Raw genomic sequence first — 57671 nt, 5'->3', positions numbered from 1 at the left:
CGCTGATCGCTGAAATCGTCCGTCGCCCGGCCAAAACCAGCCGCTTTAAAATCCGGCTTAACTTCATCCATGGCTCCTACCCCGCCATATCCTCCTTGCTGGATTCGTACATGCCTGAAACCTTCGGACATATACTGCTGCACTTTATCGGCAATAGCTTCGGGAGTCGGGCCGCTGGCGTGGGTGTAAGTGTCCACGGCGATCCTGGTTTTACCGCCCAAAAGCTGATAAACCGGCATGTTTGCCCGCTTGCCTTTGATATCCCACAAAGCCTGATCCAATCCCGACAACGCGTTGTTTAAGACCGGCCCGTTCCGCCAATACGAACTTACGTACGTGGATTGCCACATATCCTCAATATTGTCTACGTCCTTCCCAACGCTAAACTCGTTGAGATAAATGTTTATCGCAGGAATAACCACCAGTGCCCTTTGTGTGAAAGTGGCACAACCCAGCCCATACAAACCCGGCTCGGACGTTTCAACTTTCACAATAACCAGGTTGGAACCGCCAGGTGCGGTCGTAATTGCTCTGACACTTTTAATCGTAACAGGCGCCATTCCCTTAGCATAGGCAGGTTTTTCATACTTTTCAGCACGCGCTTGCGGGGTTTCAAACAAAGAAAATAGCCCGGCAGCAGAGCCGGCAGCTAACAGTTTTATCGCATTACGACGACTATCGTCTGCATTTTTTTCGGATTTAAACATAGGTAATCGGGTTCAGTTTTATTTTAATGAAAAAGCGATATAATTCCCTCCAATTTTCTGTCCTCTTCCACCACCCGCTGCAATCGCGACATATTGTTTGCCATTGATCTGGTAGGTAATGGGTGTCGCGAAACCTCCGGCGGGCAACTGATATTCCCACACCACTTTCCCCGTTTTTTTATCAAAGGCGCGGATTTTTTCATCTTTTGTTCCTGCAATAAAAACAAGGCCGCCAGCGGTAACCAACGGGCCGCCATAACTATCGGTACCGGTTGTCGGAATACCCTTTTTCGCCAGTTCAGGATATTCTCCCAGTGGCACCCGCCAGATATATTCTCCCGTATTCAAATCAATTGCATTCAAAGTTCCCCAAGGCGGTTTGACGGCCGGATAACCATCCTGATCCGTAAACCTTTGCCAGCTTTTAGTCACGTAAGCCGGTTTATAGGGAAAAGCGTTTTTTGCAGCGGATTTTGTTCTGGTTTCAACAACCGCTTTCTGATCCTTTTCAATATTAAGCAAAAATCCAATAAGGGCATCCTGTTCTTTTTCAGACAAATGCGAGAACGAAGGCATTCGCCCGCTTCCGGTTTTCAGGATACTCTTTATAGAAGCCGTGTTTAATTTTTTCCCGATATCAATCAGCGATGGCAGCTCGTTGCCGCTCCCCTTTCTGTCCTGTCCGTGACAAGCCGAGCAGTTTGTCATATAAAGTGTATTTCCCAAAGTCCGCGGAACGTCGGTTTTCTTTTGACTAGCATCCATCATAATCAGCTCCCAGGGTTCCTCGTTGGCATTCTGGTAAAAAATACCATCCGGATCCACAGCGTTCCCACCCCATTCTGCACCTCCGCTATACCCAAAAAGCAACGTTCCTGTCGTGCTTGGCGGAGCGAACTTATTGTCCGTTTTTATTTTCTGATAACGTTCTGTCACATAAGCGTGAGCCTCTGGCGAGAGATTGGTAATGTCATTTTCAGTAAAAACCTGACGGGATAATGGCAGCGGTTTTACCGGATATTTTTGTGTAGGATAAGGATGCTCACCCGGAAGGCCTTTGGTCGGAACGGCTCGTTCTTCCACCGGAAATATCGATGTTCCCTTGTCCCTGTCAAGCACATACACAAGCCCGTCTTTCGTCGATTGCACCACCACATCGATGCGTTTCCTGTTGTGTGTGATGGTCGTCAGGTTGGGCGGACTGGGATGATCGCGATCCCAAAGGTCGTGGTGAATGGTCTGATAATACCACTTCATTTTACCCGTTTCAGCGTCAAGCGCCAAAATGCAGTTGGCAAAAAGATTCGATCCTTTGCGATCGCCCCCATAAAAATCAGAAGCCGGCGATCCCGTGCCGAAATATACGGTACCTCTTTTTTCATCCACGCTCATACCACTCCAATTATTGGCAGCCCCAATGATTTTATAAGCACCTTTCGGCCAGGTATCATAACCCAATTCACCCGGTTGGGGAATGGTATGAAAAACCCATTTCAATTGGCCCGTCACAACGTCAAATGCCCGGACATGCCCGGGGGCAGCGTCACCGGATTCCGAAACGGCTGATCCCAGGATGAACGTGTTTTTATGAATAATCCCCGGACTGGTTGCGTTGACAGACAAAACGTTGACGTCGTGATCCATATTGGTCGAGAGTCCCTCATGAATATCCACTCTTCCACCTACGCCAAAACTCTTGACAATTTCCCCGGTTTCTGCATTTACCGCATACAAACCTGAGCCAACTGTATACAATATACGCTGATCATTGCCGCTACGCCAGTAAACCACGCCCCGATTTGAATTCAACTTATCACTTTTACGCGGTTCAAACTTCCAGAGCTCCTCACCTGAGTCAGCTTTGAGTGCAAATAATTTCAGTTCCGGCGTCGTTCCGTACATGATTCCGTTGACCACAATCGGCTGGCACTGAATGGCGCGGTTGCGTTGCCTGCCGGGATTTTCAGGATCCGGTTTCTCTGAAGCATCATACATCCACGCGACCTGCAATGATTTTACATTTTCGGTATTAATCTGATCAAGTGGAGAATAGCGGTTCCCTGCCTTGTTTCCTCCATAATTTGGCCAGTCCTGGTCTTGCAGCGATTTTTCCTTTTCCCGGGCACCATACATGAAAAAACTCAGCAAAAGCTGTCCAAACAATATCGATTTACGCATCGGGTGAGATGATAAAATTTGAAAAAATTATTTCGTATTATGCATGATGAAATCCACGATCTGTGCCGGGGCATGCGGTTTTAGAAAATGCCCCTCACCTTCCCTGATAATCACAGTATATCTTCCTCCCAGCTTTTTGTAACGCTGTGCTGCAATTTTCGTATTTGTTGCAAGCCACGGATCTTTGCTACCGCTGACGCTTAATATCGGTATCTTTGAGTTTGCCAGAACCCCGAGAAAATCCAGCAAAGGATTTTTAATCATCAAGCCGGTCATCAATGGATTTTCGCTATAAATAGCGCTTACCTTATCCGGGTTTTCTATTGCCCATGCGTAGGTTTCTCCTGCGGCAGCCCCTTTGCCTTCGAGAACGGGTTTGCCTGAAAAACCATTTCTTACAAGAAAACGATAGGTGGAATCCCATTCCGCTCTCACGGCACCGGATTGCGCCGTCAGCGGTGCCACTACAATATGATAACCTCTGGCAAGCATAGCCAGATCTACGGAATCACTTCTTTCCGGACTACCTGCGCGAAAGATCCAGGGTTTCCCATCGGCAATTTTGTTTGGCACAATAACCGCCATACCTGTAACGCCCCACTGGCTATTGGTTTTCAGGTCATATCGCTCATAAAAAGGGGTAAAACCGGGGCCGCGGCTCGTGGCATATGTTTTTTCTTCTTCCAGATAATGAAACGTATTTTCCAGACCATAATAATAGGTTTTAGTAAACAGGTCGGTCGCAAAGGAAGGTCGTTTTTCCTGGGTAAGCTTCATATTCGATTCAATCCAGTCGGCGATCAGTTTCGGATTTTTGAGACTGTGGGGATGGTGCGCAGGCCCTTCTTTAATCATGACGGTGATTTTACCGCCCAGCTCGTGATAGCGTTTTTCGATTGGCAGAGTCGTTCTTTCCAATAAAAAATCCGCTGATCCGCAGATATTTAAAAGTGGAACGTCATGTTGTGCAAGCAAATCAAGTTTTGCGAACGTTTCTGGTCTTATCGCCGGGTTGTCTGCGTAGATACAGGAGACCTTATCAGGATGTGTTGTCGCCCAGTCGTATTCGTTGACGCCTCCTTTGCTCATACCCACAAATGCCGGCTTTTTTGACAAACCATATTTTTCTGTCAGAAAAGTGTACCAGGCATCCCATTCTTTACCGGGATCGGGTGTAATGAAACTGATTACAAAACCCCTCTTTAAAAGTTCTATCTCGGTTTGTGGCTCATGATCCCAGTAACATCCCTGCCAGGACCATGGGTTTCCGGATGCTGCTTTTGTCGGCACGACTACGATGCATCTCCGCTGACCTTGGGCAGGTGGTTTTACTCCGTTTTTTTCGGTCGGGTCTGGCTTGAAGGGTTTAATGCTCAGGCCTTCCTCATCCATCACAAAATCATACCGGTCGAAGCCGTGCCAAGTCGTTTTTTCGCCGGGAAAGGTCGGCGACTGGGCTTGTATTTTTCCTGATAAAATAAATATCAGGCATAGCGGGAGTATTAAATCAATTCTGATTTTCATGAGGATTTAGAATTTGATTTTGGTTTGATCGCCGTTTTGATCTGCGATCAAAACGGCGATTGGGCGACCGCGAGGGGCGCCCCTACATGCCGGACAATTCGGTTATGGTCCATGATTTGTTACGTCCTGCGGTTTGTTCGCGTGCTGATTTTACATCGGCAGGGCGTATCGGTGGTGCGTTTACAAATTCGTGGCGTACGTAACTTAATACGGAGGCGATCCATTGATCATCGTTATCGCCCATCGCTGGCATTTCGCTTGGATAGGTTTCGCCGTCGATTGGGCCTGAAAGTCCGTGAAGCAGTATCCGTAAGGCCATGTCTTTTCCTTTGCCAAGTCTTTTCGAGCCGACTAAGGGGGGAGCTGTTTTACTTAGTAGTCCTTTTCCGTCTACGCCGTGGCATGCTGTGCATAGTGATTTATAAATTACTGAGCCATTTAAGATGAGATTGCGGTCTGCTTCGTCCAGCCGCCCCAATCGGAGTCCGAATTTTTTGGAATCTTCGTTCTTATCGATACTTTTCTGTGCGCGGGCCAGAATTTCATTTCCGTTGGAAGCGCTTAGTATTTCCGTTGCCAGACTTTTTGCTTTTGGCGATTTGCTGTACGATAACGACAAAATCAGCTGCATTTTCACGTCATTGCTCGCATCCATTTTCAGGCCCGCAAGCTGATCAATCATCTGCTCGTCATTTTTTCTCAGGTAAACCTCGCTTAAACGGACAGCAGCTTTTCGCACTTCTGTATCCTGATCTTTCAGCGCTCCGGTCACAATTCCCTTATCCAAAGCATCCAGGCCTTCCAGCGTCCACAGGGCGTGCAAGCGTCCCAAAGCCGAATTTGTTTTGATGTAACTATTGGCCTCCCCCGTTGCAATGGCTTTCAGTCCGGCGATAACAGACTGATCATTTCTCAAAATCAGCTCTTTCTGGGCATTGTCACGCCACCAGCCGTTAGGGTGATTGAGATAAGAAACCAGTTTTTTCGACGGCTCATCCAGCAGTCTTGGTTTGGGGCCGGGTTTCATTCCGTCGTGAACCAGACGGTAAATCCGGCCATGCTGAATGTTTTTGTCCAGACCATACCGTTTGATTTGTGGGCGCAGATAACTGTTCGGCCCCGTCCAGTTTCCTTCCTGAATAATTCCACGGTGCATATCCACGAGATACAGATTTCCGTCCGGTCCCGTGTACATATTCACCACCCTGAAATTCATGTCCGTTGAAGCAATAAACTCTTCTTTCTGATATGCGTTTTCGAGCGTGATCTTGCCATTTTTATCAATAACTTTTGCACGGCGAATCAACCTGCCTACCGGTTCGCTGATGAGCAGATCGCCCTGCAAATCACCCGGCAGCCGGTCGCCCCGAAAAATTACTTGTCCGCAGCTTGCCGTGAAATGGTTAAGGGTTGTATCCGCTCTCAGCCGTTTCAGTCCACCTTCAACATCAGGCGTTTTGATTATTGGCCATACTTCATTGAACTCTTTGGTATACTGGTCGTTGAATTCCAGGCGACCGTAAACAGGGTTGATCTGAAAACCTAACGCCGGTACTTCTCCACCCGCAGAAGAAAAGAAAAGTCGCCCGAAATTATCATGCGTCAATCCCCATTGTCCATTCGAGCCGCTGGGGATAGAATCCGGAACCAATTTTCCTTTGGAATAGCGGAAACGGACCGGATCCACCGTAGTATAAATCCAGTTGTCGACATTCCATTCCAACCCACTCCGCTGATGTTCCAGATTTCCTGGCGCTTTTTTATCGGGTGTATAAACCGGTCTTTTCACGTCAGCGACGCCGTCGCCATTGGTGTCCTTGTAGCTGTAAATATTGTAGGTATCCGTTTCGTTGACAAGCAGCTCATGCCCAACACACAAGAGCATTCTCGGCAGCAACATTTTATCTATAAAAACAGAACTTTTATCCATTCTGCCATCGTTGTCGGTATCTTCTAAAAGCATAACCCGGCTCGTAGGCTCATGTTCGCCGGTGCCCTCTACGTCCTGCATGTAGGTATTCAGCTCAGCCACGTACATACGTGCATTACCGTCCCAGGCCACGGCAACCGGCTCATGGATCATCGGCTCGCTCGCGACGAGTTCGAGGTGATAACCTTTCGGCAGGCGAAACGTTTTAAGGCTTTGTTCCGGCGTCAGATAGGCCGGCGAAGGATTCGGTGTGAAAGCAGGAATCGCTTCCACGGAAGCAGCGGTTCTCCGCAACGTGTTATCCGTGGATTTCTGACGGGAAATCTGGCAGGTGATCGTAATAAAGGCAGTCAGGATACAAACGATCCAAATTTTCTTGTTCATGGTGAAATATTTAGGAAATTAATCGGCGGGGTTTGAGGTGACACTTGAAGAAGACAGGGGAGCCAGTACTCTAATCATAATTTGTTGTAAAAATTTAAGGACTTATTAAGGTTTATGAAGAAGTCTGGTTTCGCATTTCCTGAAAATTTTGTGCAAAGTACACGGCAAGGATTAACAGAATGATTAATAAAAGATTAATCGGGCTCTGGCAGAGGCGTTTTTTGTCATATTTTAAGATAAAATATCCGTATACCACAAATAAAAAAGCTTAATGCAATGCAGCAAGTGCAATTGCATTAAGCCCGTAATTAATAACACGTAATATCACTCCTCATGTTTCAGGACATAACGCCCACGCGCTTTACCCTGCAACAGCGCATCCAGTTTTTCAGGCAGCTCCTGTAATGTTATTTCCTGAATCATTTGTTCCAGATGTGCCGGTCTCCAAGCACTAGCCAAAGCCCGCCATACTTGTGTTCTCCATGAAATCGCTGCCTGGACGGAGTCAATCCCCGCGAGCGTCGCGCCTCTCAATATAAATGGAAAAATGGAAGTGTTCAGATCCGCCGACGAAACATTTCCGCAGCAGGTAACGATACCATTTTGTTTCACCGATTTAAGAATTCCGGACAATGCCGCACCACCAACATTATCAATCCCGGCAATGAAATCGGCCGGAGAAAGCGGTTTACTGTTGTATTTCTCTAAAAATTCTTCTCGGCCCAGAATATGTTTGGCACCTAAAACGGACGTGAGAAAATCATCTTCTTTTTTGCCCGAAACAGCAATAACCTCAAACCCAAGTTTTGACATGATAGCCGTAGCCATGCTCCCGACACCGCCCGTTGCGCCACTGATCACGACGGGGCCGTCGGCAGGTTTAATCCCGGCGGTGACGATCTTATCCACCGAAAGCCCCGCCGTCAGACCGGCCGTCCCAAAGGCCATAGCGTCTCTTAATGAAAGATCAGCGGGAAGCGATATACCCCACGCCGACGGCACACAAATGTATTGCCCAAAACCGCCCCAGGTATTCATTCCCAGATCGAAACCTGTTACAATTACCGCATCACCTATTTGAAATCTGCCGTTTTTGCAAGCGACCACAATTCCGCATGCGTCAATACCGGGAACATGCGGAAACTTTCGGGTTACACCTTTATTACCGGACGCCGATAAGGCATCTTTATAGTTAAGTGACGAATACCGAACTTTGACCAGCAGATCATTTTCCGGTAAGTCGTCCGTCGTGAGTGTTTTGATCTCTCTGGTAAAACCACTTTCCTGCTGGCTGACGAACAGCGCATTAAATTCCTTTGTCATAACTTTTTTATTAAAATTAAGATGCTGTTTTTAGCTTTGCAACACCTTACATTTAGTTCAGTAGCGGACATTTTGTTCCGTAATACTGATTATCAGTTTAATAAAATTTATGGAAGAGATACCCGAAATTGAGCTCGTCTGTCCTTCGGACGTATTCCTGAACATTATCAAAGGAAAGTGTAAAACAACACTTATCGTTTTGATCAAAAAAGGCAGGAATCGTTTTGGAGAAATGCGCCGGACGCTACCGACGATCAGTGAAAGAATGATTTCCCGCCAGCTTGACGAACTTGAAAATGACGGAATTATTACCCGAAAAAGTTTTACAGAACTTCCTCCCGCGTGGAATATTATCTGACCGAATATGGCGAAACGATTTATCCCGTTGTCAGAGAAATGCGGAAATGGGGCCATGTGCATCTGGAAAAGCAGAAGGCCCGGGTCTGATCAACCCGGGCCTTCGTATGACTTCTAAAATGATCAGGGAGATTTTTACTTCACCGGTTTTTTAAACAAATTGTCGTCCACTTTGCTGTTGATCGTCACTTTGTTTGTGATAAAGGTCATCACGCCCATCTGAGGATTGGTAATATCCATCGAGCTGGCAAATTTGATACCTTCATAATCTTTATAATCCGAGAAATTGATTTCTCCATCCTGTCCGTTCATATTCGCTTTTACCTTGCTAATAAGATACGTGTTGGCATCAAGGAATTCGTCGATAACCTGGCCATCTTTGGATGTAAGTTTTAAATGGTAAACATCCTTTTTGTCCTGCTTCTCCTTACCGATAAGTTCAACAGTGTTTCCTTTGTCTTTGTAATTAACCAGGCCGCCAAACGGATCGAGCTGGCTCGTTGTTTGTTTAAGCTGATCAGCAGGCATATCCTCAGGCTCTCCGGTACCGCCCATCATCGTCGGACGAATCATCCAGCCTTTCGAGTCGGCCACTACCTGCACCATCGAATTTCCCATAACAGTTGATTCGCTACGCAGCGATTTCCCAACAACCAAAGTTGTTTTTGTCGGAATTTCCATCCCCTGCACGGCAAGAGAACGTTCTGTAACCAATGTACTGACCGCATTTAATTTATCAAGGCCACCCATGGCAGCAACATGTTTTTCAACGATTTCGTCTACCGTCTGAGCATAACTGCTCACAGAAATACTGGCCGCTACGAGCGCAATAAATAATTGGCTTCTTTTCATTTTGCAGGTCGATTTTTAGTTAGTAATTTATAAAAAGTTGATTGTAAGTGATTCATTATTTAGGCTGACCACCGCCCGGTGCGCCACCAGATTGCTGCTGACCGCCGCTTCCGTCACCTTTCACGTCGTCGTTGTTCACCGACTTCGCCTTTCTCTTCGGTGCGTCCATGGTCATTTTACCAATCTTATACGTGAAAGTCAGGCGGACGCCACGGTTATAAAGATAAACATTACTTACCTGACTAAAATCCTCTGAATTTAACTCGGTATGCATTCTGTAACGTTTGCTCAGGAAGTTTTCCGCTGCCAGTCCAAGGCTTCCCTTTTTGTTTTTAAATTCTTTTTTCACACCAACGGTATAGAACCCAAAACCTCCCTGTTTACCCTGCAACTGCACCTGTGTGCCCTGCATGAAACCAAAAGCTTGTGCTCCCCAGCCATTTTTAAACTGCGCCTGAGAGAAAATACCGCCGCTTACGTTCACACCCGTATTGGTCAATTCTTCGGCAATGCCATTTGCATTGGCCTTCCCTTGTCCGCTTAACGAAGTATAAAATGCGTTCAGGAACAGACCAAAATTGATTTTAGAGGTAGCGGCCACATTTGCAAAAAGGTTGGTACCATAAGCGTGCTGACGTCCGATATTTTGATATGTCGTCACAACAGCACCCGGAAGCGAATCAGATGGCGTACGCACCTGGCTGATTGCATTGTTGGTCACGCGTCCAAAGAAAGTTGCATTCACAAATACCTTCTTGATATTTTTGCTGACACCAAGTTCAAAATTATTGGTTAGCTCGGGACGTAACTCCGGATTACCAATGGTGATGTTCTGAGGGTTCGCTGCATTAAAGTTAGGGTTAAGCTGAGCAAGTCCGGGACGTTGGATACGACGGTTGTAACCTAATTTCAACGTTGCACCTTTGATGGTTTTGGACGCGTTGACACTTGGCACCAATACCCCGTAATTTCCTACACCGATTGTTCCTCCTTCACGCGTGCTTGCATCAATGAAAGTATGTTCATAACGAAGACCACCTTTGAATGTGTACCTTTTCTTAGTCGTGTAAGTATAAGATGAATACCCCGCAGCAATATTCTGGTGATAAGTCAGTTCTCCCGAAGGCTGGTTAATTTCCTTTACGAAGTCTCCCGTCGCATCGGCGATCAGATATTTGTAATCACTGTTAACCTCTCTGAAAATACCCTTTCCTCCAAATTCAAGCAATTGGTTTTTCTTGATTGGTGTCTGGTAGTCGGTCTGAAGGGTAAATTCCTGGTTGATGTTTTTGTTTTCATTACGCTCACGGCCAGAAACCGACTTATTGGCATTAAGAAGGTCCGCATCAAAATTATTAGTCAGATCATTGCGGCTATAAAGCGTGGAAACACTCCACTCCTGCTGCGGTTTGAATGTATGCAGATAATCGATGTTGGCATCTACCGTACCTGAAAGATTTTTAGCATCCACATTTCTTCCGGAAGTTTCTGTCAACTCTCCCCTTTTATACAATTTGGTAATCAGATCCTGCTGGCTGATCATGTTGCGCAAGCCATAACGAACACCCGCAGTAATACTTTGATTTTTAGCCAGATCATAATCAAAACCCAGGTTATATTGCCCGAACAACCCTTTACTGGAACCATCACCCGTCTGGTTGGTCAGTGTTTCCACGCCATCCACCTTACTGGTTTGATCCAGTGTCGTCTTGGTCATGGTGTTATAATTTCCACGACCAAAGCCTCCGATGGTAAATCCGGCCTTACCTTTTCTGTAACCGCCATTCAACGAGAGCATCGAACCACGGTTACCAACACCGGCATCCACATTCAGGTTTAATCCCTGAAGACTGTTCTTTTTGGTAATGATATTGATAATACCCCCTGAACCTTCAGCATCATATTTAGCCGATGGGCTGGTAATCACTTCAACCGTCTTGATCTGATCCGCCGGAATTTGTTTCAACGCATCCGAAACACTGCTTGCAACGATTGTACTTGGCTTGTTATTGATTAAGACCTTGATATTCTGACTTCCGCGAAGCGACACGTTTCCGTCAAGATCCACCGTAAGAAGCGGGACCTTTCTTAAAACATCCGTTGCATCACCACCTTTCGCAGCAATATCCTTTTCTGCATTGTAAACAAGCCTGTCTACCTTTTCTTCGATCAGAGCAGCCTGGCCGGTTACGGTCACTTCATCGAGCTGTTTTACATTGGATGTCAGCTTGATCGTTCCCAAATCCAGCTCCTGTCCTTTTGACAAGGTGATGTTGTCGATGGTTTTATTTTGATAACCAATAAAAGAGATCAATATCTTGAAATCACCGGCGACAATTTTTGTCAGCGAAAACTTTCCCTTTTCATCCGCCACTGTACCATCAATGGCTTGTCCTGTCTTTTTGTTGTAAAGCGCGATACTGGCAAATTCAATGCCTTTCGCAGCTGCTGAATCCACGATAGCTCCTGATATTTTAGAGTTACCCTTTGGCGTCTGGTCTCCGGCTGTACCTGGCAAAGCTTTAGGCTGAGCGCTCCCACCGGTTGGAAACTGGGCGAATACCGGCGAAAATAAGGCAGTAAAAATAATAGCAAGGAGAAATGTCTTCATTTTAATAGGATTGTGATTAACGCTCCAAAATTGCGAAAGAAAAAAAAGCGGGCGTATAAAAATATGATAAAGGCTGCAATAAAAAGGATGGATGACAAGTATTACCAGATGGATGAATTCCAGGGGCTAAGGATCACCAATAAAACGATAGGCTCTGAAAATCCGTCGCCCGAATATAAATTGTAGAAAAAATAATTATGACAAGTAGAATTAATTTATATAATTGCATCCAACTTTTGCGTTTTATCCAATCTATGCAGCAGTATCAGTGATTTGACCTTCCTACTTAAAAATTGAATTTAAAGAAACTTAACATTCCAGTGTATTGACCTAAAATAAGTTTAATAAATTAGTTTTAATAGGATAATCAAAAAACCAAACCAAGCATGAAAAATATTTTCTATCTGGTATTACTATTTGCTGCCATTTCTTGCAGCTCAAAGGCAGAAGAACCGGATCCACTGCCTCCTATCAAATATCAATCTCACTTCGGAGTCGATACCGTTGACGTAAAGCTGAAAAAAGTTAGCCGCAATGGCATGTTGCTGATCGAATATTCCTACAATAAGGGTTACCTGAGCGGCTTCAAAAAATATGTTGCCTTTTCGAAACCAAGATTTTTCTCAACGGGTGTTTTCACAAGAAATGGAGGGGTTCCTGCGAAATTTGATATAGCGGTGGCGGAATTTATTCCTGAAACGGAATTTGTATCTGATGATCAGAAAGCACGAAGCACTTTTCAGTTCAACGCGGCGAAAACAGATTCTACTCGCGAGGTTTCAGAACAAAATTTACTGACTTCGGCTACTTTCAGCAGAAGTTATCTTTTTAACAAAGCCGGATTCATTACGCAGCAAAGTGTAAGTCCATCGACGGGCGATAGTTATGTGGTGACCTATGTCAGAACTTCGGAAAATAACGTTTCCCAGACTTGGAGCATCAAAAAGTCGCAGGCAGCGAAAACCGACAAGTCGGATTACCAATACGATACCAGCAAAAATCCGTTCTTTAAACTTGGCATCGACTGGGAAGGTGATTTTTCAAACTATGCCATCAGCCCTAATAATATCCTTAAAGAGACGATTTATAATGCCAATGACAGAGGTGTTAAGTCTACTTACGCTTATGAATACCTGCCCAATGGTTATCCTAAGAAAATCACCATTACAAGAGGATTCATTAATATCAATGGTGAGGAGGAGACAACTACGCCGGTTGTTTTGGAATTGGAATATTATTGAGATTTTAGATAATTGAAAATTTTAGCAATTTTCGATTTCAAATTTCAACGGAATGAATTCCGTTGCTACAAGATCGGTCGTGCTCTACGGCACTGGTACGTTTTAATGCCATAAGTATGACCGATTTTGTAGCGCAGGATTTCATTCCTGAATTTCTGAATTAGATAAGGTCGGTGAAAATGTATTTTTCATCGAAAGTAACTTCAAATTTTGCCAGCATATCGACATATTCTTCTTTGAAAGTCCTATTGCTGTGATGCTTTTCCTGATTTTGAATGTATTTATGAACAGCATCTATATGAGACCGGCTATACGAAAATGCCGAGTATCCTTCCTGCCATTCAAATCTGTGTGGTAGCAGGCTGCTTTCATTAACCCACTTGGATGACTTCGCTTTTGCATTTTTCATAACGTCCGAAATCGATACGGAAGGCTTCAAACCAAAAAAGCAGTGGACATGGTCTTCAACACCATTCACAATTAACGTTTTACAACCCGTTTCGTTGATGAGGTTGCCGATGACGCTAAAAAGATCTTTCTTCCATACAGACTGAATAATAGCTTCCCGGTAATTTACCGCAAACACTGTCTGGATATACATTTGGTGATAGGTATTTGCCATAATGCCTAAATTATTTTCGTATGTCTCTTATTGTAAGACATTTGAAAATAATGCTGGTCACCTATTTTTGGATTAAATATTTCAAAATATCAATGTTCGTCAATGTTCAACGGAATGAATTCCGTTGCTACAAAATCGGTCGTGCCGTACGGCACTGGTACGTGCAATGCCGTAGGCATGACCGATCTTGTAGCGCAGGATTTCAATCCTGCGTTGTTTATTTAAGCTCCTTCCATTTCCCAACAAGCATATCGGCGATCACCTGATATCCTTTGTCGGAAGGATGCAGGCCGTCGTAAGTCATGTTAACAGCCTCAACCGGGTATGGATACTCTTCCTGAGCAGGATCAAAAGGTATTGTCGTGTATTCAGGATACGCGTAGTTTTTGTAATGATCCGTCTGTGGCTCCTTCAACTTTTTGAAATTTACCATGTTTTCCAGCGTGATACCACTGTCGTGATAAAGGTCCACAACAGGAAATTTCTCTAACTTTCCTATCTCTACAATGGCGTTTGCAAATTGTTCAAGCGTTTGCTCCTTTTTGGGTTTGTAAGAACCATAGGCGTTGTTTTTCGCGCTGTTGATGTAAACAAAATCACCACGCTGCATCGGTGTTATCAAAATGATCCTGGCTTTTTTATTGAGCTGTTTCAGCTTGGTACTGATGATACGGAACGAGCCATAAACCGTACCTGTTCCGGTATTTTGCTCATAATCTGTAATCGATCCCAGTGCCTTTCCCTGCCACCAGTCATTTGTCCCGAGAAACACCGTGTAAACATCAGCTTTAACAAGTCCGAGCGATTCAATTTTATCCGCGATATTTACGGAAGTCCAGCCGTTATGTCCCTGATTGATGTACTCGACATTTGGATGTTTTTCACGAATCAAAGTCATATAACCTTTTGTAACCCTGTTGCCGGTTTCATTCTGATGATCGTTAAGATACGTGATGGAGTCGCCAATTGCTACCCAGACTATCTTACGTGGTTTTGATGCAAGAGATATAAAAACGAGAACAGCAAGAAGAAAGATCTTTTTCATAAAAGTTAACCGCAGATTTAAGGATCAGATATTCGTGTTTTTCAGTTTTAAGAACACAAATACATAAACCCTGCACGCAGCAAAAAATACTGATCTTTTATTTGTTTTCGGCGTTATGATCGCGATAAGTCGCAATCTTGCTAACCATCCTGACCTAATAAGCAAGCAGCCGGCCACAGGCGATGATGGCGATCCAGACGATTATTGAAATAATAGCAGACACTTTTGAAAAAAGGGGTAGTTCTTCCGAGCCTCGCCAATCGTCCTTGTCATTAAAAACAAATCTGTGAAAGATAAAAACATTCAGGGCAGCCACGAGCAGTAAAAGCAGTTTGATCCAGAAGACCGGATCAAAAGCGAGCGCTTTCGAATTGGTGATAAACAACAAAATGCCCGAAGGGATAATCAATATAAGTCCTCTCTGCGACCAGGGCAGCAAATGGCGGGACATACCGTTTAATGGCAGACTTTTAGAAAAACCCAGCAACCGCAGGTCAAACATAAAAGCAGCTCCGACAAGCAGGACAATACCCACAATATGGACAATTTCCAGAGCGGGGTATAGCCATAACGACTGACGGATATTTACCGCCCAGGAAGTTTTTTCCAGCCAGTCAAAAAATTCAGGCACGGTTAGCGTAATTCAAATTTCTTTCCGTCAACAAATATTCTTTCAGCACGCATTTCACCTTTCTCGGTTTTGTGCGGATAGGCCACAAGTCTCACAGACGTACCTTTTTTGATCATGTCGCCGGTTAATCCCCGGTCGGTCATCCGACTTGTTGGCGCCAAAAAGACCGTCCATGTTTCCTTATTGTATTTTACCTTAACCAGTACATGCGGGTTTTCATAAACCGACTCATCGATCGTCGTTTTGAAATCAAGTACTTTGGTTTGGTCATAGTCCGCCCAACCGTGATGCAGCGTGGTAAATGACAGGCAGATCAAAAATGCAGACAGAAATAAAACACTCTTTAAATAGCTCATAACCTGTTGATTTTAGTGCATATTAAAGTTACTAAAATCGGACCGTTATGTAAAAATTAAAAGAAAAATTTTGCGTTTCGCCATGCAGTTTCGACAAAATTGGTTTTGTTACAATATCAACTCATAACGAATACTCCTGCCTCCCCCGGAAGCTTCAAAAACGCCAATTTCAACAAGCGCCTGTAAATCTCTGGTAGCGGTAGCCTTTGAAGTTTTTGCAACAGACATATATTTTTTAGCAGACATCCCTCCTTCAAATCCTTTAAGTCCCGCTTCCAGCATCTTTTGAATAACCTTTGTCTGCCGGTCATTTAGTTGCGTCTTGTGACTATCAAAAAAATGTGTCTTTTGTAAGGTGAAGTCAATCAACTGCCGGCTTTCTCTTTGCGCCAGCAAAGCAACTTCTGCAAAATAGCTAATCCATGGTGTGATTTCGTTCCCTTTTTGAGCCTCTTCCAATGCCGAGTAATATTGTTTTCTGTCAGCTTCGATAGTCCGGGACAAACTCATCATCACAGGCCTTCCAAGCGTTTGCGACAATGTTTTTTCAGCAATAGCCCTGCCGATCCGACCGTTCCCATCTTCGAAGGGATGTATTGTTTCAAAATATAAATGGGCAATGGCTGCCCGAACCGGAGCACTGCTTATGGGTTTTATGCCATCCGGTGCTGTTTCGTTAAACCATTGGATAAAGCGGGTCATTTCACCAGCAATCCGTTCGGACGGCGGCGCCTGAAAGTGTATTTTCTCTTTGCCTATACTTCCTGAAATAATCTGCATCGGTGCCTCACCAGACCGCCATTGCCCGATTCGAATGCGCAGCGAACCACCCAGCAACAACTTATGCCAGTCCCATAGTTTTTCAAAAGTCAGAGGTTCCTGATACGTTTTTCTGACATCAACCATTAACGCTCCGATACCCTTTGATTTTTGGTCACGAACTGGCTCGTTGGTTTCATTCAGGCCCAGGTTATTCCGAATGGAAGACATCACATCCTGCCTGCTCAGAAACTCACCCTCAATTTCAGAAGTTTTGATAGCCTCAGACAACATTACTTCCAACAGTGAAGCTTCCCGTACCTCTGTGGGCAATGATTTCAGAATGCCGGTAATCTCACCCGTTTCAAGAGCAAATGCATAAAGTCGCGTTTCGATATCGGCCAGTGAATATTTAAAATCTGGCCAGTCCGGTAGTTCCCAATTGTATGTCATGAGCCGATTATCATTTCTATTTGGCTCAAATATAATAAAACTATGAGCCGAATAGGAAAATTATTCGGCTCATAGTTTTATTTATTCTTACAAAGAAATCTAAGTCGCTTTAAACAACACTTGCCCGTCACCCTGAATATACCAGGCTGTAACCGGATTAAAGTGATAACCCATGTTCCCGCCACGCGCCGCCAGCAGATCTTTCAGGAAGGGTTGTGTATAACCGGTTTCATCAACCGTGCGGCTCAATATTTCAGTCGGCTGGCCGTTCCAGTTCCATAAATACCGGAAAGCTGTATGAGCCTTATCCAAAACAGGATCCTGCAAAGCCGCAGGCTGCCAGCTTTTTCCGGCATCTGTGCTAACCTCTACCCGCACCACTTTTCCTCTCCCACTCCATGCAATACCCCGAATTTCAATCCAGCCTTTTTCCACCCTGTTCGGATATGACGGATAGGTAATGATGGAGCGTGCATCAATCGTAAAACTGAATTGTCTGATTTTCCCGCCACCGACGGCTTCCGTATATTTGGAAGTTTCCTGTCTGGTCTGATAAGGCTGGTCCGAAAGCTCTATTCTTCTGATCCATTTTACATTTATATTTCCCTCCCAGCCCGGCAAAAACAGTCGAACAGGATAACCCTGCTCAGGCCTAATCGCCTCACCATTTTGCGCATAGGCCAAAATCGCATCTTCCCAGCCCTTTTGGACCGGTACACTCCTCGTCATCACGGCCGCATCTCCACCTTCTGCCAGAAACCATGTGGATTTGGGATCAACGCCAACTTCCCGGAACAAAGTCGAAAGTTTTACGCCCGTCCATTCACTCTGACTGGTTAAGCCGCATATCTGCTGCGGCGTAATTTTACCGTCAGCAGCACCCCGATAATTTCCGGAACATTCCAGAAATGCGATTCGCGAAACCGATGGAAAACGTTTCAGGTCAGCGAGGTTAAAAACCATGGGCTTTTTAACCATGCCGTGAATGACCAGCTCATATTTCGCCGGATCAATAGCCGGAACGCCGTTATGATTTCGTTCAAAATGGAGATCAGAAGGCGTAATGGTACCAAACAAATCCTGCAAGGGTGTTCGCGAAGAAATATCGGAAGGGGCCTTAACCGGTTTTTCAAAAGGCGATCGTGTTCCCAGCGTTCCGGGAGGGACACCGGGAACTTTGGTCGGATCTTCGATCCAGAGCAATTCAGACTGCGTCAAAGCGGCCTGGAATGATTTTCCCGAAGCAGTTTGTGCTAGCACCACCGCAGCCGTAGCCGCACCTCCCAAAAGCGTGCGCCTGCTGATTTTTTTTTCTGTTATTAAAGACTTATCCTCTTTTTTATCACGCATCACGATGATTCGAATTCATGTAAAACTGGTTAACGCGGATCAAACGATCGCGAATTAACGTACCTCTGGCCCGTCCTTCCGGTCATCAGGCACAAAAAAATCACGGGCCGGCATCACAACCTTGGGCAATGTTTTAGCATCGATAACTTCCTCTGCCCTGATCAATCCATTTTCATGAAGCAAAAACGCAGTCAGGTCATACACTTCCTGATCCGTAAGCGAGCCAGGCTGGTTAAACGGCATCGCGCGTTTGATATAATCAAAAACGGTAGTCGAATAAGGCCAATAGTTGCCAATGGTTTTATTCCGGGCTTTCACCTTGGGGTCAGCCGGATTTTTAATCACCACCAGCTGGTCATTGGGACCTTCAATACCTGTGACTCCGTGGCACCCTGAGCATTTTGCGGCATATACCAGCTTACCCTTCGCAGCTTTTCCCGAGCCGGCCGGCAAGCCTTTTCCGTCAGGACGCACATCCGTATCGAGTACGGCAATTTCCCTGTCGGTTGCAGGTCTTCCAAACCCAAAACTTTTGGGATAATCAAGCGTGTCAGCCAGACTACCCGAATTGTGGGTAGTCTGGCTTTGTAACGATGTGAATGACACCAGAAAAAACGCGCAAATGGATACAACTAATCCTGACCTAATCATATTTCCCTGCATCCAGCGTACTTTTTGGCAAAACATAATTTTTCTTCACGCGGTCGAGTACCACGTACAGCGAATCTTTATTCTGATCAATTCCCTTTAAAATGACCCGCGAGCCATCCGTGGTGGAATAGCTCAAAATCATACGGTTTCTTTTTTCGTTTTTAGGCGCCTCGGCAAACTCTCTGTCGCGACGTGTCGACGCCGCGCGCGGATCAATTTTGGAAACCTCGTCGCCGATATTAACCAAAGCCGCTTTGCTGATCCAGTTCGGATCCGGCTGATCTTCCGGTCTGAGTTTTTTCTTGCTCGGTTTTTGCGCTCCGCCGGATAAATCGGTGGCATCACGTGCACCAAGTTCCCTGCCTGACGGTGCCTTAAATTTATCCTGCAAATAAAGAACATGATCCACCGGATCTCCGTAATAATGAAAAACGCGCTGCCCCCCGCCGGTGCCAGTCAGTTCAAAAGTCCGGCTGAGGTCTTTCATCGGCGCACCTCCCCCGTTTGACAAATCAAGCGGTGTTGGCTTGTTAACCTTGAAAGTCAGTGTAGTCCATTTTTCAAAAGTTGCCCATTGCCATCTGACAGTGTCCTGCGGCGAATACGGTATCACCTTATTGTTCAGGCGAAATTCCGTCACATTATAGTTACCACGCAACTCTTTAATACCTGCGGTCGACGGCTGCTTGTAAGGATCGTAAAGAAAATTTACCAGAGAAAGGTAAAAAAACAGAAACAGGAAAATGCCTATTACAGCCGATTTAACACCAATACGGGCATATTTTTGCCAGGCCTTTGAAAAAACAGGATAGTAGTTAACCGGAATGGTAAGCCGCTCCAAAACAAACAGACTGTATAAACGCGGAATGTCCTGCACCATCAAAAACGCCGACAAGATCACAAAGTAGGTGCTGTAAACATGAACGCCACCGTCATAAGCAAAATTCACGTAAACGATATCGCCAAGTGCACCGAAAAGCAACACGGCACCCAGAAAAGTTGTTTTTCTAAAAAACAGCAACACGCCTCCTGCAATCTCCACCACACCCGCGAAAACCTGATACCAGGGTACAATCCCTACCGATAACCAGTAAATTTTTTGCAAAGTAAAATCACCGAAATCCGTATTGAGCAGTCCCAGTGACGGATAAGGCATTTGTGTTGGGAGCAATTTTGTAAACCCGAAACCGATGATACCGATACCTGCGCGGTAACGGACAATCGTACGCAGCCAGTAATTTAGCCTGATATAATTTTCAGGATCTTTTTTGGCAACTTTGGCAATCAATGTCCAGACAGCGGCTATAACTACCGCAAAAATAAGCGTGATCACATAGGTTGCGTATCCGTTAAGGCTGCTGCCGAAGAGGGTCCTGCCGAAAATTTCCAGACCAGAGCCAAACCTTGCCACATCGTAAGGATCCCGGTAATGCAGATTTGTCCAGTCGATTGAAAAAACAACCTTGTACCATTCCGGATTCCATGGAAGCGAAATACTTACAAAGAAGACAAACGCCACCCGGAACAGGATTTTCTGCCATTCAGGCCAGGAAACCTGCAACGGATTATTTTTACCCTCCGTTTTCGGAGTGTTCCGGACGCCAGACAATTCTTCTACCAGATCAGCCGAATTACTATTTGAAGTTGACATAATGAATATTGTTTATCCTTTATTTGATGACAGAATCATTTACAGTTTCGGACTTCCTCTTCTGCCGAGCTTTTTGATTTCGGTCTGAAGGTATCTTTTGTTAATTTTTTCAAGACGTACATACACTGAATCCTGATCCGCATCCAGCCCAGAAAGAATAATGGTAGCTGAATCCGGACGAGTATAATGCAGCTGAAATTTATCCGACGGATAGTTTTTGTTTCTGTTTTCCAGATTTAACACGCCTGCCTTTTCATCAACTTTATAGCTGTAATAATGCCGTCCCGCAGAACCCAAAAACTCATAAACCCTGTCCTGATCATTTTCTTTGATCTCTTCAATATTGGTCGAATCGATGATCACCGGACGGTTGGAACGGATACTTAATGTTGCCCAGTCTTCGAAAACAACATCCTTCCAGCGCACGGGGTCAATTGGTGAATAAGGCACAGTCTGGCTGTTGATCCGGAACTCAGCCACGTTGTAAATTCCGCTGGCCTTCGTTAGGCCTTTCGTTTTCGGATATTGATACTGGTCGTCGTGATACCCGTTTCTTGTCTTAAAGCCAAAGAGAATGACAAAGAAAAAAATGAAAAATGTTTTTAAACCAAGACGACCGTATTGCGCCCATTTTTGAGAAAACGAAGGGTTAAACCGGTTTGGAATCGTTGGTTTTTCAAGTGCCAGCAAACTGTAAAATCTTGGCGCATCAAACGCAAAAAGGAACAACGCAAGCAGTATCAGATAAAAACTGTAAACAGCCTCTCCGCCACCATAAGCAAGATTTGAAATAAAAACATTCCCTGTGAACGGAATGATAATCAGCGTTCCGATGGAGGTTGTTTTTCTGTTTAAAAGAAACAATCCGCCAAGGATTTCAACCAGCCCCAGAAAGGACTGATAACCCGGTACAACGCCCAGTGTCAATGAAAATATTTTCCAGTCTGAGAAATCGCCGTACTGCGTATTCAGGTTGCTGATGGACGGCAGCGGCGACTGAAGTGGAAAGAATTTGATCAATCCATACGCAATTAACCCAATCGCCAGCCTGTAACGGACAATGACGCGGATCCAGTAATACAAGGCATTGTATTCCTTTTTCTCCCTGTCGGCCGAGCTCCATACCAACCCGCCAATAATGGCCAGAACAAGTAATCCAACCAGGTTTAACCAGGTATTTTGCCCGAAAAACTCCGGCGAATAATGGGCAAGATTGAAAAAATCACGATAATGCAGATTCAGCCAGTTGATCGAAAATACTGTTTTATAATATTTCCAGTCTAACGGAACAGCCAGCAAAAAGAAGTAAATAAAGGCAATCCGAAAAGCTGTTTTCTCGACACCGGACCATTCCGATCGAGCATTCAGTTCCGCAGATTCCCGAAAGCCGGCTGCATTTGACACTTGTTGCGTTGCCATAGATTAAGGGTTTAAGATTTAATATCCAGGATTTTGTTCCAGTGCTTTATCAGTCTGAAGCTGCGTCGAAGGAATCGGCATCAGATATCTGTTTGGATCTGTGATGCTCAGTACCGTAGCCGCGCGACCGGTGCGAACCAAATCAAACCAGCGGTGAGGTTCCAATGCAAATTCGATCTTCCGCTCATTTTCGATGGCAAGCAAAATATCCTCTTTGGTCGTTGCCGTACTGGCAGAAAGGCCCGCTCTCGTGCGGATAGCGTTCAAATCAGTGGCGGCGTCTGCAAGTTTATCCTGCTGGGTGCGCGCCTCTGCGCGGATCAGATACAATTCCGCGATACGGATGACGTACGAAGGATCGGAGCCCGGTGAGCGATAATACAGATTTCCATACCACCGTGACTGATTGTCTTTTGCCACCAGTGTGCTGCGGTTTCCACCTTTCGCCGGATCGTTAGCCAACGCTACAAAGGCATCATTTGGAGCCCACTGCCGCGTCCCTCCGTTTGTTTGCGGCTGCCATTGTCCGCGATGATCGTTAATTTCGGAAGTTCCGTTATAGAAAATTTCAAAAACCGACTCCTGGGTTCCTCTGACATTGTTCGCAAAAAATGCGTTGTACGGTGTAAGCAGTTTGTAATTAGCAGCATCAGAAATAACCTTGGAGGCATATTCCTCTGCTTTCGCCCAGTCTTTTTGGTACAGATAATAACGGGATTTCAAAGCCCAGACCGTCTTCCGTGTTGCATGATAGCGGTTAACCGTCTCTGCCAGTAAAGGTTCGGCCGCATCCAGATCTTTCAAAACCTGAGCATAGGTTTCAGCCTGGCTACTACGTTTAATTCCCGAGTTATCCGATGGTGTCGCCGTCGGTTTTGTGATCAAAGGAACACCGCCCCAGGTTCTTGCCAGGTCAAAATAAGCGAGTGCGCGGATGAAATACGCCTCCCCCACAATCGGGTTTTTCAGCGCGTCGGTCAATGTTGGATCTGTCACAGCAGGCACTTTGGCAATCAACTGATTCGCCCGGTTGATCGTTGCATAAATGGCAATCCAGGCCGAGCTTACCGTTGCATTTTCCGCATTCACTTTGTGGTTGATAAATTCCTGAACCTGGGATTGCGAGCCCGTCCACTGAATGTTATCACCCGATAAATAACCGATCGACTGGAAAGATGTACCGTAATAATTTGCATTGGCCAGGGCGTTGTACACACCACGCAAAGCCGTTTCTGCGGAAGTTTTATCGTATATGGTCTGCTCGTCGGAGATCGATGCTTTCGGTTCAACATCCAGGAAAGAATCACAGGAAGTGAGTGCCGATAAGCTTAGTGACAACGCGAGTAAGTAATTTATTCTTTTCATGTTTCTCATGATAGGTTTGAGAATGGTATTTAATGGCTGCTTTCCTGATTACAAAGTGATGTTCACACCAACCTGCACCGAACGGGGCTGCGGAGGCGTACCCAGGTCTATCCCTTGCTGATTGGCAGCGCTGCTCGCACTTGACTCAGGATCGAGACCGGTATACTTGGTAAAAGTCAGCAGGTTAGCTCCCTGTGCAAAAATGCGGAGCGTTTCAACTCTGAGCTTACTCGTGAAGATTTTCGGAATTGTATAACCGATATTCAATGAACGCAGGCGCAGGAAAGAACCGTCTTCCAGCCAGCGGCTTCCACCGTCGCGGTAGTTGTTCACGTTAACACCATCCGGTCTCGGAACGTCGGTAATATCGCCTGGTTTCTGCCATCTGTCGTTGTTGCTCGCAAAAATGACACGTGCCGCATCACGGGCACCGCCGCCTTCGCCAAAGAATTTGTTATGGTTGTAAATCTTGTTTCCGTATTGAAAAGCAAAAAACACGCCCAGGTCAATGCCTTTGTAAGTGAAATTGTTGGTAATACCGCCAAAGAATTTCGGCCAGATACTGCCAATGATCTGGCGGTCGTCCACTGTAATTTTCCCGTCTTTATTGACGTCTTCATAAACGGTATTTCCTGTTTGGGAATCCACGTAAAGTTGTTTGTAAACCCAGAAAGAATAAAGCGGAGAGCCTTGCTGTTGCAAGATCAGATCGCGGCTTCCGTAGCGAAGCGGGTTGGCAAGTTTCTCAATGTTATTGACGTTTCTTGCCACGTTGAAGTTGGTAGTCCAGGTGAAATCTGATTTTCGGATATTGGCAGTCTGGATCGCAAACTCAAATCCCTTATTGCTGATTTCAGCTGCATTGCTCCAATAAGTATTAAAACCGCTGGTTCCAGGCAATGCCACCGTCAAAAGTCCATCAGAGGTATACTTGCGGTAAGCATTAAGTTCTAACGTAATTCTCTGGTCAAACAAACCAAGATCCACCCCCACATTCACCTGACTGGTTTTTTCCCATTTCAGATTCGGGTTTGCAAGCTGCTGCGGTGCTATTCCTGGCAAACCTTCGTAGGAAGAACCACCCGCCCAAAGTCCGCGCGCTGCAAAATCTCCAATTCCGTTCTGGTTTCCGGTGATACCATAACTTGAACGAAGTTTAAGATCGCTGATCACTCTCGAATCTTTCAGGAAACCTTCCTGCTTGATCCGCCATGCCGCGCCGACAGCCGGGAAATATCCCCATTTGTTATCTTGTCCAAAACGGGACGAAGCATCCGCACGTAAACTTATGTCTACCAGGTATTTACCGCCGTGATTATAATCCGCTCTGGCGAAAAAAGAGGTCAGCGTATTTTTACTCCAGCTTTGTGAGCTGGTCGTGGTAGCCGCTGATGATATCTGCGTGAAAGAGTTATTGGCAAAACCTCTTCCTTCCGCCGCCGTACGCGCCGACACCGAACTTTGCAGCGTATTTCCGATCAGAATCCCGAATGAATTTTTCGCTCCTAAATTCTTCCGGTAAGAAAGGGTCTGTTCGTTAATCCAGGTCGTATACTGGCCGATGCTGGATGTCGCAAGACCACTTGGGCTGCCGGCGATCAGGTACGTATTCCAGTACTCCGACTCGTCGTAGTTATTGTAATCAATTCCAAAGCTCGATCTGAATTTCAGGTTCGGGAGCAGGTTCGCTTCCAGATACAAGTTCCCGATGTAACGAAGGCTGGTCGAGTTTACATCGTAGTATTTCAATAGCAAAGTCGTGTTATCAAATCCGGCACGACCTACGAGTTCACCGTTTTCATTGACCGGCGAAAGATAGGTTGGCGTATGCAATGCCGCCTGTAAAAGCCCACCAGCAGGTCCGTCCCCCGCCCTTGCCTGGTTCCGGTACGTGCGTGAAAACGTATTACTTACGCCTACCGTCACGGCGTCGTTTACCTTCTGATCAAGATTTACTTTAAAACTGGCTCTTTGAAAAGTGATCGGTTTTAAAATCGATTCCTGACTGTTATAACCTCCTCCGATGTAATATTTTGTCGTTTTTGTTCCTCCGCTTAAAGAAAGATCATAGTTTTGAAGCTGTGCGGTTTGAAAAACCTCGCTCAAACGATCATAAGTTTTCTGCTCCTCGGGCAATCCACGGCCACCTTCCGAAACCGGACGAAACGGTCTGTTAGCCTCATTACGGTTTAAAGATGGCGTATCTTTTCCGGTATTGATCCACCACTCGTTGACAAGCTGTGCATGTTCCGGGCCTGTTGTCAGGTCCCAAAGTTTGGCTGCTTTGGCCCAGCCTTGTGAAGTGCTGAAATTAATTTTAGGTCTCTGGTCAAAATTACCACGTTTGGTCGTAACGATAATGACACCGTTGGCACCACGAGAGCCATAAAGTGCCGTCGCTTCCGCATCTTTCAAAACCTCAATACTTTCTATATCCGACGGGTTGATATCGGCAATCGGTGAAGTAGCTTTTCCTCCCGTGCTGAAAGTCTGGTTACTGGTGCTATTGATAAAAACACCATCCAGAACATACAGCGGGTCATTGCTGGCATTGATCGAAGTGGCACCACGCACACGGATGTTAATCGCTTCGCCAGGCACACCCGTGCTGCTGGATATCTGAACACCGGCTACTTTCCCTTGCAGCTGAGCGTCAAAACTTCCCGTAGGAATTGATTTTGTTTCAGAAGGATCTATTTTGCTGATGGAGCCAATCACGTTTTTACGCTCCTGCGTGCCGTAACCAACTACTACAACTTCGTTTAGTAACTTATGATCGGCAGCAAGCGCCACGTTGATAACACTCCGGTTTCCCGCATTGATTTGCTGCGGTTTATATCCGATAAAGGAAAAAGTCAGCAGTTCATTAGGCCTCGAAAGCGTTATCTTAAAGTTGCCATCCACATCCGAAACAGCTCCCTGGCTGCTGTTATGAACCCGTATGCTCACGCCGGGCAAAGGTTCCTTATTTTCATCCGTGACTTTCCCACTCACGGCCACCGAACCGGAGCCGCCTGATTGCGCTACCGCGGTAAACTGCCATGTGGAAAACACCAGAATCATAGCCAAAATCCCTGCAATTCTGGTAAAAACAAGATCTCCGGAAAAACGAGATCTTGACTCATTAGTAATAAAATACATACATTTGACTGATTTAATTTAGACGATTGAATCTACTCCGCTCTGCCTGATTCGATGTACCAGATCGAATTGTTTGGCAGAGCGGTTCTTTTTATTAGTTATTCCTTTTGATTAAAAATTAAAATATTTATTCTATAAATTAAATAGAGATTATCAAAACAACGATCCAATCACCTTTTACTATAACTTGTGATACTTGTAAAAAAGCAGGTGTTACAATAATTACTCTATCAAATCAATAGACAAAGTAATGTTATTAATTTTTAAACCCAAAGCATTTTCTTTACATTTTATAAAAAAGAACAAAACAACGGAACAAAAACAACTCATTATCAGCAAAGTAAGATTACACCTCCAAAAATATTTGTTTTGAGTCATCCCGCTGTTTTTTCTGTTATTATACCACAAAAGGGTTACAAGGGATACAACCCGTTATCACCAAACTTGATGATCTCCTGCAATTCAGACGCGTATTTTTTCGCTTTTTCTGTATCTCCTTTTTTCTTGTAAACTTTGTAAAGCCCCCACAAAGCATTCGCACTGTTCGGGCGTTTCTTGGCCAGATCTTCATAGGCTTTAACCGCCTTGTCGTATTTACCGGCTTTCAGATATACTTCTCCCAGGCTGATCAAAACAGGCCGCGCGTAGGATGGCGGCTCGCTGTAACCAAGATCATGTTCCTTTTTCTGGGCAACGGTAAGAATGCGAATCGCTTCATCATCCTTGTTTTCAAGGCTTTTGATAAGTCCCTGCAATTCCAGCGAAGCAACATTGAGATCACCCAGGCGTCTCGCCGCAATAATTTCATCTCCCGACGACTGCATGCTGTTGCGGTATAAATGAGCATCCAGTGCATCCGAGTATTTCTTTGCTTCGTCAACTTTATTTCTTTTTACGGCATCCATACCCAGCGCAAAAAGATATAAACCATCTTTATAAGCAATCGCCTTTCCGGTAAAAATACTATCACGGTCATTGATCAGTTTCAAACGGTCCGCTGCTTTTTTGTAATAACCAAAACACAACTCCATTTTCGCCGGTGCCACAATTCCCTGATAGAAAAAGCGACCTTCATATTTAGCCTTCCGTTCTTTCGTTACCGGCATATTCTGCAATTTCTCGGCATAATACAAAGCCGTTTTATAGTGACCGTCCTCGGCACAATTCGAAAGTAAGTAGTTGATATTGTGGATATAATTCCAGGTATCTACTTCCGGAATTCCCTGTTTTTTCATATAAATAGAATCCACCACAACCGCGGCTACAAAAGCTTCGTGGGCTTTCTGATATTGTCCAAGTTTGAAATAAACGTGCCCCGGCATGTGTACCATGTGCGCCGCACCAGGTGTCAGCTGCTTCATTTTTTCAGAGCTTTTGATGGCTTCGTCGGGACAGCAGTTTTCCATTAAATGGATCCAGTAGTGATGTGCACCTGCATTATCCGGCTCCGCTTTCAAAACATCACGCAGCAGATATTCACTGTAAATCTGCCCTTCTCTGGGGTTAAGGTCAACATCATAACCGGTCATTTTGCTTAATGCCAAAAACAATTTTGCATCCACATCCTGCGGATATTTATGCACCAGTATTTCAAGTTTTTTCTGGTATTCTTTTTTGCTGCTTTCGCCCGGAGAATCACGCAGCAGAATCGCTTCGGCATAGAGCTTTTCGTGTTCATCGGCCTTGCCCTTTAACTCTTTAAGCTTTTTTACAGCCAATTTTTTGTCATTGTCAAAGTCCGGACCTTCCGTCGCGCCGATGGCGCTGTACAAGCCCCAGTATGGCATAATAGCCGTGGAATCCTGACGAATGGCTTCCTTAAAAGAACGATAGGCTTCAAAATCCCAGAAGTCATGCAGCAATGCTACGCCCTGGCTGAAATACTTTTGAGTAAGCTCCGACTTGGTTGTGATCTTTAAATTCGACGTACCAATACCTTCCAGAAACTGCGCCGGCGGAAGGTTGTGCACATAAGCCGTTTCCTTGCGATAAGCCTGTATGTGATCCAGGTGATTGTGCGCAAATTCATTCTCATCCACATGGCTGGCGTGGTCGTGCCCGGAACTTTGCGTCTGTCCCTGGCGATCACGTTGTGCAAGGGTATTCATCGAAATAAGGCAAAATAGCAAAAGAGGAAATTTCATACTTTTAATTAAAACAGGGTTTCATGGTGAGCGTTGAATTTAGATTGAGCGATCAGTCCGGATGGAAATGTGCCACAGCCTGAACATCTAACGATTTAACATATACGTCGTACCTTATAAATGACAGAAACAGCAGAACACGGATGCGTTGAAAAGTAAAGCAGTAAAGTCAAAACCACATTTTTCCCGCAGCCCGCAAAAAAACCGGCCGACGAATAAATCGTATCCATAACAGAAGTCAATGTTAAATCTATCCGGACTTACTGGTGGTAATAAATCAGAAGAATTAATCTATAAATTTGATAGACAAAGTAAAGTATGATTCAGCGCAATTACAAACAATTTTTAATTTTTATTAAAATCTGTTTGTTCAAATAATACAAATCAGCGTGACCAGCTTCTGATAAAAGCCAGTCACGCTGATCGTTTACTAATTATCCTCCGTTACACTTTCGCTTTCAAAAGAACGGCGAGCTGTATACATGGAAAATCCGACCGGTTGCTCCACGCATGGTTGGTTGCGCGCTGAATGACGATGTCACCCGCCCTCAGCAACGTATCCCCTTCCTCCAGTATCAGATGGATTTCACCGGAAAGTATGACGATATAGTCCAGCGTATCCGTCTGGTGCATCAGCGGATGTGGCTGGCCTTCCTCCCACTTTATTCCTAAATCTTTATCGGGTGGGATATGCACATATCTGAAATACGACCCATGATCAGGCGTCACCGGCATGGCCGTATTTTTGACATAAGCCTGTTTTTTCAGGTCAACCGGCATGCTGTCCGTTGCCCATATATCAGAAATAACCAGTCCCGGAAAATCTTCGGAGACGTTCGTCACCATCGCATCTTCCGTGATAGTTGACTTTCCCTCTTTGATTCCCGTAACCACGCGACGGGGAATTTTTGGAATTTGATTCATATAATTTGGTTTATTAGCTGTTCGCAGACGGTACAAAACTAAAAACACAAATGCCTACATTTGCTATTGGTTAACTCTAGGTTACCAACATTTCAACCTCACTTCCTCATGACGTCAGATCAGAAAACAGACGAATTGCCCAAGTCAAAATGCAAACAGGAATTGCTCGCACTACACGATAGCCTTGAAGTTCTTGGCGGAAAGTGGAAGCTGCAAATACTAGTTTATCTGACAAACAGAAAAGATCAGGAAAATAATTTCACCAGGATAAAACGCGGTATAGACGGCATTTCAGCCAAAATGCTCGTCAAGGAACTTCGGGATCTGGAAACAAATTTGCTCATTACACGTGTTGTCCAAAACTCCAAACCGCAAACTGTAACGTATTCCATTACCGAATATGGGCAAAATGTACTGCCCGTGACCAATACGCTGCTAAACTGGGGACTGGTTCATCGCGAAAAAATTAAAAAGACATTGGGCTAGACAACCAGCGCTGTGCCAGGCTAAATCAGAAACCTAAAATCCTTTCTTACATTTGCTACACAACGCTCCTTCATAACCCAGCGAAACCTGACCCTGCCTGAAAAAACCGATGGATAAAAATAATTTGATAGGTATTATCGCCCTGATTGCCGTTTGCATTTCACTCCTGCTGGCTGTTTTTTTGTTAACGGTGAAGTCGAAAAACAGGCTTGGTAATACACTCCTGGCCGGTTTTATTATTCTGAACGCGATTGATCTGAGCGGATGGTTTACGGGAGGTTTTCTGAGCAGTCATTTGAATTTGTACATTTTCAGAAATTCACTTTTCTACCTGATCAATCCACTTTTCTATCTCTATGCACTCGCAATTTGTTTCTCCGATTTTAAGCTGAAACCAAAACATCTGCTGCACGCCATCCCTTTTCTGGCCTACAATGCGGCTATGCTGCTTGGATTTTATTGGGTTGATGAACAAGCAAAACAGAGTTTTCTGGAAAGTTTTTCTCAAAATTCATTTCCGCTGTACGAGAATATCCTGAGCCATTTGTTATTCATTTTTTACATCACCGGTATTTTTCTGACGCTGCAAAAATACCGTAAAATATATCTCGAAAATTACGCCGATTCGACCACCATCACTTATCAGTGGCTTTTTCAGCTGACCGTTGTGGATACCGTAGTCCATTCCATCGTTATGGTGAAGGATTTTCTCGGATTTACGCAGCAAACCGATATTTTCAATGGTGCGCAGATCATCGTGGGTATCAACGCCGTTATTATTTTATGCTGGTTTGTTTTAAAAGCGTTGTATAATCCTGACCTTTTCAGAGGTGTGGACTCCCGCATACAACCCGTTGTAAACTGGGTTTCTGAACAGGCCGCTGAGACTGTATCGGAACGACCCGCCCGGTCAGCGAAAACCCGCGAAATTCAAAACCTCCGGGATTTCATGCAAGCACATGAGCCTTACCTGGATTCGACCCTTACCGTGCAACGACTGGCCAATCAGATGAAGGTACCCGCGCGGGATCTGTCGATATTGATCAACCACCACCTTGACCAGCATTTCTTCGATTTTGTGAATGAATACCGCATTCAAAAAGCCATGAAAATCCTGAAAGACCCCGCCCAAAAAGAGATGACGGTACTGGAAATTCTTTACGAGGTAGGTTTTAATTCGAAATCGTCTTTCAATACGGCATTTAAAAAATATACCGATCTAACGCCAACCCAATATAAAAATACCTGATTACAAGAAACTTATAAAAAAGTCGTACGTCTCGTTTTAAAGTCGAACCATTTTCTGTCCGGGAAATCAGTTCGACTTTTTTTAATCGGTCGCATAGCCTTGTTTGAATATCCACCTTTGGAAAAAAACAAAAACGATATGACCAGAATAATGCTACTCGTCCTTTTACTCTGCCCTTTCTGTACCAATGCGCAAATTATTTTAAAGGGAAATGTCCGGAACAATTCCGCACCGGTTGGCTGGGCCAGCATCCTACTTTCCAATCAGCAAGGGACAATGATAACCGGCGAGATCGCGCGGGAAGACGGCTCTTTTGAGCTGTCAGTTAAAAAAGGAACTTACAAAATCAAAATCAGTTTCCTTGGGTTTAAAGACTGGCAAAAAGAAATGACGCTGGATACGGATACCGATCTGGGGATAATCATATTGAGAGAAAATACGGATGAACTTAAAGAAGTTGTCGTTACAGGCAGAAAAAACCTGATCACCTACCAGCCCGACCGTCTGATTTTTGATGTAGAAAGCAGTGTTTCAGCAACCGGAGGAAACGCCATCAATGCGATCAGCGCTGCCCCGGGAATTGTCATACAAAACAATGCAATCACGATGCTGGGAAAAGGCGCATCGCAGGTTATGATTGACGGGCGAATCCTGGAATTGTCCGGTGAAGAGCTTGTCAGTTATCTAAAATCGATCTCTGCCAGCGATATCAAAAGTGTTGAGATCATCACCAATCCGCCGGCAAAATATGAAGCAGCCGGTAACGGCGGACTGATCAATATCATTTTAAAAAGAGGTGCCGCGAATTCGTGGAAAAATACATCCGGTCTTTCATTTGATCAGAACACCTACCGTAGCTACGCGCTCAGGAATAACTTTCTGTACAATAGAAACAAGTTCAGGTTTGCTCTAAGCGCCGGCGCAAAGCTCGGATACACGAAAGTAAAGCAGGATCTGAACATTTATTATCCGCAAGGTCCGTGGGAGGTTCGGTATGCCGGGAAACAAAAGGAAGATAATTTTTCGGGCAGAATAGCGCTGGATTATGATATCACTCCGAAAACAACGTTGGGCATTCAATACCTTGGCAATGCCGGTTATCCCGGCAGCAACGACCTTACAAAGATCTTCGTCAGAAACACAGGGAACAGCCTCGACTCGTCTTTACTGAACATTGGAAAAAGAGACCTCAACTCCGTAAGTCATACCTACAATGCACATATTGTACAGGTACTGGATACGCTAAACCGAAAAATTTCGGCTGATTTCGACTACTTTACCTACGAAGCTAAAACGGACAACAACTTCGTCGCCACTGCTTTCTCTCCGGCGATGGAATTCCTCAATATCAATCAGTCGGCCAGAAATATCTCCGATCAGCATGTCAGCAATTTCAGCGCAAAGGCCGATGTGGAGTTTCCGCTCAAATTCGTCAATTTGTCCTATGGAGCGAAGGTCAGTCTCATAACCAGCCGGGCCGGTATTCTTTACTACAACACTATTTCAGGCCTGAACGTATTGGATAAAGGCCGGTCAAACGAATTTCAATACCGTGAAACCAATCATGCTTTTTACATGAATGCTGATAAAAGTGTCAATCAGAAATTAAGTTTTCAGGTGGGTTTGCGAGTTGAAAATACCCGGACAAAAGGTTATTCATTCACCCTAAATCAAAACAACCGGAACAGTTATTTGAAATTGTTTCCAACCCTGTATGTTTCCTATGTCAAAAATGAAAATCATAGTTTTTTATTGAATTACGGAAAACGAATCAACCGGCCAGGTTTCGGTATTTTAAACCCGTTTCGTTCCTACCTTAACAGCAACAGCTATTCCGAGGGAAACCCTTTCCTGCAACCTTCATTCAGCGATAATTTTGACTTTACGCATGTATACAAAGGCATGTTCCGAACCAACATTTTTGTCAATATCACCAACGACGGTTTTGGCCCCGTATTCACTTCTGACGCGCAAACCAATACCCTGGTTATCAGCAGACAAAATTACTACAAGGAACATTATTATGGCATCGGAGAAAGTTTCTCAACCAACATAACAGCCTGGTGGCAAAGCCAGCATGCTGCTTATTGGTTGGGTTCGAAAAGCAGGTTCACCAGTCAGATCGACGCCAAACCGCAAAACGGAGCACAGATTTATCTCTCGACAAACAACACCTTTTCTCTGGGGAAATCCAGCAAACTGCAAGTTGATTACCTCTACGCATCCAAAACCAAAAGAGGATTATACGAAACCGGCTACATGTCAGGACTTAATATCGCCTTCAAACAAAATTTATTTAAAAACAATATCCAGCTTTCACTGCTCGTCAACGACGTGTTTAACACCGCGTATTTGAAAAATTACACTTCCGTCGTCAACGGCATCAAACAGGTTTACGATGAAAACAACAGTAGTCGGTTTTTCAGGCTGTCGCTGACATATAGTTTCGGAAACAACAAGATCAGTGTTAAACAGAGAGATTTTGGGAATGACAATGAAAGGAGCCGCGCGGAATAATTACATTTCCGGTTAATCCGGCAACGATGCGCTTTCCGAATCTTTAAGAAGCAGCTGAATCTGCAAGACAAGTAATATCACTACGCAGGGCAAAGTTTTGGCGACTAATGAAGGAATGAACCCGAACGGCCAGGATGGCGGATAAATATCTTTATGTGCGACGATGCTTAGAAAAATAAAAACAATCGCCAGAGCCTGCGGCCAGAGTAGGCTGTTGTGCCGGTTGACCAGATAGAAAATCGCCACACCCTGCGCGGCAATGATAAAAGTAGGTGGCTCGGAAGCATGATTGAAGACAATAACCCACAAAGAACAGTACGCCAGCAAAAGCAGTTTTCTGTTTTTTGAATAAGTTCCGCCACGTATCAGATTCGTCAGCCAGGTGACGGCAAACAAAAACAGGCCTATAAACTGAACATTGGTCACATCTTTATCACTTAACGAATTGTCAGCCAACTGTATGATTCCCATGATCGAATACCCGAAATTGACCGCATGGTCGCTTGTCAGGCAGTTGAACCAGTCAATATACAGCTGAGTGAAATATTCCGTCCCGACAACGGGAAGCGGCAAAAATGCGAATAACAGCAGCCACATGATCGAGTACAAAATGTATTTCCACGGCCTTGGATAGAAGATAAAAAGCGCGGCAAATATCAATCCATACCCTTTTATACAAAAAGCAATAACCGGAAAAATGGCAGCCCACCAGGGTTTATCCTTTTCCAGAAACATGAAAGTAAATAATCCCAGTGCAGCAATGATCGAATTCGTCTGTTGACTGTGTAATGTCGTCGCCAGCTCGATCAGCACAAACCACCAGAAAAAAACCTTTTCGTTATCAGCGATCGGCAGCCGTTTAATCGCGTAAAAAATAATAAGCGCGCAGCCAATCGTCCAAAGCACCAACGATACCGGAACGGGCATCAGACTAAACGGACTGAAAAGCAGACAAAAAGTGGGGTGATATAAAAAGATGTCGTTGTACTCGCCAGGATACGGGATGAAAAGATTCTTATGATCAAGAAGATGAAAAAAAGACTGCCGAAAAATGACCAGATTATTAAATCTTCGAGGCCCCTGAAAGTAGAAAACCAAGCCGATTATGATACTCATAATCCAGTAGAAATACAAAATCACTTTCTCTTTGGCGAGAAACTTTAAAGTCAAATTCATTGATCCGAGAAGGTAGTCAGGCCGCAAATATAGCAATATCGATGAGCTCCGACAGGCAAAAATTTACAATCGATTAATTTTAATATTTTCTTAATCGCTGACGTGTCGCAGCCTGCCGATTGTGCCGGTTTCTCGCCTATCTGTCGAGCCATGCTTTAAGCAAAGGAGCTTTTTCTCTGCTTACCAATACCTCGTTATCAGTATTTCTTTTGAGAATTATTCTCAATTTTCCGTTAAAATCATTTTGGATACTTTCGATACAGTGTACACCCACGATCACCTGGCGATTGGCCCTGAAAAAATTATCCGGATCAAGCTCGTCTTCCAGATCCTCCATGCTTTGCGGTACCGTTTCAACCGTTCCGTTTTTCAGCACAAGATGTGTAAGCTTGAATTCAGAATAAGCCAGGTCAATATCTTCAACCGAAACTGTCTTAAAACCATCATAACTCGGCAACAGAAACCTTTTCCGATACACCTGATTACGTTCTTTAAACACCTGAAGAAGCTGCAAAAGGTTAAAATCAACAGGCGAATCTGCCACCGGCCTGACTTTCTGCAAGGCAGCGGCCAGCTCATCCTTTTCGATCGGTTTGAGCAGATAGTCAATGCCATTTACCTTAAACGCCCTTACTGCATATTCATCATAAGCCGTTGTGAAAATAACCGGGCAGGACACGCTTGTCTGGGCAAAAATATCAAAGCTGAGGCCATCTGCCAGCCTGATATCCATCAACACGACATCAGGTCTGGGATTTTCCCTAAACCAGATCACACTTTCCGTTACCGTTTCCAGCACCGCAAGTATCTCCACCGAGTGCAGAACCTCTTTCAGGATACGCTGTAAACGTGCTGAGTTAAGCTTTTCATCTTCTATGATTAATATCTTCATCTTGACAACGATTAAAAATCAATCAGCGGGAGCACTACTGAAAACTGGTCCGTACTTCTGATCACTTCGGGGAGTTTACTTGATAAAATCCTATATCTGTCACGAATATTTTGCAGCCCCAGATGGGTGGATGGCAGCGCATTTGCAATTGGCTGAAGATTGTTAGTGACCGTAATAGTGCACTGGTCGACCGAAAAAATATGGATCGTCAGCGGTTTCAGTGAAGTCGCAATGTTGTGTTTGATCGCGTTTTCAATCAATAACTGGACAGTAATAGGCGGGATTGACTTGGTCATAATCGCCTCATCCAGATCGATGTTGACGCGGACATGATCACCATGACGAATCCCGATCAGATAAACGTACGCGTTAACAAAAGTCATCTCGTCTTTCAGTTGTACCAAATCACGTTTGAGGTTTTGTATCATATAACGGTACACCCGCGACAGGTTTTCAAGAAACAAGGCAGCAACTTTCGGATTTTCATTGATCAGCTCTGATAACGTGCTGAAATTGTTGAACATAAAGTGCGGGTCAAGTTGCAGTTTCAGCGATTGCAACTCGGCCTGCATCGCAATTTCCTTGAACTCCAACGTTTTAACCCGTAAATCCGAAGCTTCCGACATGGAAGTTTTCCACCGTTCCAGCAAATAATAACCGGTATGTACGGCGCTCACCATGACAGAAACCAGAATGGTCACCATAAAAAACTGCCATAAACTCAGCCGTTCCTGCGCAGTAAAATTGACATTGCCATAAATCGCGATAAATATCAGATCCTGAATAAACAGCAAAACCCCTACCGAAATGATGATCAGAACGGTTTGTAAAAAAAACCTGATCAAAGAAGATCCGTACCAGGGAAAGCGATTTTCGAGCCAGTAAGCAATACCGGTGCTGGTTTCGATAATGGCCCAGCTGAGGACAAGATTCAAAAAAATCTCAATAAACAGATCTTCAAAACTCCTTTCCGTGTAACAAGTCCAGGTCGCATTGTAGGGGTCCATCAGATAGGCCAACAGATAGATCAGCACCACCACAACCAGTATCAATACCAGCCGCAGGTAACGGTTGTGCTTCGAATTTACTGTTTCCATACCCCTTTACTTAAAAGTCTTCTGTTCAAAATACCTGCCCTATTTCCATCCACCGCCAAGCGCACGGTACAATTCTATGATCGCCCCGGCTTTTTCTCTTGAAAGCTGCGCCACATTCAAACGCGTCTGCAAATAACTATTTTCTGCGGTTATAATTTCAAGATAATTTACCATACCCGTACGGAAAAGAATCTGGGCGGCATCAATTCCCTCCCGCAAAACCTCTTGTCTGTTTTCGGCAGCCTGTGATTGTTCGTTCAGTTTTTGGTTCATAATCAGAGCGTCTGAAACCTGAGCATAACCCTGCAAAACGGATTGACGGAAACTGATCACCGCTTTTTCACGCTCGATCTGCGCCTGCTCATATTGCGTATTTAACTTCCTCCGCTGAAACACCGGTTGGGTCAAACCACCAGCCACCGTTCCAAACAAAGCTCCCGGAATACTGAACCAGTTGGATGCCTTAAATGAATTTAAGCCTCCCGTAGCCGTGATGGTGAGCGCCGGATACATCGACGCCTGACTTATACCTACCCTTGCATTGGCAACTTGTAACCCCAGCTCAGCGGCATGCACGTCGGGGCGGGTCGACAACAGTGAAACGGCATATGCCGCCCTGGAAACATCACTGAACTCATCAGATTCTCCGGGTTGCCGGGTAATTTTTTTGGCATAACTCCCGCAAAGAAGGCTCAAAGCATTTTCCTGAATAGCGATGCTTTGCTCAATCTGCGGCACCAGCTGACGAGTCAGTTCGAGCTGTGCTTTCGCCTGTTTGATGGCCAACCCATTGGCTTCGCCCACACGGTACTGCGCGTTGGTAATCGCCAAAGTGCTGTCACTCAACTGCCAGCTCTGGCGGGCAATTTCCAGTTGTCTGTCCAGCATCAGCAAGTTATAATAACCATTGGCAACATCCGCCACAACTTGCGTCTGAACGGCCCGTTTCACCTCCTGGGTTTGTAAAAGGCTGGCAAGCGCCTCTTCCTTTTCTCTCCTGATCCTTCCCCAGATATCAATTTCCCAGCTCAATCCCAGCGACGCGCTGAAATCTTCCACGCTCCGGGAACCAATAAACTGCTCGTTCCCAATACCGGCCAAACTGTTGGCGGAAGAAATATTATGGTTTCCGGTAATCTGCGCATTCAGGTCCGGAAGATAATTCAACCGCACCTTTTTCAGGACTGTTTGCGCCGATTCAATGTTTTTGATCGCAATCTTCAATTCGTTATTCTGCACGATGGCCGTATCGATCAGTGCCTGTAATGTGGGATTTTTGAAAAAATCCTTCACATCGGGCAAAACACTCATTGTGGTATCAATCTTTACCCCGGCACGAAACTGCCCTGGAATATTCAATTCCGGTCTGGCATAATCTCTGCCCACGCGGCAGGAAGTTACCGCCAGAACCACAGGCAAAACCCAATATTTTATTTTCATCATCTTAATCAATTTTGTGAAGAACCATCCTGAACCTCCGGGTATTTGACACCGCTCACTTTCTCCTGAAGTCTTTGAAAAACGACAAAGAGCACCGGGATGATCAACACACCAAGTAACACACCCGAAACCATCCCCCCGGCCGCGCTGGTGCTGATCGAACGGTTTCCGACTGCGGATGGACCGGTTGCAAACATTAAAGGCACCAGACCGGCTACAAAGGCAAGCGAGGTCATCAAAATCGGGCGAAGTCTTTGTCTGGCCCCTTCCAGTGATGCGGCAAGCAGCTCCATACCGGATTGCCGTGCTTTCAGAGCAAACTCCACGATCAGGATGGCATTTTTCGCGAGCAAGCCGACGAGCATAATTAGCCCGACCTGTACGTAAATATTATTGGTGATACCCACAAAGCCGATCGCCAGATACACACCTAAAATTCCGGTCGGTATCGAGAAAATAACCGCCAATGGCAGAATATAACTCTCGTATTGCGCGGCCAGAAGAAAATAGGTAAACAGGATGCAAAGTCCGAAAATAAACACCATCTGACTGCCTGATTTTTTTTCCTCACGGCTCAATCCACTCCACTCATATCCGTACCCCTCCGGCAATTTTTCGCTGATCAGTTTTTCAGCCGTTTCCATGGCCTGGCTGGTACTGAAACCGGCACCCGGCAAGATGTTGATGGTTATACTATTGAAAAGATTGTAGCGGTTTACAACCTCGGGACCATACACCTTGGTCAGTTTAACCAGTGTCCCGATCGGGATCATGGCGCCCGTACTACTTTTCACAAAAACCTGGCTAAGCGACTGTTCATCCATACGATACTGACCTTCGGCCTTGATGTTCACCCGATAAAACTTACCAAAACGGACAAAATCACTTGCCTGCGCACCGCCGTAAAACAGCTGAAGGGTGTTCATGATATCTTTGGGCGTCGTGCCGAGCTGGTAGGCTTTATCTTCGTCAACAACCACTTCAAATTGGGGGAAATCACTTCTGAACGTGGTAAACGCTGCCGAAACCGATGGCTGCTGATTAAGCTCCGCGATCAGCTGATTTGCTGTCTGACTGAACTTGTCGAGTTTTCCGCCGGCGCGGTCCTGCAACACGAGCTCTGCGCCGCTTACACTCCCGAAACCTTCCACGGGAGGCGAACGGAAAAGACTCAACTCTCCTTCTTTCACATCGGTCAGCCGCTCATTCATTGCCGCAATAACCTCGTCCATATCCTGAATTTCTCCACGTTCCTTTGTTGGTTTGAGACGAATAAACCCAAGTCCATATGACGGCCCCGCACTGTTGCTGAGCAAATTGTAACCTGAAATACTGGAAACCATTTCTACTTCGGGCATTTTACCCAACGCCTTATCAATTTTCGAAATAACGGCAGTCGTGAATTTCAGGTTGTTTCCGGCCGGCAGAGCCAGTGCATAAGTAATAAAACGGTCGTCTTCACTCGGCACAAATTCTTTCGGCGAACGCGCCATCAGCCAAAAGGCCAACGCGCTGACCAAAGCCAGACCACCCAGACTCATCCACCATTTTGATATCAGAAACCTAACGCTGCGCACATACTTATCCGTCAGATTGTCAAAGCCGATATTGAAGGCGTTAAAAAAGCGCTGTCCAAATCCCTGTTTTTCATGTGATTCACCGTGGTCTTCACTTTTCAGGAAAAGCGCGCACAAGGCCGGGCTTAAAGTCAGGGCGTTCAAAGCGGAAATCAGGATCGCGATGGCCAGCGTGAATGCAAATTGTTTGTAAAAAATACCTGCCGGTCCGTCCATAAAACCGATCGGCAGAAACACCGCCGACATAACCATGGTGATCGAAATAATGGCACCGGTAATTTCCTGCATCGCGGATACAGTCGCCTGTTTTGCACTCAGTTTGGTTCCTTTCATCTTGGCATGCACGGCCTCGACGACAACAATCGCGTCATCCACGACGATACCAATAGCCAGTACCAGAGCAAACAATGTGAGTACATTGATCGTAAAACCAATGAGCTGCAAAAAGAAAAATGTACCAATAATGGCAACTGGAACGGCAATGGCCGGAATCAATGTCGATCTAAAATCCTGCAAAAAGATAAACACAACGATAAAAACCAGGATAAAAGCCTCGATCAGCGTTTTTTTAACCTGATCAATCGACTGATCCAAACGCTCTTTCACACTCTGAATGATGTGATATTCAACACCTTTTGGAAAGGATTTACTTAGCTCCGCCAGGCTGCTGCGAACTTCCGTTTCAATCTGGTTTGCATTGGATCCGCTCGTTTGCTGAATCGCCAGCGTTACAGCCGGATAACCATCTTCTTTGTTGTCACTATCATAAAAAGCCGCACCGAATTCAATGCGGGAAACATCCCTGAGCCTCAACATGGATCCGTCACCATTCGCTTTGATCACAATCCGTTCAAATTCTCCGGGTTCGCTTAATTTCCCCTTGTACTTAACCACATACTGCATCGGCGCATCCGATTCTTCTCCAAGCTTACCGGGGGAAGCCTCCAGACTGCTGTTGTTAATGGCATCCTCAACATCTTTCGGCACCAGATCATTAACGGTAAGTTTTTGAGGATCCAACCAGATACGCATCGAATAATCCTTGCTTCCAAAAAGCTGTACATTACCAATACCAGGAATTCTTTTCAGCCCGGGCACCAGGTTGATCTTCGCATAATTTTGGAGAAAAATCTCGTTGTATTTAACAGAATCCCGGCTCATAATGTTAAAAAACATGATGTTACTGTTCTGCTGCTTGCTCGTCGTGATCCCCGCACGGATTACCTCCGCAGGGATTTGGCTGTTGACCTGTGCCACACGGTTTTGTACATTCACAGCCGCCTGGTCAGGATTTATCCCCTGGCGAAAAATAACCTGGATGGAAAACGAGCCATCGCTCCCTGCGGTAGAACTCATGTACTGCATGTTCTCGACACCATTAATCGCCTCTTCCAGCGGTGTAATAACCGATCTGGTCACACTCTCGCTATTACCTCCCGGATAGGATCCCGACACAAAAACAGTTGGCGGCGCGATATCCGGGAACTGGGTAACCGGCAGCCTGCTGATGCTCACGATACCCAGCAGCACGAGCACGATGGAGATAACCGTCGCCAGTACCGGCCGGTTAATTATATTTTTAAGCATGATAGTTAATTCTGAATGTCGTTATTTCTTAGGCTCAATTTGCTCACCCTCAGTAATCAGAGCAGCTTCTCTGGCAACCACCCGGTCACCGGCTTTCAGACCGCTCGTTACCAGATAATTGTCACCACTTCTGGCCGAGATAGTTATGGCAACACGCTCCGTATGATTGTCAGCGGTGAGACGATAAGCGAAAATTTTGTCCTGCATATCTACCGTTGCCTGCACCGGAATAAGCAGTGACTTATGCTGGGTTTCAGGAAGTGAAACACGGCCGGTATTACCCGAACGAAGCAAAAACCGGGGATTTTTGAACATTACCCTCACACTGATCGCACCGGTGCTGCTGTCAAATTGCCCGTCTACCATCTGAATTTTACCCTCGTGCTCATAACGATTCCCATCCGCCAGCTGTAAAGACACATTGGGCAGCATGGTGATGATTTGCGGAAGTGTCTTACCAGGATAATGCTGGTTAAAAGCCAAAAAATCTTTTTCCGTCATAGAAAAATAGGCATATACTTCGCTGATATCCGACAGGGTTGTCAGCGCCTGGGTATCCGTTTTTGACGCCAGATTTCCAATACGTTTTGGAATCCGACCTATAAAACCGGTCACCGGCGCCTTAATCAAAGTAAAATCAAGGTTGATCTTTGCAGCCTCAACTGCTGCCGATTGAAGCGCCACATTGGCCTCTGCCGACTCATACGCCGCTCTGGCCGTTTTCAGCTGAAAATCAGAAGTCACCTTGCTTTTGCTGAGCTCGGTGAATTTTTCAACTTCAAGGGATGCATTTTTCAAGGCAGCTTTTGAAGCTTCCAGATTTGCTTTCGCCGTGTTCAGTTGCTGGATATAAGGTGCCGCCACAATTTTAAACAAGGGCTGACCTGCTCTGACCAGTTCACCTTCTTCAACGAATATTTTTTCGATATACCCTTCCGCCTGCGAACGTATGTCTACATTCACCTTACCCTCTATACGCGCCGGATAATTCGAAGCCAATGTTACTGAACTCTCCTGAAGGGTAATTACAGGTAGTTTCTTCGCCTGTTTTTTTTGCTCGGTCGTCTCTCCTTTTGTTCCGCAGCTCCATTGAAGGGTCACAAGGACCACCACGAGGAGCGTATTTTTCATGATATGCATACTGATTTTTTTAGCAATACTTCTGCAAAAGTATCGCCAAAGAGATTTGTCAATTTAACTTTCTGACCGAAACGGATTTATTCACTTCCGAGCCGTCGCACTGAAATTCCCAAGCGTAGCGGCTATGTGTAAAAATTGGCAATACAGTAAATTATCGGTTACTAGTAAATAGTTTTAACCAGTCGTAGATATCAGCTGTATTTATTTATCAACCTCAGTTTCATCATTATAAAAATATTTTATAAAAACAGTAGTTTAAAAGGGCCCGTTACACATTTTCTTTTGAAATATTTAGTAGATATAATTCTACAAACCTCTGCTCCATTATCTACAATTGTCGATAATTTATTCGTATATATTTGAGCACATAAAACGACACAACTAATTCAATGTGAATTATCGCATACCGGATATTGCCCGTTTACAAACATTTTAACATTATTCAGGTTTTCATTTATACACTATAACAATGAACAAATTCTATAAAACGTATATACCTAACAGGCAACAGTAAGTAATTCCAAAAGGATATATTTCCTGATCAACAATTCATGCGTATTCTTCCGCTGGCAGAGGGTTAATCCGCAAGTCAAGAGACTTAAAAATTAAAGTTCAAAAGAACTTGACCGGGATAAGTACACCCCGACTTTATGAATATGATATCCTCTTAAACCATAGCAATGACCTGTAAAAGCAGAACCAGTTAATTAATTTTTTTATCAATTTAAATTACATTTCCAATGAAAAGAAAGCCTCTGACTTCAAAAATCCTGAGTACGGTACTTTTTTGTTCGGGCACGCTGTTTATCCAACCAGCGCTTTACGCACAAGTAAAAATCGGGGTGAATCCAACCACCATTGAGGCAAATTCCAGCCTGGAAGTAGAAGCAGCTACATCCAACCGCAAAATTAAGGTCGATAAAACGACCGGTCAAATGACAATTAAGGATGGCACGGAAGGAAATCTGAAAGTATTGACTTCTGATGCAAATGGCGGAGCCACCTGGCAGGCTCTAAGGACCACGGCAATTTCTTCGTTTTCACAAAGCTCACCCGGCGTTGTCATGACGATCGGAACGGGTGCTGGCGGAACATTCTGTCCGTTTCCGGCCATTGGTTCATCACCTGCTCCTGCCTGTGCAACGGACCTGAACCGTAACGCAAATTTCAGCACAGCGAATCCCTCAAATGACGTCGTAATTGACTTCACTGGGCTTTACTCCGTTGCAAGCAGCACGGCAAATGTCCAGTTCTTTTTGCTTTTGTACATCGACAAGACGACTCCGGGTGTTTATGAACTGGTTGATTCATATTTCATTTCCGAATCGGGAATCAATTGCAGCGGCGGTTACATGAACTACAAAACGACGTTGAAGAACCTACCGGCGCGTAGCTACAATGTAAAGGTATATCAGGAAAACTGGTATAACCCGGGGACTCCGGCGACAATTGGGATTGGTGCCCCAGCGCTTGGTTCTTGCGGACAACCTGATTTCGCCAATCAAAAACTGACTATTTCGGTAAGTCAATAGGATTTCTCCGGTGCAATAAAAGTAAAACACTAACAGGATTTGGCATAAATAAACAGATATGAAATGAAAAATACCTATATCAATCCGGTCCTGAAAAATGGATGGAATAAAGTAATGACTGGGGTCCTGTTTCTGGCGTCGGTTACCATTTCTCATGCACAACAGGGCAGTACCGGCAATACCTACATTTTTGGCGGAGCAGAAATGACATTTTTTGGTGCTCATGATTTTGCCAACGTCGGCAGCGGTGCCCTACCAGGCATTATAGGAACGGTCAGAGGACCTTCGATGGGAATTCTCAATTTTGCTGCGGGTTCCTCACACATTGGTGGCTCTGACGCCGCACACGTTGACGGATATGTGCGCAAATACGGGTCGACACCGTTTATTTTCCCTGTTGGCGATAACGGAAACTACGGACCTTTTGCAGCAGCTGCGGACGGAACAACAGGTGCATACTACTCCGGTGACGCAACCACAGCTGTTACGAGCAATCTGGGAGGCGGAAATTACAGCGTGTTGCCCACAGGCGGACCTTTCCCGGTAGCTACATTTGACCTGTTACTGAACGCGGTAAGCCCGGTTGAATACTGGGATATTGATGGCGCAAACGCCACACCGCTCACCTTAACCTGGGATGCGGCAAGCGCCATATCAACCTTAACCGGGGGCTCCCTTGCCAAACTTACCATCTCAGGATGGGATGGCGCAAAGTGGGTACCTCTATCATCAACTGTCGATCCGACATCAGTTTTGGGTGGCATCAGTGACCTTTCTGCGGGTTCAATCACAACCACATCGTCCATTGTACCAGACACTTACACAGCTTATACACTGGCAGCACGCGTATCGCCGCTACCTGTTACGCTGACGAGTTTCAATGTGTTCAAAGAAGGCAATGTGGCGCAGTTAACATGGTCTACAACAGCGGAAAGCAACAGCGACCGCTTTGATATTGAGCAAAGTGTAAACGGTAAAAACTGGAACAAGCTCGGGGCCGTAACATCGAACGTAGAAAGTTCGGTTTTGAAAAACTATCGCTTTACTGATCACGCACCTGCGACTGGCGAAAACTTATACCGTCTGAAAATGATCGACAAGGATGGAACATTTGCATTCAGCCGGATCAGAAGCATCAAATTTGAAACAAACGTTGAGCTGACAACCTACCCTAACCCTGTGGCCGATAAGTTGCTGGTCAAAAACTATGATCAGGTGAATGAGGTAGTTGTCGTAAATAACACAGGTAGGATAGTGGTAAAAGGAAAGCAGATCCCGGCCGAAGGCTTGGATGTCAGCAGTTTTCCCGCCGGTATTTACGTCGCCAAATTAACACTTAATGACGGCTCTGTCAGTACACACAAAATTGTGATTGCGCGATAAAAAATCAGCTTAACCATTGAAACCCAACTTAACAAAATGTTTTATGAGCACTAGAAAATTACTTATTAGAAGCCTGACACTTCCTGCAATCGCATTTGGAGTACTTTTGTCATCTCCCATAATGGCGCAGGTAAAAATAGGCAGTAACCCAACCGTTATCGGAGCTAACAACAACCTGGAAGCCGAGGCTACCGACGGTTCCAAAGTTGTGGTGACGAAAGACCGGGGGCTGGTTGGTATCGGAATTGATACACCAGGCCTGAGATTACACGTAATGGAAAATGCGGCACCAGTCTTCGGGTCCAGTATTGCTGCTTTCGGAAGACCTGGTAATAAGTTCCTTTTATTCGAAACCATGGCGACAAATGGCGGATACAACGGCCTGGTAAGACAAGGAGATTCACACATCATTTTTTCGCCCGATGGGGATGTAAATGTTGATGCAAATAACGGACTTGTGATTGCACCATGGAGCTTAAATCCAAATAGTCCGGGGCTGAAAATTATGGAAAATGGTAATGTTGGAATTGGCACAGCTTTACCTCCTGCTAAATTATCTGTTTTTGGTGGTCTTGCTTATTTCGGGATTGATCCTATTCCAAACATCGGCAACATGACACAAGGTACCAGCACGACAGACGGCATTATTTTCCAAAATCAAAACGGCGCGTTAAGTGACGGCGCCATCGTGGTACAACGCAGCGGTGCATCCAATTATAGTCCTATGTACATCACCCGGAACGGTGCACTCGGTTCTGCCGCAGGATTTTTAGCAACATTTTCGGTAAATGGCACATTGGTGGGCTCAATTTCTACAAATGCTGCAACAACTTTTTTCAATACAACTTCCGACGTCCGTTTAAAAGAAAACATCAAATCGACGCAGTATAGTTTGTCGGATCTGATGAAAATAAAGGTGTCGGATTATAATTACAAAAGTGACAAGGCAAAAAAACGTTCGACCGGATTTATCGCGCAGGATTTGTTCAAAATTTATCCTGAAGCAGTAACCGTAGGTGGCCAAAATGCAAGTACCGAACCTTGGACCGTTGATTATGGTAAGCTGACTCCACTTTTGGTAAAGGCAATACAGGAACAGCAGGCACAAATCGCTGCTTTGAAAGCAGAAAACGAACAGTTCAGAAAACAGTCCACAGAAGTGACAACGTTAAATGACAATTTGAAAAAGCAGGTTAGCACGATTGAAGCGCTGGCTGCAAAACTGGCTGATTTAGAGGCAAAATTACTGGTTTCCTCAGCTAATGCAGGTGGTTGTTCCGCAAATGTTAAAGGAAAATAATCAATACGTATTTAAACATAGTGAGAATAATCATATACCGTTCGGAGCTTTCCGGACGGTATTTTATTTAGAAAGCGATCAAACGAATAAAACTGATCACATCCTCGGGATAAATACCTAACCAAATGATCATGGCGGCGAGAACCGACAATGCCAGCATTCCGGCCCTGAAAAAAAATACATGTTTTTCCTTTACTTCCGGGACGCTATTGCTGTTCCCCGCAAACATCGCGGTGATAACACGAAGGTAATAGAACAAGCCAATGACGCTGCTCAATGCCAAAATAACAGCCAGCGGCCAATAACCGGATTGAACCGCCGTGGCGAGAATGTAAAATTTCCCGGTAAATCCGGCCGTAAGCGGAATACCCGCGAGCGAAAGCATAGCGAAACTGAGCATGCAGGCTTGTCCCGGATGTCGCCAGAAAAGTGCCCGGTATTCATCAATATCTTCAGCATCATCATTTTTCCCCGACATCAGAATGACCACCCCAAAAGCGGCAAGTGTGGTGGCGAAATAAGCAAACAAATAAAAACAAACGGCCTGGAGGCTCATTAAACTTCCCGGAACAAACGCCACCAGCAAATAACCCATATGCGCAACAGAGGAATAGGCAAGAATCCGTTTCAGATTGCGCTGGCGTAAGGCGAGTAAATTTCCAAAGATCATGGACGCTGCCGCGATACAGGCAAGTACGAACATCACCGATGAGAACTTAAATCCATCAATGGCAATAAAAAAGCGAAACAAAACCGCCAGCACACCACCCTTGGACGCCGTGGCAATAAACGCCGTTACAGGTGCCGGCGCCCCCTGATATACGTCGGCCGTCCACATGTGAAAGGGCACAACGGCCAGCTTAAAACCCACCCCCACCAGCATCATTCCCAGCCCGGCATAAAACAATGGCGAAAGAGACTTTGTCGATTCGGGGATCATCTGCAAAAACACCATGGTACCCGTTTCCAGATAAATCAGGGCCATACCAAAAAGGAGAAATGCAGAAGAAAAGGCCGCCAGAACCAGATATTTTATCCCCGCCTCGATGCTGTGATTTCTTCCTCTCAAATAGGCGATCAATGCATACAATCCCACGGTCAGAATTTCGAGCCCGAGAAACAAGGATACGAAATGTTGGCTCAGCGCAAGAACCGATGCACCCAGTGTACACAAAAACAACAACACATAATATTCCCTGGGGCCCTCCTCTTTTTCCTCAAAATAGATGTAAGAAAGTATGTTAACGACTAAGCCCGAAAAAATAACCAGCCCGACTATAAAAACGCCAAAACCATCAACTACCAGTAAAGTCCCAACGTTGTACGGAAGTATTTTTTGAATATAGAAAAGCGATAGAAATGATATAAAGAACAAAAAAAGACTGCTGATCTGGATGATACGATGGCTGAGTTTTGCCACAATCAGCAGCATAATCAGTACTGCGGATCCCGACAGCAGCAATAACGGCGCAAGTGCGAAAAAGTCATTTTCTGACATAAGACTCCTGATATTTTTTTACAAGATATTGCTGCGTATCCGGCTTCGTTACTTTCCCGACCTGGGTTTTGTCCGTTTCCAGCAGCAAAACCAGTTTGTTGATGGCTGGTGCTGCGGTATCGATTACCGGCTGTGGATATAATCCCAGCCCGATAATAGACAAAGTGAGCGTGGTCATAACCAATATTTCTCTCAGAGAAAAATCACGGATATGACCATATCCGTCCTGCGGACCCCAGAAAATCTTCTGGACAATACGCAGCGAATAGGCAGCCGAGAAAACCAGTCCGAGCGCTGCAACAGTGGTAATCCAGACACTGGCTTTAAAAGCACCAAGCAGGATCAGAAACTCCGCAATAAAATTGCCCAGCCCCGGCAATCCCAGCGAAGCCATCGCGAATAAAAGTCCGACGGCTCCCATTTTCGGCATCCGTGACCAAAGTCCGCCCATCTGGTTCATATCGCGTGTATGCAGCCGCTCCTTGATCATCCCTGCCATGATAAACAAAGCGCCCGTGCTGATGGCATGAGTAACAAGCTGCATAACGACACCCTGAAAAGCCAGTTCATTGAAGGAGAAAATCCCCATCAGCACGAAACCCATGTGGCTTACGCTGGTAAATGCAACCAGCCGTTTCAGATCGGTTTGTGAATAGGCCAGTACCGCTCCGTAAACAATTCCGGCAACGCCCAGGATCATGGCGGGCAACGCCATTTGTTCCGCAGCGGCCGGGAACAAAGGAATAACAAACCGTAACATGCCATAAGCGCCGGTTTTCAAAAGCAATCCGGCCAATATCAGGCTTCCGGCAGTAGGCGCCTCGCTATGTGCATCGGGCAGCCAGGTATGAAAGGGAAATACCGGAAGTTTTACTGCAAAAGCAACCATGAAACCCAGCATCAGCCAAAGCCCCGTTTCAGAAGGAATAACGGTCTCCATCAGTTCGAAATAATTGAAGGTATACATCCCGGTATTCTGCCCGTGAATAAAATACAATCCGAGAATCGCCAGGAACATCAACAGACCGCTTGCCTGCGTAAAAATGAAAAACTTGTAAGCCGCATAAACCCTATTTTCACTCCCCCATATCCCGATCAGAAAATACATCGGGATCAGCATTACTTCCCAGAAGAAATAAAAGAGAAACAGGTCCATTGCCATGAAAACGCCCGACACGCCGGCCAGTATCCAAAGCAAGTTGAAATAGTAAAAGCCCGTACGTTCGGTGATTTCTTTCCAGGAACAAAGCACTGCCAAAATCCCCAAAAAACAGGTTAATACCAACAACAGAAGACTTAGTCCGTCTATTGACAAATGAAAACTTATCCCGAACGACGAGATCCAGTCCCGTTTAAAATCCACAAGCCAGACGCTGGACGGATGCGTATTGATCATCTGATACTGATTCGTCCAGAAAATCGCGACAAGTAAAAAACCGGCCAGTGCCGTCGCCAGTGCTACCCATCGTGGAATTGATTTATTCCATTGCCCCAGGATTAGCGCGGCGGTACCTCCTCCCATGAATATGCCGATGAGCCAGACGAGTATCATAACATGATCTGTAAGCCTAAAATGATTATTGCACCGATGACCATACCCATAATATACCATCGCAGCGATCCAGTTTGGGTAGCGGACAGTAGTCGATAAAGATGTTCTGTGACGGAAGTTATACCATCATAAAATCTATCCACAATGTCACGTTTATTGATTTGCGCTATGAAAACGAACGGATTTACAAATACCAGATCAAATAACCTGTCGAATCCCCAGCCGTTATGCCAAAACCGGTAAAGCGATTGGAACGAAGAATTTTCCCGTAATCTTTCTATTTTATATGGCTCCCGGTAATAGTAAATGAATACCAGATAAATACCACCAAAAGTTGCCAAAAATGCCAGCAACTGAAATTTCCATTCCGAGCTTTCATCAGCCTGTAAAACGGTGGACGGAAGTACCCGGTGGAGCAAATCTGAGAAAAGTGTAAAATGCCCGAAGTTGTGAGGCAGTTCGATAAACCCGGCGACAACTGAGAAAAAGGCAAGAATAATTAACGGTATTGTCATCAGTTTGCCGGGATGATGCCCGATTTCCGTCCTGGTGACACCCCAGAAAGTCAGGATCATCATCCGGGTTGTATAAGCAGCCGTGATGAATGCGCCAAAAATTGCAATGAACCATAAGATCGGGCTTCCTTTTTCCGATGCCCACGCATACCAGAGAATCTGATCTTTGCTATAAAAACCGGCGCTGATCAAAGGCAAAGCTGATAACGACGCTGCCCCGATCAGAAAAGTCCAGAATACCAGAGGCATTTTGTCTTTAAGACCACCCATTTTAAACATGTTATGCTCATGCCCCAGCGCTTCAATGATCGCACCGGCGGCCAGAAACAGAAGTGCTTTGAAAAATGCGTGGATCATAAAATGGAAAATTGCGGCTGTCCATGCTCCCACACCCAGGGCAAGAAACATATAACCGATCTGACTGATGGTAGAATAAGCGAGCACTCTTTTGATATCATATTGTGTAAGTGCACTGAAACCTGCCACAAGCAAAGTAACCGCCCCGACTCCCGCGACGATCATTTGCGCGAGGGCCGACAATTCAAAAAGGACATGCATCCTGGCGATCAGGTAAACGCCGGCTGTCACCATGGTTGCTGCATGAATAAGAGCACTTACGGGTGAGGGTCCCGCCATTGCATCCGGAAGCCAGGTTTGTAACGGTAACTGCGCCGATTTTCCCATACCTCCGGCCAAAAGCAAAAGCGCCGTGACGGTTGCGATGGGGGTATTGGGCTGCCAGACGGACGCCGCATTGGCCGAGATCTCGGACATAACCAAAGTACCGAACTGGTAATAAATAGTAAAAAGTCCGAGTGCCATGGCCGTGTCGCCTATTCGGGTGATGACAAAGGCTTTTCGGGCCGCATATCCGTTTGCAGGATTTTCATACCAGAACCCGATCAACAGATAACTGCATAAACCAACTCCCTCCCAGCCCAGATACATTAACAAAAGGTTATCAGCCAAAACGAGTATCAGCATCGAAAACACAAACAAATTCATACAGGCGAAAAACCGTGAATAGTCTTTATCGGCAGCCATAAATCCGGCAGAATACACGTGGATCAGACTTCCTATGAAGGTGATCACAAAAACAAAAACCAGTGAAAGGGCATCGAGCGAAAGCGCTATTTCCGGTCTAAATCCGCCTACATCCATCCACGTCCACAATGTCTGGTGATAAGTCTCTTTGTCCGTTGCCGATGACAAAAAGTTGAGGCCGATCATGATCGTCACCAAAGCGGATAGCGATATACTTCCTACACCCGTCAATGCGACAAGTTTACTAGACAAATGTTTTCCGGCGGCCACCAATAGGAGAAAGCCGGCGAGAGGTAAAGCGGGTATGAGCCATAAGAGGTTATTCATAGCCTTTCAATTAAAAGTGCGCTATCCGTTCATTTCCCTTAGTTTGTCAATATCCAGGGATTTATGCTGGTGATAGATTTGCAGGATCAATGCCAATCCGATAGAAACTTCTGCTGCCGCCATGGCCAGAATAAAAATAAACATGACCTGTCCGTCGGGTTGCCCCCAGCGCGAACCGGCCGCTACAAATGCCAGCCCCGAAGCGTTCAGCATAATCTCGACTGATAACAGCATGAATATGATATTCTTGCGGATGATCACGCCGGTAATGCCCAGCACGAAAAGCAGCGCGGCCAGCAACATGACGATTTCTGTGGATACGGATGAGCTCATGACATTTCCTTCTCTTTTAAAAACCGGTGCAACACCACTTTTTTATGCCGACCTATGTGTGCAGCGCCGACCACAGCCGCCATTAACAGCATCGCAGCGAGCTCCACACCAATAAGATATTCCCGAAACAACGACAAAGCAACCGGCCGGGGACCAATGTTAGGCTCATTGTACAACACAGCATCCGAAGAGGATATCAGATAATAAAACTCGAACAGCAAAATTCCCGCCATGATCGCCGGTCCGGTCCAGACACTGGCTTTCAGCCATTTTTTCTCCTGAGCCGCCGTTTCTTCTCCCAGATTCAGGAGCATGATCACAAAAATAAATAACACCATGATCGCGCCTGCATAAATGATAATTTCGAGCAGTGCCGCAAAAGCAGCACCCAGTAAGAAAAAAATCATGGCCAGCGACAGGAGTGAAATGACCAGATACAACAGCGCATGCACCGGATTATGCCGGGTAATGACCATGACCGTCGAAATCAAAGTGACGGCTGCTGTGATGTAAAAGGCTATGTCCATTTTTATGGTAATAAGCTATGTACGTCCACCGGCGGCTCCTCATTATCTCCTTCGCCCTTGCCTTTGATCCCGGCAGATAAACCTGCTACTTTGTAATAATTGTAACCTGGATATTTCCCTTCGCTATTGATCAGCAGGTCTTCCTTTTCATACACCAGATTCTGCCGGTTGTACTCAGCCATCTCAAAATCAGGAATAAGCTGAATGGCATAGGTCGGGCAGGCTTCTTCGCAATAACCGCAGAAAATACAGCGCGAAAAGTTAATGCGAAAAAACTCGGGATAACGCCTGCCATTTTCGTCCTCTGTCGCCTGCAAAGAAATGCAGTCAACCGGACAGGCAGCGGCGCATAAATAACATCCCACGCAGCGTTCACCCATATCCGGGTCGCGGGTCAAAACAATTCTCCCGCGCCAGCGCGGATGCAATGTCACCTTTTCTTCCGGATACTGAATGGTTTCCCGCTTCCTGAACATATGCAGAAAAGTAAGTCCCATGGATCTTAACAGACTGATCATAACCGTATCGTTTAACCTGATTGTTAATACATTAATAATGCTACCGCGCCTGTAATCAACAAATTCAGCAGCGCGATCGGCAGTATTATTTTCCAGCCATATTCCATCAGCTGATCGTACCTTGGCCGAGGAAGCGATGCCCGCAGTAATATAAAAAGCAGAATAAAAACAAAGGTTTTTAGTGCAAACCAAACCAGCGGAGGAAGAAATGACGGCCCGAGCCAACCTCCGAAAAACACCGTGACAACCATCGCGGAAACGAGCGTGATACCCAGATATTCCCCGATAAAAAACATCCCGAATTTCATCCCTGAATACTCCGAGTGAAACCCGGCAACCAGCTCGCTTTCAGCCTCGGGAATATCAAAAGGCAGACGATGTGTTTCCGCGATTCCGGCGATCAGAAAAAGTACAAAACCTACCGGCTGCGTAAACACGAACCAGTAGTCCTTTTGCGCCAGTACGATATCCGTAAGTCTGAACGAACCGGAAAGCATCACCACCCCCATGAGCGACAAACCCATAAAAACCTCATAACTGATCATTTGAGAAGCACCCCGAAGAGCGCCCAGTAAGGAATATTTGTTATTGGAAGCCCAGCCTCCCAGCACGATACTGTACACGCCCAACGATGACATGGCAAGGAAAAACAGTAAACCCACGTTCAGATCCGAGACGAGAATTCCCGGTGCGAAAGGTACAACCACGAAGCTCATCAGAACGGCAGCGGCAACAATGGTGGGCGCTATCACGAAAATCACCTTGTCGGCAAATGGCGGAATCCAGTCTTCCTTGAAAAACAGCTTGATCGTGTCCGCAGCCACAATCAGCAGCCCAAACGGTCCCGCACGATTGGGGCCATATCGGTCCTGCCACAGCGCCAGCATACGGCGTTCCAACCAGATCAGCCAGGCAGCAATGGTGGTCAGCGTAAACAACATGATCACAATCATCAGGATGTATCGGAATATCTCGTTCATGGCTCTATTTTTGATAAGATCCCTTTCGCAGGCCAGCCGATGCCTGCCATCGAAGGCAGATTAAACGGTATGGCAGCCAGTCCCGGACGTAATTCTTTCTTTATTTTCACAGGAAGATCAAAACACTGGGTCTGAATCCTCAGGCGTAATAACGCATGTTCGGCAACATCAAATTTCTCGGCGTCTTTTTCGCTGATCAGCACATAGGGACTCGGCGCTCTTTCTGCAACAGCTGCCGAATAAACGCTCAGCGCTTCGGAGCCAAAAATGTGTGTCAACGGGATAATCTCCGTTTCCCCGGATTCAGCTAAAAACTGAGAAACAGGCATTTTCCAAAAATCAATTCTTGACATTTCCCCTTCTATAAATAGTCTCCTGCCAGGATCGCCTCCATGCAACGGCCCGCCTACTTCAATCTGGTATTTATTGATGGATTGCACCGAATTCCAGCCCGGAGCCCAAAAGAACGGAATCAGCGGTGCGGGAGGAATGCCCCGATATCCTTCCATGGTGAAAGAAAGCGGCGAATCATCATCCTGAGACGGCTTGGGTTCACTGACGGCAATATTCGCCAACATGGCAGTACGTCCGCTATAACGATGGGGTTCTCTCGGAATTCGCTGGCCGTTTATGCGAAAATCAGACGGTGGAGAAACCGTTTCAGCTCCCTTAAATTGCGGTATAACCCTGACCAGTTCCTCAATCAAATTTCCCGGCTCGTTTAATTCCTGCGGATCAACACCGTTTTTAAACTGCCTGAATTCGTCAAGCCAAAGCCAGCTTTCCCGGATATTTTCATTTTTAGGCATAAAAACCTGAAAGAACCGCTGCGCACGTCCTTCATGACTGACCATCGTACCATCTCCCTCAGCAAAGGTAGAAACCGGGATCAGCAGCGAGGCCTGACTCGTTGTCGCATGATGCAGATGATCCAATACCATCACGTGCCGGCAGGTCTCAAAAAAATGATCGACATCTGTTTTTTCGGCTCTTTGGTATAAATCGTTTTCGAGAATAATGGCCGCGCCTACGCCTCCCTGCTGAACCGCTTCAAAAGCTTTATCAAGCGCAGGAGCCTGCATCATAGCCAGTCCCATGCTGTTACATTCAGGCACAATCAACGACAGACTACCTATTTCCTTTTGTACACCAATTGCCAAGGCGATGTTACAGGCGGCTTTTACAATCCCCTCATGTCCCAGACTTGTACCGGAAATAATTAAGGGATGCTCTGCATTTTTTAAAATTGCTGCAATAGCAAATGCGCGTTTTTCGGTGGCTTCGTCCAGTCCATCAGGGCTAACAACCTCTTCATTGAGATAACTGGCAATGGCAAAACCAAAACGTGCAATCTCGTCGGGTGATCCGAAAAAGGTATCGCTGCTCAATTCATCCAGTTTTATTTCCACAGGAAAGGCGATGAACATATCCCCTTTTTCTTCCTGGATAAACTCGCGCAGGGCAGCATCATGCCAGGCCGGAATTTTGATATTTTGTGCATGCTCCAATGGTTTTCTCCTCACTGCCTGCCGCAGGGCAAGAGCGATTCGGGGAGCCGCATTGGTGGGATCTTCGCCCAGAATCAGCACCGCGTCTGCCTGTTCAATCTCTTTTATCGATGGTGTGTGCACTTTCCCGGAATTTAAAGTGGCAAGCAGGATGCGCAACAAACCAGCCTGATTTTCAGAAATCCCCTGATAAAAATGTTCTTCGCCTACGAGCTGTCTTAACGCAAAATTTGCTTCCAGTGATGCCCGCGGAGATCCGATGCCAATAATGTCCAGATTTTCAAAAAACGTTTTCAAATTGTCGTACAGATTCCGTTTTTCATCCCCTCCTACCATTGCTCCGCGGATCACTGGTTGTTGAACGCGGGTTATACCGTTGACGAATTCGTAACCAAAACGTCCCCGGTCGCATATAAAGTAGCCATTCACCTCACTGTTAAAGCGACTGGTGATCTGCCTTAGTTTTCCATAACGCTCACCGGCAATGATGTTACACCCCACGCTGCAATGCTGGCAGATGGACGGCGCCATGGTCATATCCCACTTGCGGGTGTAATGGTCTTTTAAAGTTTTGTCAGTAAAAACACCGGTCGGGCAAATCTCAGCCAGGTTACCGCTGAACTCATTTTCAAGCACACCGTCGCTTTCTCTCCCAAAATAGACATGGTTATGCGCACCAAAAACGTCCAGGTCTTTTCCTCCTGCATAATCCTTGTAAAACCGTACACAGCGATAACACTGGATACACCGGTTCATTTCATGGTTGACAAACGGGCCCAGATACTGATTTTTGTAAGTCCGTTTTTTAAACTCAAAACGCCGGTAAGCATGCCCCGTCATCACGGTCATATCCTGCAAATGACAGGACCCGCCCTCATCACAAACCGCACAGTCGTGCGGGTGATTGGTCATAAGCCATTCGATATTCTGAGAACGAAAAGCTTTGGCCACCGGATCATCCACCGATAAAAACATATTATCCCGAACACTTTCCATGCAGGACATTACCAAACGTCCCTGTGTATCATTTTCATCTTTGAAAACCTTGACCGCACATTGTCGGCATGCGCCAACCGAACCCATTGCCGGATGCCAGCAAAAATAAGGCAGGTTAAAACCCAGTGTCAGACAGGTTTCTAACAGGTTTTTACCCTCCTTCGCTTCGTAAGACGTTTTATCTATGTTAATGTGTGCCATGATTGTTTACCCAGGGGCATTTTTTTTCGTTGATATGCCTTTCGAAATCTTCCCTGAAATATTTCAGGGCACTTTGCAGCGGCTCCATGGCTCCGGGTGCCAGGGCACAAAACGTATTACCCGGACCCAGAAACTGCGTATGTATGGCAAGCAGTTTCAAGTCTTCCGGCCTGCCCTGCCCTTTTTCCAGGGATAACAATATCTTCTCTGTCCAGGGCAATCCCTCCCGGCATGGGGTACACCAGCCGCAGGATTCCTGTGCGAAAAAATGTTCCAGATTATGGACAAAACCAACGGGACAGGTACGGTCGTCCAGCACGATCATCGTACCGGTTCCCAGCCGGCTGCCGGCTGCGGCGACCGACTTGTAGTCCATTTTGATATCAAAATGCTGCTCAACCAGAAAATCAGTGGAGGCGCCACCCGGTAAGGCGCCCCGGAATTGGTATCCCTCTTTCATTCCCCCGGCGCGCTCCTCGATCAATTCTCTCATCGTCGTTCCCATCGGCAACTCCCACAGTCCCGGATTATTAACACGGCCACTGACTCCGTAAAGTTTCGTACCGGCGTCACTTCCGGGGCTCAAAGCCTTAAACCAGTCAGCACCGTTGTTGACGATATGCGGAATATTGCAAAGCGTTTCCACATTATTGACAATCGTAGGTTTACCAAATAACC

At 45.6% G+C, this 57671-nt stretch carries 43 protein-coding genes and 1 pseudogene (2 of these 44 running past the window's edge); 9 read left to right on the top strand and 35 right to left on the bottom strand.

Features of this window, described 5'->3' with window-relative positions:
* The 5 genes from M1L62_RS16515 to M1L62_RS16495 form a co-directional block, all read right to left on the bottom strand.
* Window positions 1-707, bottom strand: partial view of an enolase C-terminal domain-like protein gene (locus M1L62_RS16515; RefSeq protein ID WP_254560711.1) — the 5' portion only. 658 nt of this gene lie to the left of the window's left edge; only the first 707 of its 1365 coding nucleotides appear in the window; its start codon is at window positions 705-707; its stop codon lies beyond the left edge, outside the window.
* Between the two features lie 18 nt (window positions 708-725).
* Window positions 726-2885, bottom strand: a complete 2160-nt coding sequence (locus M1L62_RS16510) for an outer membrane protein assembly factor BamB family protein (RefSeq protein ID WP_254560710.1) — start codon at window positions 2883-2885, stop codon at window positions 726-728.
* 27 nt (window positions 2886-2912) lie between these two features.
* Window positions 2913-4409: an alpha/beta fold hydrolase gene (locus M1L62_RS16505; RefSeq protein WP_254560709.1), complete on the bottom strand. Its 1497-nt coding sequence runs from the start codon at window positions 4407-4409 to the stop codon at window positions 2913-2915.
* Window positions 4410-4491: 82 nt separating this feature from the next.
* Window positions 4492-6723, bottom strand: coding sequence for a DUF7133 domain-containing protein (locus tag M1L62_RS16500; protein WP_254560708.1), 2232 nt, complete (start codon window positions 6721-6723; stop codon window positions 4492-4494).
* Window positions 6724-7047: 324 nt separating this feature from the next.
* A complete protein-coding gene (locus M1L62_RS16495) occupies window positions 7048-8046 on the bottom strand; it encodes a YhdH/YhfP family quinone oxidoreductase (RefSeq protein WP_254560707.1) in 999 nt (332 codons plus the stop codon).
* Between the two features lie 109 nt (window positions 8047-8155).
* On the opposite strand from M1L62_RS16495, the pseudogene M1L62_RS16490 reads away from it, so the two are divergent.
* Window positions 8156-8493, top strand: a pseudogene (locus tag M1L62_RS16490) (winged helix-turn-helix transcriptional regulator).
* Between the two features lie 45 nt (window positions 8494-8538).
* On the opposite strand, the gene M1L62_RS16485 reads toward M1L62_RS16490, so the two are convergent.
* Both M1L62_RS16485 and M1L62_RS16480 read right to left on the bottom strand, forming a co-directional pair.
* Entirely contained in the window at window positions 8539-9255 is a 717-nt protein-coding gene (locus M1L62_RS16485) for a LolA-like protein (RefSeq protein WP_254560705.1), read from the bottom strand.
* A gap of 55 nt (window positions 9256-9310) precedes the next feature.
* Complete coding sequence (locus M1L62_RS16480) at window positions 9311-11866, bottom strand: TonB-dependent receptor (protein WP_254560704.1); 2556 nt, start codon at window positions 11864-11866, stop codon at window positions 9311-9313.
* 63 nt (window positions 11867-11929) lie between these two features.
* Here M1L62_RS16480 and M1L62_RS29365 point away from each other — a divergent pair, with 63 nt between their 5' ends.
* The gene (locus M1L62_RS29365) at window positions 11930-12052 is read left to right on the top strand and encodes a hypothetical protein (RefSeq protein WP_256527710.1); all 123 of its coding nucleotides are present in this window, start codon (window positions 11930-11932) and stop codon (window positions 12050-12052) included.
* A 200-nt stretch (window positions 12053-12252) separates the two neighbouring features.
* Window positions 12253-13107 (top strand): hypothetical protein, encoded by an 855-nt coding sequence (locus M1L62_RS16475; protein WP_254560703.1) that lies wholly within the window; start codon window positions 12253-12255, stop codon window positions 13105-13107.
* A gap of 160 nt (window positions 13108-13267) precedes the next feature.
* Here M1L62_RS16475 and tnpA read toward each other — a convergent pair whose 3' ends face one another.
* The 13 genes from tnpA to M1L62_RS16410 all read right to left on the bottom strand — a co-directional run bounded on the left by tnpA (window position 13268) and on the right by M1L62_RS16410 (window position 29618).
* Entirely contained in the window at window positions 13268-13729 is a 462-nt protein-coding gene (gene tnpA, locus M1L62_RS16470) for an IS200/IS605 family transposase (protein ID WP_254560702.1), read from the bottom strand.
* A 217-nt stretch (window positions 13730-13946) separates the two neighbouring features.
* Window positions 13947-14774: an SGNH/GDSL hydrolase family protein gene (locus tag M1L62_RS16465; RefSeq protein WP_254560701.1), complete on the bottom strand. Its 828-nt coding sequence runs from the start codon at window positions 14772-14774 to the stop codon at window positions 13947-13949.
* A 154-nt stretch (window positions 14775-14928) separates the two neighbouring features.
* Window positions 14929-15405 carry a DUF6644 family protein gene (locus M1L62_RS16460; RefSeq protein ID WP_254560700.1) on the bottom strand — a complete coding sequence of 159 codons (477 nt, stop codon included), beginning with the start codon at window positions 15403-15405 and terminating at the stop codon, window positions 14929-14931.
* Window positions 15406-15407: 2 nt separating this feature from the next.
* Complete coding sequence (locus M1L62_RS16455; protein WP_254560699.1) at window positions 15408-15761, bottom strand: DUF6152 family protein; 354 nt, start codon at window positions 15759-15761, stop codon at window positions 15408-15410.
* A gap of 108 nt (window positions 15762-15869) precedes the next feature.
* Window positions 15870-16973: a Fic family protein gene (locus M1L62_RS16450; protein WP_254560698.1), complete on the bottom strand. Its 1104-nt coding sequence runs from the start codon at window positions 16971-16973 to the stop codon at window positions 15870-15872.
* Window positions 16974-17072: 99 nt separating this feature from the next.
* A complete protein-coding gene (gene soxC / locus M1L62_RS16445; RefSeq protein WP_254560697.1) occupies window positions 17073-18323 on the bottom strand; it encodes a sulfite dehydrogenase in 1251 nt (416 codons plus the stop codon).
* Window positions 18324-18377: 54 nt separating this feature from the next.
* Window positions 18378-18974 carry a c-type cytochrome gene (locus tag M1L62_RS16440; RefSeq protein ID WP_254560696.1) on the bottom strand — a complete coding sequence of 199 codons (597 nt, stop codon included), beginning with the start codon at window positions 18972-18974 and terminating at the stop codon, window positions 18378-18380.
* Window positions 18967-20625, bottom strand: coding sequence for a hypothetical protein (locus M1L62_RS16435; RefSeq protein WP_254560695.1), 1659 nt, complete (start codon window positions 20623-20625; stop codon window positions 18967-18969). Before M1L62_RS16435 ends, M1L62_RS16440 begins: the two co-directional genes overlap by 8 nt.
* Window positions 20626-20664: 39 nt before the next feature.
* Window positions 20665-22044, bottom strand: coding sequence for a DoxX family protein (locus M1L62_RS16430; RefSeq protein WP_254560694.1), 1380 nt, complete (start codon window positions 22042-22044; stop codon window positions 20665-20667).
* An 18-nt stretch (window positions 22045-22062) separates the two neighbouring features.
* On the bottom strand, window positions 22063-23409 hold the full coding sequence (locus tag M1L62_RS16425; protein ID WP_254560693.1) for a RagB/SusD family nutrient uptake outer membrane protein: 1347 nt from the start codon (window positions 23407-23409) through the stop codon (window positions 22063-22065).
* 48 nt (window positions 23410-23457) lie between these two features.
* Complete coding sequence (locus M1L62_RS16420) at window positions 23458-26472, bottom strand: SusC/RagA family TonB-linked outer membrane protein (protein ID WP_374760307.1); 3015 nt, start codon at window positions 26470-26472, stop codon at window positions 23458-23460.
* Between the two features lie 491 nt (window positions 26473-26963).
* Window positions 26964-28694 (bottom strand): tetratricopeptide repeat protein, encoded by a 1731-nt coding sequence (locus M1L62_RS16415; RefSeq protein WP_254560691.1) that lies wholly within the window; start codon window positions 28692-28694, stop codon window positions 26964-26966.
* 444 nt (window positions 28695-29138) lie between these two features.
* Window positions 29139-29618 carry a cupin domain-containing protein gene (locus M1L62_RS16410; protein WP_254560690.1) on the bottom strand — a complete coding sequence of 160 codons (480 nt, stop codon included), beginning with the start codon at window positions 29616-29618 and terminating at the stop codon, window positions 29139-29141.
* A gap of 108 nt (window positions 29619-29726) precedes the next feature.
* On the opposite strand from M1L62_RS16410, the gene M1L62_RS16405 reads away from it, so the two are divergent.
* The 3 genes from M1L62_RS16405 (at window position 29727) to M1L62_RS16395 (ending at window position 33870) form a co-directional block, all read left to right on the top strand.
* A complete protein-coding gene (locus M1L62_RS16405; protein WP_254560689.1) occupies window positions 29727-30104 on the top strand; it encodes a winged helix-turn-helix transcriptional regulator in 378 nt (125 codons plus the stop codon).
* A gap of 109 nt (window positions 30105-30213) precedes the next feature.
* Window positions 30214-31353 (top strand): helix-turn-helix domain-containing protein, encoded by a 1140-nt coding sequence (locus tag M1L62_RS16400; protein ID WP_254560688.1) that lies wholly within the window; start codon window positions 30214-30216, stop codon window positions 31351-31353.
* A gap of 138 nt (window positions 31354-31491) precedes the next feature.
* Window positions 31492-33870, top strand: a complete 2379-nt coding sequence (locus M1L62_RS16395) for a TonB-dependent receptor (RefSeq protein ID WP_254560687.1) — start codon at window positions 31492-31494, stop codon at window positions 33868-33870.
* Window positions 33871-33882: 12 nt separating this feature from the next.
* Here M1L62_RS16395 and M1L62_RS16390 read toward each other — a convergent pair whose 3' ends face one another.
* The 6 genes from M1L62_RS16390 to M1L62_RS16365 all read right to left on the bottom strand — a co-directional run bounded on the left by M1L62_RS16390 (window position 33883) and on the right by M1L62_RS16365 (window position 42770).
* The gene (locus M1L62_RS16390) at window positions 33883-35046 is read right to left on the bottom strand and encodes a glycosyltransferase family 87 protein (RefSeq protein WP_254560686.1); all 1164 of its coding nucleotides are present in this window, start codon (window positions 35044-35046) and stop codon (window positions 33883-33885) included.
* A 136-nt stretch (window positions 35047-35182) separates the two neighbouring features.
* Entirely contained in the window at window positions 35183-35938 is a 756-nt protein-coding gene (locus tag M1L62_RS16385) for a LytR/AlgR family response regulator transcription factor (RefSeq protein WP_254560685.1), read from the bottom strand.
* A gap of 11 nt (window positions 35939-35949) precedes the next feature.
* Window positions 35950-37035, bottom strand: a complete 1086-nt coding sequence (locus M1L62_RS16380; protein WP_254560684.1) for a sensor histidine kinase — start codon at window positions 37033-37035, stop codon at window positions 35950-35952.
* Window positions 37036-37074: 39 nt separating this feature from the next.
* Window positions 37075-38478: an efflux transporter outer membrane subunit gene (locus tag M1L62_RS16375; protein ID WP_254560683.1), complete on the bottom strand. Its 1404-nt coding sequence runs from the start codon at window positions 38476-38478 to the stop codon at window positions 37075-37077.
* A gap of 5 nt (window positions 38479-38483) precedes the next feature.
* Window positions 38484-41639 (bottom strand): efflux RND transporter permease subunit, encoded by a 3156-nt coding sequence (locus M1L62_RS16370; protein ID WP_254560682.1) that lies wholly within the window; start codon window positions 41637-41639, stop codon window positions 38484-38486.
* A gap of 21 nt (window positions 41640-41660) precedes the next feature.
* Window positions 41661-42770: an efflux RND transporter periplasmic adaptor subunit gene (locus tag M1L62_RS16365; protein ID WP_254560681.1), complete on the bottom strand. Its 1110-nt coding sequence runs from the start codon at window positions 42768-42770 to the stop codon at window positions 41661-41663.
* A 749-nt stretch (window positions 42771-43519) separates the two neighbouring features.
* Here M1L62_RS16365 and M1L62_RS29810 point away from each other — a divergent pair.
* The 3 genes from M1L62_RS29810 to M1L62_RS16350 all read left to right on the top strand — a co-directional run bounded on the left by M1L62_RS29810 (window position 43520) and on the right by M1L62_RS16350 (window position 46994).
* Window positions 43520-44311 (top strand): hypothetical protein, encoded by a 792-nt coding sequence (locus tag M1L62_RS29810; RefSeq protein WP_254560680.1) that lies wholly within the window; start codon window positions 43520-43522, stop codon window positions 44309-44311.
* 63 nt (window positions 44312-44374) lie between these two features.
* A complete protein-coding gene (locus M1L62_RS16355; RefSeq protein WP_254560679.1) occupies window positions 44375-45694 on the top strand; it encodes a T9SS type A sorting domain-containing protein in 1320 nt (439 codons plus the stop codon).
* 43 nt (window positions 45695-45737) lie between these two features.
* Window positions 45738-46994, top strand: coding sequence for a tail fiber domain-containing protein (locus M1L62_RS16350; protein WP_254560678.1), 1257 nt, complete (start codon window positions 45738-45740; stop codon window positions 46992-46994).
* A gap of 67 nt (window positions 46995-47061) precedes the next feature.
* On the opposite strand, the gene M1L62_RS16345 is transcribed toward M1L62_RS16350, so the two are convergent.
* The 9 genes in view from M1L62_RS16345 to nuoF are tightly spaced (at most 23 nt apart) and all read right to left on the bottom strand, a layout consistent with a single transcriptional unit that may run on beyond the window.
* Window positions 47062-48492: an NADH-quinone oxidoreductase subunit N gene (locus tag M1L62_RS16345; protein WP_254560677.1), complete on the bottom strand. Its 1431-nt coding sequence runs from the start codon at window positions 48490-48492 to the stop codon at window positions 47062-47064.
* On the bottom strand, window positions 48479-50044 hold the full coding sequence (nuoM, locus tag M1L62_RS16340) for an NADH-quinone oxidoreductase subunit M (protein ID WP_254560676.1): 1566 nt from the start codon (window positions 50042-50044) through the stop codon (window positions 48479-48481). The genes M1L62_RS16345 and nuoM overlap by 14 nt, the downstream gene beginning before the upstream one ends.
* Window positions 50041-51930: an NADH-quinone oxidoreductase subunit L gene (gene nuoL, locus M1L62_RS16335; RefSeq protein WP_254560675.1), complete on the bottom strand. Its 1890-nt coding sequence runs from the start codon at window positions 51928-51930 to the stop codon at window positions 50041-50043. Before nuoL ends, nuoM begins: the two co-directional genes overlap by 4 nt.
* A gap of 21 nt (window positions 51931-51951) precedes the next feature.
* Window positions 51952-52263, bottom strand: a complete 312-nt coding sequence (gene nuoK / locus M1L62_RS16330; RefSeq protein ID WP_254560674.1) for an NADH-quinone oxidoreductase subunit NuoK — start codon at window positions 52261-52263, stop codon at window positions 51952-51954.
* Complete coding sequence (gene nuoJ, locus M1L62_RS16325; protein ID WP_254560673.1) at window positions 52260-52790, bottom strand: NADH-quinone oxidoreductase subunit J; 531 nt, start codon at window positions 52788-52790, stop codon at window positions 52260-52262. The genes nuoK and nuoJ overlap by 4 nt, the downstream gene beginning before the upstream one ends.
* Window positions 52791-52792: 2 nt before the next feature.
* On the bottom strand, window positions 52793-53308 hold the full coding sequence (nuoI, locus tag M1L62_RS16320; RefSeq protein WP_254560672.1) for an NADH-quinone oxidoreductase subunit NuoI: 516 nt from the start codon (window positions 53306-53308) through the stop codon (window positions 52793-52795).
* 23 nt (window positions 53309-53331) lie between these two features.
* Window positions 53332-54288: an NADH-quinone oxidoreductase subunit NuoH gene (gene nuoH / locus M1L62_RS16315; protein ID WP_254560671.1), complete on the bottom strand. Its 957-nt coding sequence runs from the start codon at window positions 54286-54288 to the stop codon at window positions 53332-53334.
* A complete protein-coding gene (gene nuoG / locus M1L62_RS16310; protein ID WP_254560670.1) occupies window positions 54285-56993 on the bottom strand; it encodes an NADH-quinone oxidoreductase subunit NuoG in 2709 nt (902 codons plus the stop codon). The genes nuoH and nuoG overlap by 4 nt, the downstream gene beginning before the upstream one ends.
* On the bottom strand, window positions 56980-57671 hold the 3' portion of the coding sequence (gene nuoF / locus M1L62_RS16305; protein ID WP_254560669.1) for an NADH-quinone oxidoreductase subunit NuoF. The gene runs 598 nt beyond the window's last position; only the last 692 of its 1290 coding nucleotides appear in the window; the start codon falls outside the window, past its right edge; its stop codon occupies window positions 56980-56982. The genes nuoG and nuoF overlap by 14 nt, the downstream gene beginning before the upstream one ends.

Origin of the sequence: Dyadobacter diqingensis (assembly GCF_024220585.1) — a bacterium.
In the GTDB taxonomy this organism is placed as follows: Bacteria; Bacteroidota; Bacteroidia; order Cytophagales; family Spirosomataceae; genus Dyadobacter; species Dyadobacter diqingensis.
Note: the sequence above shows the minus strand (reverse complement) of the source record. Positions and strands in the feature narration are given on the sequence as shown.

Excerpts from the sequence above, each read along its gene's own strand:
- M1L62_RS16510 (WP_254560710.1), bottom strand. The coding sequence starts at position 2,885 with ATGCGTAAATCGATATTGTTTGGACAGCTTTTGCTGAGTTTTTTCATG.
- M1L62_RS16505 (WP_254560709.1), bottom strand. The coding sequence starts at position 4,409 with ATGAAAATCAGAATTGATTTAATACTCCCGCTATGCCTGATATTTATT.
- M1L62_RS16500 (WP_254560708.1), bottom strand. The coding sequence starts at position 6,723 with ATGAACAAGAAAATTTGGATCGTTTGTATCCTGACTGCCTTTATTACG.
- M1L62_RS16495 (WP_254560707.1), bottom strand. The coding sequence starts at position 8,046 with ATGACAAAGGAATTTAATGCGCTGTTCGTCAGCCAGCAGGAAAGTGGT.
- M1L62_RS16485 (WP_254560705.1), bottom strand. The coding sequence starts at position 9,255 with ATGAAAAGAAGCCAATTATTTATTGCGCTCGTAGCGGCCAGTATTTCT.
- M1L62_RS16480 (WP_254560704.1), bottom strand. The coding sequence starts at position 11,866 with ATGAAGACATTTCTCCTTGCTATTATTTTTACTGCCTTATTTTCGCCG.
- M1L62_RS29365 (WP_256527710.1), top strand. The coding sequence starts at position 11,930 with ATGATAAAGGCTGCAATAAAAAGGATGGATGACAAGTATTACCAGATG.
- M1L62_RS16475 (WP_254560703.1), top strand. The coding sequence starts at position 12,253 with ATGAAAAATATTTTCTATCTGGTATTACTATTTGCTGCCATTTCTTGC.
- tnpA (WP_254560702.1), bottom strand. The coding sequence starts at position 13,729 with ATGGCAAATACCTATCACCAAATGTATATCCAGACAGTGTTTGCGGTA.
- M1L62_RS16465 (WP_254560701.1), bottom strand. The coding sequence starts at position 14,774 with ATGAAAAAGATCTTTCTTCTTGCTGTTCTCGTTTTTATATCTCTTGCA.
- M1L62_RS16455 (WP_254560699.1), bottom strand. The coding sequence starts at position 15,761 with ATGAGCTATTTAAAGAGTGTTTTATTTCTGTCTGCATTTTTGATCTGC.
- M1L62_RS16450 (WP_254560698.1), bottom strand. The coding sequence starts at position 16,973 with ATGACATACAATTGGGAACTACCGGACTGGCCAGATTTTAAATATTCA.
- soxC (WP_254560697.1), bottom strand. The coding sequence starts at position 18,323 with ATGCGTGATAAAAAAGAGGATAAGTCTTTAATAACAGAAAAAAAAATC.
- M1L62_RS16440 (WP_254560696.1), bottom strand. The coding sequence starts at position 18,974 with ATGATTAGGTCAGGATTAGTTGTATCCATTTGCGCGTTTTTTCTGGTG.
- M1L62_RS16435 (WP_254560695.1), bottom strand. The coding sequence starts at position 20,625 with ATGTCAACTTCAAATAGTAATTCGGCTGATCTGGTAGAAGAATTGTCT.
- M1L62_RS16430 (WP_254560694.1), bottom strand. The coding sequence starts at position 22,044 with ATGGCAACGCAACAAGTGTCAAATGCAGCCGGCTTTCGGGAATCTGCG.
- M1L62_RS16425 (WP_254560693.1), bottom strand. The coding sequence starts at position 23,409 with ATGAAAAGAATAAATTACTTACTCGCGTTGTCACTAAGCTTATCGGCA.
- M1L62_RS16420 (WP_374760307.1), bottom strand. The coding sequence starts at position 26,472 with ATGATTCTGGTGTTTTCCACATGGCAGTTTACCGCGGTAGCGCAATCA.
- M1L62_RS16415 (WP_254560691.1), bottom strand. The coding sequence starts at position 28,694 with ATGAAATTTCCTCTTTTGCTATTTTGCCTTATTTCGATGAATACCCTT.
- M1L62_RS16410 (WP_254560690.1), bottom strand. The coding sequence starts at position 29,618 with ATGAATCAAATTCCAAAAATTCCCCGTCGCGTGGTTACGGGAATCAAA.
- M1L62_RS16405 (WP_254560689.1), top strand. The coding sequence starts at position 29,727 with ATGACGTCAGATCAGAAAACAGACGAATTGCCCAAGTCAAAATGCAAA.
- M1L62_RS16400 (WP_254560688.1), top strand. The coding sequence starts at position 30,214 with ATGGATAAAAATAATTTGATAGGTATTATCGCCCTGATTGCCGTTTGC.
- M1L62_RS16395 (WP_254560687.1), top strand. The coding sequence starts at position 31,492 with ATGACCAGAATAATGCTACTCGTCCTTTTACTCTGCCCTTTCTGTACC.
- M1L62_RS16390 (WP_254560686.1), bottom strand. The coding sequence starts at position 35,046 with ATGAATTTGACTTTAAAGTTTCTCGCCAAAGAGAAAGTGATTTTGTAT.
- M1L62_RS16385 (WP_254560685.1), bottom strand. The coding sequence starts at position 35,938 with ATGAAGATATTAATCATAGAAGATGAAAAGCTTAACTCAGCACGTTTA.
- M1L62_RS16380 (WP_254560684.1), bottom strand. The coding sequence starts at position 37,035 with ATGGAAACAGTAAATTCGAAGCACAACCGTTACCTGCGGCTGGTATTG.
- M1L62_RS16375 (WP_254560683.1), bottom strand. The coding sequence starts at position 38,478 with ATGATGAAAATAAAATATTGGGTTTTGCCTGTGGTTCTGGCGGTAACT.
- M1L62_RS16370 (WP_254560682.1), bottom strand. The coding sequence starts at position 41,639 with ATGCTTAAAAATATAATTAACCGGCCGGTACTGGCGACGGTTATCTCC.
- M1L62_RS16365 (WP_254560681.1), bottom strand. The coding sequence starts at position 42,770 with ATGAAAAATACGCTCCTCGTGGTGGTCCTTGTGACCCTTCAATGGAGC.
- M1L62_RS29810 (WP_254560680.1), top strand. The coding sequence starts at position 43,520 with ATGAAAAGAAAGCCTCTGACTTCAAAAATCCTGAGTACGGTACTTTTT.
- M1L62_RS16355 (WP_254560679.1), top strand. The coding sequence starts at position 44,375 with ATGAAAAATACCTATATCAATCCGGTCCTGAAAAATGGATGGAATAAA.
- M1L62_RS16350 (WP_254560678.1), top strand. The coding sequence starts at position 45,738 with ATGAGCACTAGAAAATTACTTATTAGAAGCCTGACACTTCCTGCAATC.
- M1L62_RS16345 (WP_254560677.1), bottom strand. The coding sequence starts at position 48,492 with ATGTCAGAAAATGACTTTTTCGCACTTGCGCCGTTATTGCTGCTGTCG.
- nuoM (WP_254560676.1), bottom strand. The coding sequence starts at position 50,044 with ATGATACTCGTCTGGCTCATCGGCATATTCATGGGAGGAGGTACCGCC.
- nuoL (WP_254560675.1), bottom strand. The coding sequence starts at position 51,930 with ATGAATAACCTCTTATGGCTCATACCCGCTTTACCTCTCGCCGGCTTT.
- nuoK (WP_254560674.1), bottom strand. The coding sequence starts at position 52,263 with ATGAGCTCATCCGTATCCACAGAAATCGTCATGTTGCTGGCCGCGCTG.
- nuoJ (WP_254560673.1), bottom strand. The coding sequence starts at position 52,790 with ATGGACATAGCCTTTTACATCACAGCAGCCGTCACTTTGATTTCGACG.
- nuoI (WP_254560672.1), bottom strand. The coding sequence starts at position 53,308 with ATGATCAGTCTGTTAAGATCCATGGGACTTACTTTTCTGCATATGTTC.
- nuoH (WP_254560671.1), bottom strand. The coding sequence starts at position 54,288 with ATGAACGAGATATTCCGATACATCCTGATGATTGTGATCATGTTGTTT.
- nuoG (WP_254560670.1), bottom strand. The coding sequence starts at position 56,993 with ATGGCACACATTAACATAGATAAAACGTCTTACGAAGCGAAGGAGGGT.